58 protein-coding genes (2 of these 58 only partly in view) are annotated in these 54858 nt (G+C 69.0%); 23 read left to right on the top strand and 35 right to left on the bottom strand.

The window, feature by feature from the left end; all coding sequences use genetic code 11:
• Window positions 1-1101, bottom strand: the beginning of a protein-coding gene (locus PSV00_RS03925) for a TonB-dependent receptor (RefSeq protein WP_300445100.1). Its footprint begins 1134 nt before the window's first position; only the first 1101 of its 2235 coding nucleotides appear in the window; the start codon lies at window positions 1099-1101; the stop codon falls past the left edge of the window.
• A gap of 217 nt (window positions 1102-1318) precedes the next feature.
• Between PSV00_RS03925 and PSV00_RS03920 the strand changes: the two genes are divergently transcribed.
• Window positions 1319-2968, top strand: a complete 1650-nt coding sequence (locus PSV00_RS03920) for a serine hydrolase (RefSeq protein ID WP_300445098.1) — start codon at window positions 1319-1321, stop codon at window positions 2966-2968.
• Window positions 2969-3007: 39 nt separating this feature from the next.
• Here PSV00_RS03920 and PSV00_RS03915 read toward each other — a convergent pair whose 3' ends face one another.
• The 4 genes from PSV00_RS03915 to prmC form a co-directional block, all read right to left on the bottom strand.
• Entirely contained in the window at window positions 3008-3409 is a 402-nt protein-coding gene (locus tag PSV00_RS03915) for a hypothetical protein (RefSeq protein ID WP_300445096.1), read from the bottom strand.
• 95 nt (window positions 3410-3504) lie between these two features.
• The gene (locus PSV00_RS03910; protein WP_300445094.1) at window positions 3505-4161 is read right to left on the bottom strand and encodes a DUF4893 domain-containing protein; all 657 of its coding nucleotides are present in this window, start codon (window positions 4159-4161) and stop codon (window positions 3505-3507) included.
• A gap of 80 nt (window positions 4162-4241) precedes the next feature.
• Entirely contained in the window at window positions 4242-5285 is a 1044-nt protein-coding gene (locus PSV00_RS03905) for a DUF4167 domain-containing protein (protein ID WP_300445092.1), read from the bottom strand.
• Window positions 5286-5609: 324 nt separating this feature from the next.
• On the bottom strand, window positions 5610-6503 hold the full coding sequence (gene prmC / locus PSV00_RS03900) for a peptide chain release factor N(5)-glutamine methyltransferase (RefSeq protein WP_300445090.1): 894 nt from the start codon (window positions 6501-6503) through the stop codon (window positions 5610-5612).
• Between the two features lie 72 nt (window positions 6504-6575).
• On the opposite strand from prmC, the gene PSV00_RS03895 reads away from it, so the two are divergent.
• Window positions 6576-7850 (top strand): YihY/virulence factor BrkB family protein, encoded by a 1275-nt coding sequence (locus PSV00_RS03895; RefSeq protein WP_300445088.1) that lies wholly within the window; start codon window positions 6576-6578, stop codon window positions 7848-7850.
• Window positions 7851-7858: 8 nt separating this feature from the next.
• Here the strand turns inward: PSV00_RS03895 and PSV00_RS03890 are convergent, their stop codons facing one another.
• The 3 genes from PSV00_RS03890 to prfA are packed head-to-tail and all read right to left on the bottom strand — an operon-like array spanning window position 7859 to window position 11234.
• A complete protein-coding gene (locus PSV00_RS03890; RefSeq protein ID WP_300445087.1) occupies window positions 7859-9358 on the bottom strand; it encodes a glycosyltransferase in 1500 nt (499 codons plus the stop codon).
• Window positions 9355-10119, bottom strand: a complete 765-nt coding sequence (locus PSV00_RS03885) for a hypothetical protein (RefSeq protein WP_300445085.1) — start codon at window positions 10117-10119, stop codon at window positions 9355-9357. Before PSV00_RS03885 ends, PSV00_RS03890 begins: the two co-directional genes overlap by 4 nt.
• Before the next feature lie 47 nt (window positions 10120-10166).
• On the bottom strand, window positions 10167-11234 hold the full coding sequence (gene prfA, locus PSV00_RS03880; protein WP_300445083.1) for a peptide chain release factor 1: 1068 nt from the start codon (window positions 11232-11234) through the stop codon (window positions 10167-10169).
• Between the two features lie 293 nt (window positions 11235-11527).
• Between prfA and PSV00_RS03875 the strand changes: the two genes are divergently transcribed.
• The gene (locus PSV00_RS03875) at window positions 11528-12304 is read left to right on the top strand and encodes a sulfite exporter TauE/SafE family protein (RefSeq protein ID WP_300445081.1); all 777 of its coding nucleotides are present in this window, start codon (window positions 11528-11530) and stop codon (window positions 12302-12304) included.
• A gap of 5 nt (window positions 12305-12309) precedes the next feature.
• Here PSV00_RS03875 and PSV00_RS03870 read toward each other — a convergent pair whose 3' ends face one another.
• The 7 genes from PSV00_RS03870 to PSV00_RS03845 all read right to left on the bottom strand — a co-directional run bounded on the left by PSV00_RS03870 (window position 12310) and on the right by PSV00_RS03845 (window position 19497).
• Window positions 12310-12906: a glutathione S-transferase N-terminal domain-containing protein gene (locus tag PSV00_RS03870; protein WP_300445079.1), complete on the bottom strand. Its 597-nt coding sequence runs from the start codon at window positions 12904-12906 to the stop codon at window positions 12310-12312.
• A complete protein-coding gene (locus PSV00_RS03865) occupies window positions 12903-13184 on the bottom strand; it encodes a type II toxin-antitoxin system RelE/ParE family toxin (RefSeq protein ID WP_300445077.1) in 282 nt (93 codons plus the stop codon). The genes PSV00_RS03870 and PSV00_RS03865 overlap by 4 nt, the downstream gene beginning before the upstream one ends.
• Before the next feature lie 3 nt (window positions 13185-13187).
• A complete protein-coding gene (locus tag PSV00_RS15305; protein ID WP_366944630.1) occupies window positions 13188-13367 on the bottom strand; it encodes a hypothetical protein in 180 nt (59 codons plus the stop codon).
• 42 nt (window positions 13368-13409) lie between these two features.
• Complete coding sequence (gene ispG / locus PSV00_RS03860; RefSeq protein ID WP_300445075.1) at window positions 13410-14555, bottom strand: flavodoxin-dependent (E)-4-hydroxy-3-methylbut-2-enyl-diphosphate synthase; 1146 nt, start codon at window positions 14553-14555, stop codon at window positions 13410-13412.
• 63 nt (window positions 14556-14618) lie between these two features.
• Window positions 14619-15704, bottom strand: coding sequence for a helix-turn-helix domain-containing protein (locus PSV00_RS03855; RefSeq protein WP_300445073.1), 1086 nt, complete (start codon window positions 15702-15704; stop codon window positions 14619-14621).
• Between the two features lie 216 nt (window positions 15705-15920).
• Entirely contained in the window at window positions 15921-18191 is a 2271-nt protein-coding gene (gene ptsP / locus PSV00_RS03850) for a phosphoenolpyruvate--protein phosphotransferase (RefSeq protein WP_300445071.1), read from the bottom strand.
• A gap of 46 nt (window positions 18192-18237) precedes the next feature.
• The gene (locus PSV00_RS03845; RefSeq protein ID WP_300445069.1) at window positions 18238-19497 is read right to left on the bottom strand and encodes an aspartate kinase; all 1260 of its coding nucleotides are present in this window, start codon (window positions 19495-19497) and stop codon (window positions 18238-18240) included.
• Between the two features lie 56 nt (window positions 19498-19553).
• Between PSV00_RS03845 and ubiG the strand changes: the two genes are divergently transcribed.
• Window positions 19554-20357 (top strand): bifunctional 2-polyprenyl-6-hydroxyphenol methylase/3-demethylubiquinol 3-O-methyltransferase UbiG, encoded by an 804-nt coding sequence (gene ubiG / locus PSV00_RS03840; RefSeq protein WP_300445067.1) that lies wholly within the window; start codon window positions 19554-19556, stop codon window positions 20355-20357.
• Between the two features lie 94 nt (window positions 20358-20451).
• Complete coding sequence (locus PSV00_RS03835; protein WP_300445065.1) at window positions 20452-20676, top strand: hypothetical protein; 225 nt, start codon at window positions 20452-20454, stop codon at window positions 20674-20676.
• Here PSV00_RS03835 and PSV00_RS03830 read toward each other — a convergent pair.
• From PSV00_RS03830 to PSV00_RS03810, 5 genes are read right to left on the bottom strand one after another with little or no spacing between them, the layout of a single operon-like run.
• Window positions 20665-21147, bottom strand: coding sequence for a GNAT family N-acetyltransferase (locus PSV00_RS03830; RefSeq protein ID WP_300445063.1), 483 nt, complete (start codon window positions 21145-21147; stop codon window positions 20665-20667). The genes PSV00_RS03835 and PSV00_RS03830 overlap by 12 nt on opposite strands.
• A 20-nt stretch (window positions 21148-21167) precedes the next feature.
• Entirely contained in the window at window positions 21168-21602 is a 435-nt protein-coding gene (locus PSV00_RS03825) for a DUF1178 family protein (RefSeq protein ID WP_300445061.1), read from the bottom strand.
• Window positions 21599-22438, bottom strand: coding sequence for a carbon-nitrogen hydrolase family protein (locus PSV00_RS03820; RefSeq protein WP_300445059.1), 840 nt, complete (start codon window positions 22436-22438; stop codon window positions 21599-21601). Before PSV00_RS03820 ends, PSV00_RS03825 begins: the two co-directional genes overlap by 4 nt.
• Complete coding sequence (gene grxC, locus PSV00_RS03815) at window positions 22438-22695, bottom strand: glutaredoxin 3 (RefSeq protein ID WP_300445057.1); 258 nt, start codon at window positions 22693-22695, stop codon at window positions 22438-22440. Before grxC ends, PSV00_RS03820 begins: the two co-directional genes overlap by 1 nt.
• Window positions 22696-22722: 27 nt before the next feature.
• Complete coding sequence (locus PSV00_RS03810; protein WP_300445056.1) at window positions 22723-23529, bottom strand: ComF family protein; 807 nt, start codon at window positions 23527-23529, stop codon at window positions 22723-22725.
• Between PSV00_RS03810 and PSV00_RS03805 the strand changes: the two genes are divergently transcribed.
• Window positions 23528-24409, top strand: coding sequence for a methyltransferase domain-containing protein (locus PSV00_RS03805; RefSeq protein ID WP_300445054.1), 882 nt, complete (start codon window positions 23528-23530; stop codon window positions 24407-24409). The genes PSV00_RS03810 and PSV00_RS03805 overlap by 2 nt on opposite strands.
• Window positions 24410-24429: 20 nt before the next feature.
• Here PSV00_RS03805 and PSV00_RS03800 read toward each other — a convergent pair whose 3' ends face one another.
• Genes PSV00_RS03800 through PSV00_RS03775 form a run of 6 tightly spaced genes read right to left on the bottom strand, consistent with a single transcriptional unit; the run spans window position 24430 to window position 27915 of the window.
• Window positions 24430-24609 carry a Flp family type IVb pilin gene (locus PSV00_RS03800; RefSeq protein ID WP_300445051.1) on the bottom strand — a complete coding sequence of 60 codons (180 nt, stop codon included), beginning with the start codon at window positions 24607-24609 and terminating at the stop codon, window positions 24430-24432.
• Between the two features lie 24 nt (window positions 24610-24633).
• Window positions 24634-25038, bottom strand: coding sequence for a (deoxy)nucleoside triphosphate pyrophosphohydrolase (locus tag PSV00_RS03795; protein WP_300445049.1), 405 nt, complete (start codon window positions 25036-25038; stop codon window positions 24634-24636).
• Window positions 25038-25355: a type II toxin-antitoxin system RelE/ParE family toxin gene (locus PSV00_RS03790; protein ID WP_300445048.1), complete on the bottom strand. Its 318-nt coding sequence runs from the start codon at window positions 25353-25355 to the stop codon at window positions 25038-25040. Before PSV00_RS03790 ends, PSV00_RS03795 begins: the two co-directional genes overlap by 1 nt.
• Complete coding sequence (locus tag PSV00_RS03785) at window positions 25333-25545, bottom strand: hypothetical protein (protein ID WP_300445046.1); 213 nt, start codon at window positions 25543-25545, stop codon at window positions 25333-25335. Before PSV00_RS03785 ends, PSV00_RS03790 begins: the two co-directional genes overlap by 23 nt.
• Window positions 25546-25564: 19 nt before the next feature.
• On the bottom strand, window positions 25565-26962 hold the full coding sequence (gene argJ, locus PSV00_RS03780; protein WP_300445044.1) for a bifunctional glutamate N-acetyltransferase/amino-acid acetyltransferase ArgJ: 1398 nt from the start codon (window positions 26960-26962) through the stop codon (window positions 25565-25567).
• Entirely contained in the window at window positions 26959-27915 is a 957-nt protein-coding gene (locus PSV00_RS03775; RefSeq protein WP_300445042.1) for a peptidylprolyl isomerase, read from the bottom strand. Before PSV00_RS03775 ends, argJ begins: the two co-directional genes overlap by 4 nt.
• 257 nt (window positions 27916-28172) lie before the next feature.
• On the opposite strand from PSV00_RS03775, the gene secA reads away from it, so the two are divergent.
• Together secA and PSV00_RS03765 are read left to right on the top strand one after the other, a co-directional pair.
• Complete coding sequence (gene secA, locus PSV00_RS03770; protein WP_300445040.1) at window positions 28173-31025, top strand: preprotein translocase subunit SecA; 2853 nt, start codon at window positions 28173-28175, stop codon at window positions 31023-31025.
• 27 nt (window positions 31026-31052) lie between these two features.
• A complete protein-coding gene (locus tag PSV00_RS03765; RefSeq protein WP_300445038.1) occupies window positions 31053-32216 on the top strand; it encodes an aminotransferase class V-fold PLP-dependent enzyme in 1164 nt (387 codons plus the stop codon).
• 7 nt (window positions 32217-32223) lie between these two features.
• On the opposite strand, the gene PSV00_RS03760 is transcribed toward PSV00_RS03765, so the two are convergent.
• From PSV00_RS03760 to PSV00_RS03745, 4 genes are all read right to left on the bottom strand, one after another.
• On the bottom strand, window positions 32224-33063 hold the full coding sequence (locus tag PSV00_RS03760) for a hypothetical protein (RefSeq protein WP_300445036.1): 840 nt from the start codon (window positions 33061-33063) through the stop codon (window positions 32224-32226).
• Window positions 33064-33175: 112 nt separating this feature from the next.
• Window positions 33176-34678, bottom strand: a complete 1503-nt coding sequence (locus tag PSV00_RS03755) for a CoA-acylating methylmalonate-semialdehyde dehydrogenase (RefSeq protein ID WP_300445035.1) — start codon at window positions 34676-34678, stop codon at window positions 33176-33178.
• 198 nt (window positions 34679-34876) lie between these two features.
• The gene (locus tag PSV00_RS03750; RefSeq protein WP_300445034.1) at window positions 34877-35767 is read right to left on the bottom strand and encodes an alpha/beta hydrolase; all 891 of its coding nucleotides are present in this window, start codon (window positions 35765-35767) and stop codon (window positions 34877-34879) included.
• Between the two features lie 47 nt (window positions 35768-35814).
• Window positions 35815-36300 carry a transcriptional repressor gene (locus PSV00_RS03745; protein WP_300445032.1) on the bottom strand — a complete coding sequence of 162 codons (486 nt, stop codon included), beginning with the start codon at window positions 36298-36300 and terminating at the stop codon, window positions 35815-35817.
• Window positions 36301-36404: 104 nt separating this feature from the next.
• Here PSV00_RS03745 and PSV00_RS03740 point away from each other — a divergent pair, with 104 nt between their 5' ends.
• Window positions 36405-38417: a TonB-dependent receptor gene (locus PSV00_RS03740; protein ID WP_300445030.1), complete on the top strand. Its 2013-nt coding sequence runs from the start codon at window positions 36405-36407 to the stop codon at window positions 38415-38417.
• A gap of 135 nt (window positions 38418-38552) precedes the next feature.
• Window positions 38553-39347, top strand: a complete 795-nt coding sequence (locus PSV00_RS03735; RefSeq protein ID WP_300445029.1) for a SapC family protein — start codon at window positions 38553-38555, stop codon at window positions 39345-39347.
• A 116-nt stretch (window positions 39348-39463) separates the two neighbouring features.
• On the opposite strand, the gene PSV00_RS03730 is transcribed toward PSV00_RS03735, so the two are convergent.
• From PSV00_RS03730 to PSV00_RS03720, 3 genes are all read right to left on the bottom strand, one after another.
• On the bottom strand, window positions 39464-39871 hold the full coding sequence (locus PSV00_RS03730) for an acyl dehydratase (RefSeq protein WP_300445028.1): 408 nt from the start codon (window positions 39869-39871) through the stop codon (window positions 39464-39466).
• Window positions 39872-39884: 13 nt separating this feature from the next.
• Window positions 39885-40907 (bottom strand): NADP-dependent oxidoreductase, encoded by a 1023-nt coding sequence (locus tag PSV00_RS03725; protein ID WP_300445026.1) that lies wholly within the window; start codon window positions 40905-40907, stop codon window positions 39885-39887.
• A 298-nt stretch (window positions 40908-41205) separates the two neighbouring features.
• The gene (locus tag PSV00_RS03720) at window positions 41206-42000 is read right to left on the bottom strand and encodes a response regulator (RefSeq protein ID WP_300445024.1); all 795 of its coding nucleotides are present in this window, start codon (window positions 41998-42000) and stop codon (window positions 41206-41208) included.
• Between the two features lie 195 nt (window positions 42001-42195).
• On the opposite strand from PSV00_RS03720, the gene PSV00_RS03715 reads away from it, so the two are divergent.
• The 5 genes from PSV00_RS03715 to PSV00_RS03695 all read left to right on the top strand — a co-directional run bounded on the left by PSV00_RS03715 (window position 42196) and on the right by PSV00_RS03695 (window position 46853).
• The gene (locus tag PSV00_RS03715) at window positions 42196-42402 is read left to right on the top strand and encodes a NepR family anti-sigma factor (protein ID WP_300445171.1); all 207 of its coding nucleotides are present in this window, start codon (window positions 42196-42198) and stop codon (window positions 42400-42402) included.
• Between the two features lie 14 nt (window positions 42403-42416).
• On the top strand, window positions 42417-43016 hold the full coding sequence (locus PSV00_RS03710; RefSeq protein WP_300445170.1) for a sigma-70 family RNA polymerase sigma factor: 600 nt from the start codon (window positions 42417-42419) through the stop codon (window positions 43014-43016).
• Window positions 43017-44789, top strand: coding sequence for a sensor histidine kinase (locus PSV00_RS03705; protein WP_300445022.1), 1773 nt, complete (start codon window positions 43017-43019; stop codon window positions 44787-44789).
• A gap of 40 nt (window positions 44790-44829) precedes the next feature.
• Window positions 44830-44967, top strand: coding sequence for an entericidin EcnA/B family protein (locus tag PSV00_RS03700; protein WP_300445021.1), 138 nt, complete (start codon window positions 44830-44832; stop codon window positions 44965-44967).
• Window positions 44968-45185: 218 nt separating this feature from the next.
• Entirely contained in the window at window positions 45186-46853 is a 1668-nt protein-coding gene (locus PSV00_RS03695) for an MFS transporter (protein WP_300445019.1), read from the top strand.
• 15 nt (window positions 46854-46868) lie between these two features.
• On the opposite strand, the gene PSV00_RS03690 is transcribed toward PSV00_RS03695, so the two are convergent.
• Both PSV00_RS03690 and PSV00_RS03685 read right to left on the bottom strand, forming a co-directional pair.
• Window positions 46869-47372, bottom strand: a complete 504-nt coding sequence (locus PSV00_RS03690; protein ID WP_300445017.1) for a hypothetical protein — start codon at window positions 47370-47372, stop codon at window positions 46869-46871.
• A 58-nt stretch (window positions 47373-47430) separates the two neighbouring features.
• Window positions 47431-47907 carry an Lrp/AsnC family transcriptional regulator gene (locus PSV00_RS03685; RefSeq protein ID WP_300445015.1) on the bottom strand — a complete coding sequence of 159 codons (477 nt, stop codon included), beginning with the start codon at window positions 47905-47907 and terminating at the stop codon, window positions 47431-47433.
• A gap of 146 nt (window positions 47908-48053) precedes the next feature.
• Between PSV00_RS03685 and ald the strand changes: the two genes are divergently transcribed.
• The 8 genes from ald to PSV00_RS03645 form a co-directional block, all read left to right on the top strand.
• On the top strand, window positions 48054-49172 hold the full coding sequence (gene ald / locus PSV00_RS03680; protein WP_300445013.1) for an alanine dehydrogenase: 1119 nt from the start codon (window positions 48054-48056) through the stop codon (window positions 49170-49172).
• 93 nt (window positions 49173-49265) lie between these two features.
• Window positions 49266-50318, top strand: coding sequence for a GTPase ObgE (gene obgE, locus PSV00_RS03675; RefSeq protein WP_300445012.1), 1053 nt, complete (start codon window positions 49266-49268; stop codon window positions 50316-50318).
• Window positions 50319-50335: 17 nt separating this feature from the next.
• Window positions 50336-51463: a glutamate 5-kinase gene (gene proB, locus PSV00_RS03670; RefSeq protein ID WP_300445169.1), complete on the top strand. Its 1128-nt coding sequence runs from the start codon at window positions 50336-50338 to the stop codon at window positions 51461-51463.
• A gap of 228 nt (window positions 51464-51691) precedes the next feature.
• Window positions 51692-52933 carry a glutamate-5-semialdehyde dehydrogenase gene (locus PSV00_RS03665; RefSeq protein WP_366944631.1) on the top strand — a complete coding sequence of 414 codons (1242 nt, stop codon included), beginning with the start codon at window positions 51692-51694 and terminating at the stop codon, window positions 52931-52933.
• Between the two features lie 101 nt (window positions 52934-53034).
• The gene (locus PSV00_RS03660) at window positions 53035-53712 is read left to right on the top strand and encodes a nicotinate-nucleotide adenylyltransferase (protein ID WP_300445008.1); all 678 of its coding nucleotides are present in this window, start codon (window positions 53035-53037) and stop codon (window positions 53710-53712) included.
• Window positions 53713-53829: 117 nt separating this feature from the next.
• The gene (gene rsfS / locus PSV00_RS03655) at window positions 53830-54231 is read left to right on the top strand and encodes a ribosome silencing factor (RefSeq protein WP_300445006.1); all 402 of its coding nucleotides are present in this window, start codon (window positions 53830-53832) and stop codon (window positions 54229-54231) included.
• A 10-nt stretch (window positions 54232-54241) separates the two neighbouring features.
• Window positions 54242-54706 (top strand): 23S rRNA (pseudouridine(1915)-N(3))-methyltransferase RlmH, encoded by a 465-nt coding sequence (gene rlmH, locus PSV00_RS03650; protein WP_300445004.1) that lies wholly within the window; start codon window positions 54242-54244, stop codon window positions 54704-54706.
• Window positions 54706-54858, top strand: the start of a protein-coding gene (locus PSV00_RS03645; protein ID WP_300445003.1) for a peptidoglycan DD-metalloendopeptidase family protein. The gene runs 921 nt beyond the window's last position; the window shows 153 of its 1074 coding nt (coding positions 1-153); its start codon is at window positions 54706-54708; the stop codon falls past the right edge of the window. The genes rlmH and PSV00_RS03645 overlap by 1 nt, the downstream gene beginning before the upstream one ends.

Genomic DNA, 54858 nt, shown 5'->3' with positions numbered 1-54858 from the left:
GTTCTGCGCCTGGTCGTTGCGTTCGACCAGATCCGTCCCCGCGGGCACCAGGAAGCGGGTCAGGGCCAACCCCGCATTCTCGATGTCATTGACGTCATAACGCAGCTCGCCGGACCATTCATGGCCGGCCTCGTCGAACCGGTGCAGCAGCCGCGCCGTCGCGCCGCCGTTGCGGAACCGGAAGGCGGAACTGTCGTCGCGGGCATAGGCACCGGTCACGGTCCCGCCGGCGTCGCGCGTCTCGAACAGGCCGGGGCCGCCCCGGTCCCCCTCGAAGGCAACGCCGCGCAGTTCGCCGGTCAGCTGGGTACGGTCACTCAGCCGGTAGTCGACGGCGAACCGGCCGACGGTGCCGGTCTGGTCGGAGACGGTGGCCTGGTCGTTGCGGGTGGTCGAGACCACGGCCCCGGTCACCGGGTCCAGCTGCTCGCGCAGCCGGTTGAACCCGAACCGGTTGGGATCGACCCGGTAGCTGAGGTCGCCCGACAGGGTCAATTTGTCCTTCTGCCAGGAGCCGCTGCCGCCCAGGTTCCAGCGACCATTGTCACCGACATTGGCGCGGATGGAGCCGGTCGTCTGGGTGCCCGGGCGCGCGGTACGGGGCTTGGTGACCAGATTGATCACCCCGCCCGACCCCTCGGGACTGTAGGCGGCCGACGGATTGGTCATCACCTCGATCCGGGCGTACTGGTCGGCCGGCAGCTGCAGCAGGGCCTGGGCCCGCCCCTCGCCCGACAGCACACCCGACGGGCGGCCGTCGACCAGGATGGTCACCCCGGAATCGCCGCGCAGCGACACATTGCCCTGGGGGTCCACGTCCACTGAAGGCACATTGCGCAGGGCGTCGGCCAGGCTGCCCGTCGTCGCCTGCAGGTCATTGGCCAGGCTGTAGCTGACCGAATCGATCGAGGTGCGCACATCAGTGGCGCGCGCGGTGACCACGACATCGGCGACGGCCGACGCCGCCTCGGCCGGCGGCTCCTCCGTCGCCGGCGTGGCGGCCAGGGCCGGGGCGGGCGGCGGGGCCGTCTGGGCCAGGACGGGCGGCGCAAGAACCATCGTTGCCGCGCCGGTGAGCAGCAGGGTCTTCAGTCGGATCATGGCGTCAGCCCCTTCAAGGTCCTGCGTCCACCCGGGGCGCCGACTCGTTCGGCGGTTAACAGGCAGACGAACCGCCCCCTAGTTACTTTTGCGTCATGACCGCACGATTTCAGACCGTTACCTCCCCGTCGCGGTTGCGGCGAAACCGGGGCGCTGCCACCCCGGCTCGACCCGGGGCCAAAATGGTCTAGCCTCGTCCCGCACACCGGAGACCGCCATGCCCGTCCACCCCCTCACCCTGTCCCGCCGTTCCGCCCTGGCCCTGTCCGCGGGCGGGACCGCCCTGGCGGCGATGCCCGCCTGGGCCCGCGCGGCGGCGAATGACCATGCCGACCTGGCCACGGCGATCGACGCCTTCGTGCAACAGGCGATGGCGGCCTTTCCCGACCAGCCGGCCCTGTCGGTGGCGGTGGTCCGGGACGGCCAGGCCATCCTGACCCGCGGCTATGGCGTGCGGAAGATGGGCGAGGCGCGGCGGGTCGACGACCGGACCCTGTTCGCCATCGCCTCCAACTCCAAGAACGTCACCGCCGCCGGCCTGGCCATGATGGTCGACGAGGGGAAGGTGAAATGGGACGAGCCGGTTCGGACCTATCTGCCGGGCTTCACCCTGTCGGACCCGGTGATCGGCGAGCGGATCACGGTGCGCGACACCCTGAGCCACCGGGCCGGCTTCGGTCTGGGGGCCGGGGACCTGCTGTTCTGGCCCAACAGCGATCGCAGCCGTGAAGAGGTGATGGCCCGGGTGCCGTTCGTGCCGATCGAATACGGCTTCCGCGCCGGCTACCACTATTGCAACCTGATGTTCGTGGTCGCCGGTGAGGTGCTGGCCGCCGCCTCGGGCCAGCGCTGGGAAGACTTTGTCCAGGACCGGATCCTCGACCGGGTCGGCATGACCGACACCGTGCCGATGGCCAGCCTGGCCGATCCGCAGAAGTCCGCCCTGCCCCACGCCCGCACCGGTCCGCCGCTGCGCTACCAGGGGCCGATGCGGCCGATCGCCGACTCGATCGCCGCCATCTGGAACTGGGACTCGGCGGCGGCGGCGGGCGGTATCTGCGCCAGCGCCGTCGACTGGTCGAAATGGATCGCCGTGCGGCTGGCCATGGGGGCCCTGCCCGACGGCAGCCGGCTGTTCTCGGAAGAGACGGCGAAGGAGATGTGGCGGCCCAACGTCATCGTCACGTCGTCCGAGGGGCCGACCGCCGCCCTGCCCGGCCGCGCCATCGCCTCGACCTATGCGATGGGCTTCCAGGTCCAGGACTATCGCGGCGAGCGGCTGGTCAGCCACGGCGGCGGCTCGCCCGGCGGGATTTCGGCGACCATGCTGATCCCGGGCCGCAACATCGGCTTCTCGGTCTTCTCCAATGCCGAGGAGAGCTATCTGCTGCGGGCCCTGCGCTCGGGCATCACCGACATCTGCATGGCCAGGACCGATTTCGACTGGATCGCCGACTCGGTGCGCCGCAACGAGGAAGGCATCGAAAAGTCGCTGGCCGCCGCGGTCGAGATCGACGCCAAACAGGCCGCCGGGGCCGCACCCTCCCTGCCGCTGTCGGCCTATGCCGGGACCTGGCGCGACCCCTGGTACGGGGACATCACCATCGAGGCCCGCACCACCGGCCGCGGCCGCAACGCCCGCACCGGCCTGTATCTGAGCTTCACCCACAATCCGGCCCTGCAGGGCCCGCTGGAACCCTATGACGGCGAGATGATGCGCACCCGCTTCCCCGACACCCGCGAGGAGGACGCCTTCATCACTTTCGAGATCGAGGACGGCCGGCCGGTGCGGGCCACGGTCAAGGGCGTCTCGCCCGACATCGACTTCTCGTACGACTATCAGGACCTGAAGCTGACCAAGGTCTGACGGGACCGTCCCCGCCGCCCGGAGGCGGCGGGGTGAGGCCTACGGCGCGGCGCGGCGGCCGGCTTCGAGAATGGGCAGGCCGGCCTCGGTGGGGATGTAGATGACCTGGCGGTCGCCCTGGCCGGCGGTTTCCTGCAGCATGTTGATATAGGCCCAGCGCAGGTAGTTGTCGGGGCCGCCGAGGCTTTCGGCCATGATGCGGTTGGCCTCGTTGGTGCCGCGGGCGCGGGCGATCTCGGCCTGGGCCGTCAGCTCGGCGGAATCGAGGGCGGCCTGGGCTTCCAGCACGCGGATGCGGCGGTTCTGGACCGCCTCCTCATAGGCGGCCTTGCCCTTCATCTGCTTGGAATAGACGTTGTAGGTGGGCATGCCGACGAGGGCGATGCCGAGAACGATCGCCAGTAGAACGACCATACTGATGGTGGCGCCGATACCGCGCATGTGAACCCCCTGAAAACATGCGCCGGAACACCCGACGCGGGACCAGAGTCACGGGTCGGGGTCGGGCGGTCAAGCGAAGTCGGGAGTCTTTCCGCCTAGCCGACCGGCACCAGTTCGATCAGGTCGAGGTTGGATTCGTTCTGGGGCCAGGGGATGACCAGCCGCCAGCGGCGCGCACCGATCCGTTCCAGCACGGCGACGAGGTCGCGCTCGGGGCGCTGACCGTAGGAGTTGGCGGGCGGTTCGTCTGCCAGGGCCACCGACCCCAGCATGACCATGTGATCGCGGCTATCCGGGAACAGCAGGCCACCGGGACGCTGGGATCCGGTCAATTTGGAGAATTTCAGCCCGTTCGGGGTCTGGTCGATCCGGCAGGCGAACCAGTCATAGACCACATAGCCGAGCCCGGCCTCGCCGCCCTGGGAGCCCAGTTTCACGGTGCGGCAGCGGTAGTCGCCGACCGGAGGGATGACCCCCGGCAGGGCGGCGGCGGGGTCGATCAGATCGCCCAGCCCGGCCAGGTCACCGGAACCGGGCTGACGCCGGGCCTGTTGCAGGGCCAGGGTCCAGGCCGCCTGACGGCGGTTGTAGCGGTCGCGGTCGGTGCTGGTGATGATGCTGCGCCAGTCGCGCAGTACCGCGCCCGTCGGGCCCGTCGGTCCTGGCGGCGGCGGCGGCGGCGCGGAGGCACAGGCTGCCAGGGTGGCGGCAGCAGCGACAATGATGATCGACAGGCGAAGACGCGCGCGCATGGACAGTCCTTCCGGAGAGCACGGGCCCCAAGAAGCCGTCGGGGCCGCCGCCGTCAAGACCGGCCGCAACCCCGCAGGGGTCACTCGTCGCCGGCGGGGGCCTCGACCTTCTTGCGCGGGGCCCGGCGTTTGACGACCGGGGCGTCGGTGGCCTCGGCCGGGACCGCCGGTGTGGCCGCCGCGACCGGCGCGCGGGTCAGGAAGCCCGGCAGGGCCGTCGGGGCGTCGTCAGCGGACTCGTCGCGAGGGGCGCGTTCGGCACGCGGGCGGCGGGCGCGGGTCTCGGTCCGGGCCGGTGCGGCCTCGGCGGCCTCGACCGCAGGCGCGGCGGCGGCGGGCGACTGGTCGTCGTCGGAACCGGCGCTCTCGCCGTCGGTGCCCTCACCGCGGGCCGGGCGTTCGTTGCGGCGCCGTTCCCAGCGTTCGCGGCGCGTCTCGCGGCGGCCGCCGTCGGCGTCGCCCTCGGCGCGGGGCTGGTCGTCCCGGGCCTGGTCGTCCCGCGGACGATCCTCACGCGGGCGTTCGTCGCGGGGCCGGTCATCCCGGGGACGGTCGTCGCGAGGACGATCCTCGCGCGGGCGATCGTCACGATTGCGCGGCGGGCGGGCCTCACGATTGCCGTCCCGGTCGCGCCATTCACGCGGCTGGCCGTTGCCGGACTGCGGGTTGCCCGACGCGGTGTTGCCGGACTGATGATTGCCGCCCTGGCCATTGCCGTCGCCCTGGGTGTCGCCGGTGTCGCCCTGGGCCGCGCGGTCGGCGGCCTGCTGGGCGGCGAGGAAGGCGGCGGCCTGGGCCCCGGTCTCGTCCTCGAAATCGATGTCATAGCCCTGGTTGGACAGCTCGCGCGCGGCGATCTCCGACACCGAACGCTGCGGCTGCAGGGCGCGCAGGACGCGGAAATAGTGTTCGGCGTGCTGCATGTAGTTTTCGGCCAGCACCCGGTCGCCGCCGGCGGTCGCATCGCGGCCGAGCTGCTGATAGCGCTCATAGACCGTCTGGGCGTTGCCGCGGACCTTGATGTTCTCCGGGCCCTGGGAATCCCACGACCGGTTCGGATTGCTGCTGTTGGCGTTGCTGGGACCGCCGCCGGGCTTTCTGTTGCGTCCGCGTTGACGCTTCATGCCCTTGAAATCTCTCATCGAAACTTACCGTGCTTTTTCAGGGGAACGGGCGGTCTGCATGCTGCAGCCTGTCGCCGTCCGTGTCTTCGTTCCGTCTCGTTCGGGGCCAATCCCCGCTGACGATGTATCCGGAAATCCGTTGCCGCCCCGTGGCTCGCCGGGCGACCCGGCCCGACCATCACATGCCCCGAGCGCGCGTGGATGGGCCTGAAGCGGTCCAAGGCGTGCGTTTTGGGTGGGAGACAGTTCAAGGCTTAGCGCGGGACGGGCCGGTTTCCAAGGGGTTTGTTCGGCTGGCCCCCCGCCCCTGACGGGGCAGGATTATTACATCTTCGGAATCGGGTTGGTGCGCGGGTCCGGGCCGTTGGTGACGACGCGGTCGCGGTTGGACAGGTCCTTGACCACCTTGACGTCGGCGAAGCCGGCCGCCGCGAACAGGGCCTTGACCTGGGGACCCTGGTCCCAGCCGATCTCGACGGCGAAGACGCCGCCCGGCTTGAGGATGCGATGGATCTCGGGGGCCAGGTCGCGATAGGCCTGCAGGCCGTCGGGGCCGCCGTCCAGGGCCAGGTGCGGATCGTGCTCGCGCACCTCGGGGTCGAGGCCGGCGATGTCTCCGCTGGGAATATAGGGCGGATTGGACACCACCACGTCGAAGGTGCCCGGGCCGAAGCCGGTGGCCCATTCGGTGCGCAGGAAGCTGGCGCGGGCGTCGAGATCGAGATTGGCGGCGTTCTCCTTGGCCACGGCGATGGCCTCGGACGATATGTCGGTGCCCATGCCGCGCGCGGCCGGACGCTCGGCCAGGACGGCCAGCAGGATCGCCCCCGAACCGGTGCCCAGATCGATCATCTGGAAGGCGGCCTGGGGCGGAAAGGCCAGCAGGACGACGTCGAGAATGGCCTCGGTGTCGGGGCGCGGGCTCAGCACGTCGGGGGTGACGTTGAGCATGATCTTCCAGAACCCCTTGCGGCCGAGGATGCGCGACACCGGCTCGCGCTTCAGCCGGCGGTCGATCATCGCCGCATAGGCGGCGGCCTGGTCGGGGGTCAGGGCCCGGTGCGGATCGGTCAGGATGTCGGTGCGGCCGACCCCGGCGGCGACCTCGAGCAACAGGCGGGCGTCGATGGCCGGGCTGTCGATGCGGCCGGCCTTGAGCCGGGCCTGGGCGGTTTTCCAGGCGGTGACGAGAGTCGGGGCGGGCGTGCTATCGGTCATGAAGGCTGCTTGACGCGGCTTTGGGGCGATTTCAAGCGGAACGCCGCAACACGGAGGCCGTTGATAGCGCCGATGGGCACCAGATCGAAGTCATCGTCACCCGCCAGGGCGTCATCCGGCCTGCGCCTGCTGCGGTTGCTGGGGGCGGTTGCCGGCGGGCTGGTCGCCGGGGCCGGGGCCATCCATCTGCTGCATCGCCAGGGCCACAGGGTCGGGCTGGACCTGCGCGGCTTCCGTCCGCCCGAACCGCCGCCCCCGCCGCCGACGCCGGAGGAGTTCGAGGCGCGCGAGCCCGGTCGCGGCCGGCTGGCGCGGCGGCCGATCCAGATTCCGCACCGCGGCTGGAGCGACATCCTGTGGCGGGTCGGGGTCTCCTATTTCGGCGACCGGGTCGGCTTCCTGGCCGGGGGCGTGACCTTCTTCATCGTGCTGTCGCTGTTCCCGACCCTGGCCGCCTTCGTCACCGTCTACGGCCTGTTCGCCGATCCGGCCGACGCCTGGAACCGGCTGCAATTCCTGTATTCGGTGCTGCCGTCCGGCGTGGCGGGCTTCCTCGGCGGTGAGATGCAGCGACTGGCCGAGACCACCAAGCCGCAGATGACCCTGACCCTGGCCTGGACCCTGCTGCTGTCGCTGTGGGTGGCCAACAGCGGCATCAAGACCCTGTTCTACGGGCTCAACGTCGCCTACCACCAGGTCGAGCGTCGCAACTTCCTGCACTACAACCTGATCTGCATGGCCTTCACCCTGTCCGGCCTGATGGCGGTGTTCCTGACCGCCGCCCTGGTGGTCGGGGTACCGCTGGTGCTGGGGGTATTCGGCCTGGCCGCGGAATGGAATTACCTGGCCCCGCTGCGCTGGCCGGTGCTGCTGGTCGGCTATGGAATCGCCCTGGCGACCATCTACCGGTTTGGCCCGTGCCGCAGCCGCGCCCGTTGGCGCTGGCTGACCCCGGGGGCGGTGTTCGCGGCCACGGCCAGCCTGGCGGTGTCCTTCCTGTTCAGCTGGTATCTGCAGACCTTCGTGCGCACCGCCGCCTACGGGCCGCTGGCGGCGATGATGGGCTTCCTGCTGTGGACCTGGCTGTCGGTGCAGATCATCATCCTCGGGGCCGAGCTGAACGCCGAGATCGAACACCAGACCGCGATCGACACCACCACCGGTGCGGTCCGGCCGATCGGCGAGCGCGGGGCGGTGGTCGCCGACAGCGTCGGGGCCAGGCTGGGCAGTCCCGCGGCCCTGGCCTTTACCCTGAAACACGCCGAGGCCCTGTCCAACCGGCTGATGAACCGGCGCATCCGGCGCGACGGGCGCAAGCGGGGAACGCCGCCGCCCGACGGAGATTGAGCCGGGCGTCAGTCGGGCTCGATCGCGACCTCGATCAGGCTGAAGCCGAGACGACGCCCGTCCGCCGAGAGACCGAGCGAGACCGGCGAGCGGCAGGGGGTCGAGTGGAAGCCGAGCCAGGCGTCGGTCACCCCGTCGAGGGCATCGACTGCGAACCAGACATCGCGCGGCTCGGCACCGTCCGCGCCCGGGAACGACAGCTCGCCCAGCGGCTGGCCGTTGAGGGTGACCGTCAGGCGCGCGTCGGGCGAGCCGGCCGGCAGGAACGGGGCCAGACGCAGGCGGATGCGGCCGGGACCGAACGCCGTGGCCGGGCGAAAGCGCAGGCTGCACGTCGGTTGCGCCGACCATACCCCCCAGGCTTCCGGCGTATGAAATCCGGTCAGGGCCAGGCGATCGCCGTCCGTGGCGGCGACGGACACCCCGGGATCCAGCGGCTCCAGCCCGCTGCCGAGCCGGGCCAGGGTCCGGATCAGGCTCGCCCGCTCGGCGGTCCAGGACGACGGCGCGACCGCCGGGTCCCAGGTCTGGAGATGGACGGCCAGGGCCAGGTTGCGGGCCTCGCTGTCCTCCGGCCCGGCCGGGCTCGCCAGGATCCCGGCATAGACGGCGCGCCAGCGATCGGTCCAGGCCGTCAGTCCGGCCTCGGCGCGCAGCCGCTGCCCCACTGCCACGGCCATGACCGGATCATAGCGGTCGATCGCCGCCCCGACCGCCCCGGCGGTGACCGGGCCGGTGAAGGTGCCGACCCCGAAATTGCCGTGGCGCAGGGCCTCATAGGTCGGCAGGTCCGCCATCCCGGCCAGACCGCGACCGTCACACACCACCACCGCCCGCAGACAGGCCAGGGATTCGATCGCCGTCAGGGCACTGGCGAAGACCAGGTCATAGGCCGGGAGCAGGGCCTCGGGTGCGTCGACGATCCGCCCGACCGCGGCCCCGACCACATCGAGGCTGATGTCGCGCCGGGCGCAGGCCGTGCGGATGCCGTCGAGATGGCCCTGGTTCTTGGCGAAGGCCAGGGCCCGGCGCGGGCGTGGCGGCAGGGCCGGGCCCGGCTGAAACCGGTCGGTGTCGACACCGTTGAGCACCAGCTGCACCGCCTCCGGGGCCAGGCCGGTATCGGCGGCGACCCGGGTGCGGAAGCTGTCGCTGACCGTGGCCCAGGCGCGGACCCCGGGCAGGCGGGGCGGCGTGTCATGCCAGGCCTCCCGGTCGTGACAGACAAAGACCGCCGGCACCTGCGGATAGCGGGCCAGGGCGACCGCGGTCTGGATCACATGATGGCCGTGGATCACGTCCGGGGTCGCGGGCACGGCAGCGATGTCATTGACCACCGGAATGCCGGCTCGGCGCAGTGCGTCGGCGATCGGCCCCGATCGCGGCGCATAGACCATCGGCCGGTCGCCGGCCCGGGCCAGGCCGAGGGCCAGGTCGCGGACCACGATCTCGGTCCCGGTCCGGCCGGCCAGGGTGATATTGGTGATCAGCACCCGCAGCCCGGTCATCCGGCGGCCTCCAGCCGCCGGGCCAGCCGGCTGACGATCGGCACCATATGGGACCAGCGCAGGGCCTCGGCATAGACGCCGGCGCGGACCCGGTCCTCGCCCCAGGCCTCATAGAGGGGGGGGCGGTCGGTGGGGATCAGGTCCGCCAGGGGCAGCGGCCGGTGCAGGGACTCGCGGGTGAAGGCGGCCGGACCGGCGCTGGCCGACAGGCTGGCCACGTCGTCGGCGATTTCGGGATAGCGATCGACCAGCGCCTGTTTGTCCGCCCGCTGTTGCGGGTCGAGGTCGAGGACCGCGACGGCGGGGCCGGCCGGGGCGGCGGCGAGATCGCCCAGCACCACCGGATAGTCGAGACAGGTCACGGCCCGGCCGAGGGTCTGTCCCGCCTCGGCGGCGGCGACCCGGGTCATCAGATGGGTCAGGTCATGGACCGGATTATAGTTCTGCCAGCCGTCGGTGACGACAGTGGTCACCGCCCCCGCGCAAAAGCCCGCCGCCAGGGTGTCGACCAGGTCCAGAAAGGGGGCCGCGTCCCCGGCCATCATCCAGCGGTACAGGTCGACATCAAAGGCCGCCCCGAATGGTGCGGTCGGCACGGCCCCGAGCACATCGGCCAGGCGACGGCTGGCCTCGATCCGCCGTTCCGACTGGCCCGAGCGCGAGCCGCGGGCGATGATCGACAGCCGCGGCCGCGCGCGCCGCACCCAGGCCGACATCCGCAATTCATGACCAGGGTGCGCGACGACCAGGGCTGTGTGCATGAGGCTCCTGAAAACGACGATCGGACCGGCACCCTGTCCGGCCGGGGCTAGTTGAACTCGGCTTCGAGGTCGGCGAGACGGGCGGCCTGGTCCTCGGCGATCAGGGCGTTGAGCAGGGGGTCGATGTCGCCCTCGAGGATCTGCGGCAGGCTGTGCAGGGTCAGGCCGATGCGGTGGTCGGTGACCCGGCCCTGGGGGAAGTTGTAGGTGCGGATCCGCTCGGAGCGGTCGCCCGAGCCGACCTGGGATTTGCGCGCGTCGGAACGGGCATTGTCCTTGGCCTGGCGCTGCTGGTCATAGAGGCGGACGCGCAGGTTCTTCATCGCCTTGTCGCGGTTCACATGCTGCGACTTCTCGGACGAGGTGACGACGATCCCGGACGGGAAATGGGTGATGCGCACGGCGGAATCGGTCTTGTTGACGTGCTGGCCGCCCGAGCCGGAGGCGCGGAAGGTGTCGATGCGGATGTCCTTGTCCTGGATGTCGATCTCGACGTCCTCGACCTCGGGCAGGACGGCGACCGTGGCGGCCGAGGTATGGATGCGACCGCCGGCCTCGGTGGTCGGGACGCGCTGGACCCGGTGCACGCCGCTCTCGAATTTGAGCCGGCCGAACACGCCGTCGCCGTTGACGGTGGCGATGATCTCCTTGAAGCCGCCGGCGTCCCCCTCGGTGGCGGAATCGACCTCGACCTTCCAGCCCTGGGTCTGGGCGTAGCGGGAATACATGCGGAACAGGTCGCCGGCGAACAGGGCGGCCTCGTCGCCGCCGGTACCGGCGCGGACTTCCAGCACGGCCGAGGCGTTCTCGTCGGCGTCGCGCGGGGCCAGCAACAGGGCGACCTCGCGCTCCAGCCCCGGGAGGGTCTCGTTCAGGGCCTCCAGCTCCTCGGCGGCCATGGCCGCCATCTCGGGATCAGAGGCCATGGCCTGCAGGTCGGCGACCTCGGCCCGGGCCCGGGCCACGGCCATCACCGCATCGGCCACCGGCTTGAGCTCGGCATGTTCCTTCGACAGGCGCACGATCTCCTGGCCGTCGCTGGCCGCGCCCATGCGCGCCTCCACCTGGTGGAAGCGGTCGAGTACCTGATCGAGCCGGGCCTGGGGCAGTCGCACGGGGGAAACATCCTGAATTCCGGAGGGGCGGAGCCTTAGCCCATTTTTGCTTCAGGTCGAACCGACCTGAATCCAAAAAATGGCCCGGATTCAAACTGGAGCGAAATCTGAGCCGGGTTGGACTTCGTCCAACCCAACCGATTTCGCTCTAGCGTGCAGGGCGTCACCTGTCGATGGAGGGCACAGCCCACGGACGGCGGGTCACAAGCGCGTCACCCCCGCTTCCGCCGTCGCGCCGGGCGCATTACGCAGGAAGGCGTCACCACGGTGGCCGATGCCGCACGGGTACCCGAATGGACGTCTTCCTGCTGTTTCTGGCGGTGGGCCTGCTGGCCCAGATCGTCGACGGGGCCCTGGGCATGGCCTATGGCGTGATCGCCAATACGGTGCTGCTGGCCTTTGGCGTGCCCCCGGCCGCGGCCTCGGCCAGCGTCCATGTCGCCAAGATCTTCACCGGGGGGGCCTCGGCCGCGTCGCATGTGATGCACCGGAATATCCTGTGGTCCCTGTTCTGGCCGCTGGCGGCGGGCGGGATGATCGGCGGGGCGGTCGGGGCCTATGTGCTGACCGGCGTGCCCGGCGACCGGATCAAGCCCTACATCCTGGCCTATCTGCTGGTGATCGGCATCTGGGTGCTGTGGCGGGCGGCCCGTGACGTGCGGCTGCGCCTGTTTCCGCTGCGCTGGAGCGGCCCGCTGGGCTTTGTCGGCGGCCTGCTGGATGCGATCGGCGGCGGTGGCTGGGGCCCGACGGTGACCTCGACCCTGGTCGGGGCCGGGACCGAGCCGCGCCGGGCCATCGGCACGGTCAACACCGCCGAACTTCTGGTGACCATCGCCATATCGGCGGCCTTCCTCGCGGCCCTGGTGACCGGACGCTGGTCCGGCGGGGCGCTGGAGCATCATGCCGCCGCCGTCGGCGGCCTGATCGTCGGCGGCCTGATCGCCGCCCCCTTCGCCGGCTGGATCACCAAACGCGTCCCGGCGCGGCTGCTGACCTACGGGGTCGGGGTGCTGATCATCGTGCTGGCCGGCTATCAGGGCCTCCAGCTCGCCGGACTGGCTCCCTAGACCATCTAGACCGGCCGGGTCGCCACGAAGCTCGGCCGGGCCTCGAGCGTGGCCTGCAGGGCCACCAGATGCGGGCGACCGGTCTTCCAGTCGTGGTCCGGGTGGCGGAAGCTGATCCAGGTGACGGCGACCCCGGCGGTGATCGTGCCCATGTCGAGGACGGCGGGATCGGGCCGGACCGCTTCCAGCGCATCCAGCGACCGGTCGAGGTTCAGGGTCCAGCGCGCCATCCACGAGGGCGAGCGCTCGGATTCGGGGCGACGCAGTTCCAGCAGCCATTTGACGCCCATCTCCAGCGCGCCATTGGCCAGGGTCTCCATCCGCCGCACGCGCAGCCGGTCCGCGCCGGCCTCGGGCAGCAGGCGGGGCCCGTCGCCGAGGGTGTCGAGATAGTCGCAGATCACCGGACTGTCGGTCAGCGGCAGGCCGTCCGCCGCGATCAGGGTCGGGACCTGGACCACCGGATTGGTGGCCATCAGCTCCGGCGCATTCTCATACGGATTGACCGCGATCTCCTCGATCCGGTCGGACAGCCCCTTCTCGCGGGCGACGATCCGGCATTTGCGGACGAAGGGGGACGGGGCGGCGAAATAGAGTTTCATTCGGGGGGATACTGCTGAGCGGAATGGAAGACGTTGATGATCATTACGGCATCCGCCTCTACGCGATAGATCAGGACATAGTTGGGATGAACGATCACCTCCCGTGTGCCCGACACACGACCGGCCCGATAGGCATGGGGATGGTCCCCCAACGTCCGGGCTGTATCAACGATCAGGTCACGGATTCGCCGGGCGGCGGCAGGATTGCGCGCTGCGATATAGCTGACGATTTGCTCAACATCGGTGATGGCCGTCTCTGACCAGACCGTCGGAAGCACGGCTCAGGTCCTGGATACAGACTTGGCGAGCGCGCGATCGATCCTCGCGACGGCGTCATCATGCGGGACGGCAGGCCGGGGATCAGCCAGTGACGCTTCAACACGCGCCCGGAACCAGACGTCATAGGCCTCGGCCTCTTCGGTCGAGGCGAACTCGGATTCTATGGGCGAGAGCGCGGGCATGGGGGGAATATGCGCCCGGTCTAAGGGGGCCGCAACCGAATACTACCCTGCGGAGACAACCGGCAAGGCCACAACCCTGCGTGCGGCGTCCAGCTCGGCGGCCCTGGCCTCGACCTGCTGGACGATCTCGTCGACCATGCCGGTGTTGAGCTGTTTGTGGGCCATCTTGCCGTTCAGATAGACCATGCCGGACCCGGCCCCGCCGCCGGTGAAGCCGACGTCGGTATAGAGAGCCTCACCCGGGCCGTTGACGACACAGCCGATGATCGACAGCGACATCGGCGTGGTGATGTGGGCCAGCTTTTCCTCGAGGATGCCGACCGTCTCGATGACGTTGAAGCCCTGGCGGGCGCAGGACGGGCAGGCGATGATGTTGACGCCGCGGTGGCGCAGGCCCAGCGATTTGAGGATGTCGAACCCGACCTTGATCTCCTCGACCGGGTCGGCGGCGAGGCTGACACGGATGGTGTCGCCGATGCCGGACCACAGCATATTGCCCATGCCGATGGCCGATTTGATCGTGCCCGAGCGCAGCGGTCCGGCCTCGGTCACGCCCAGGTGCAGCGGACAGTCGATGGCCTCGGCCAGCTGCTGGTAGGCGGCCACGGTCAGGAAGGGGTCGGAGGCCTTCACCGAGATCTTGAACTCGTGGAAGTCGTGGTCCTGCAGGATGCGGGCGTGGTTCAGGGCGGACTCGACCATGGCCTCGGGACAGGGCTCGCCGTATTTCTCGAGCAGATCGCGCTCCAGACTGCCGGCGTTGACGCCGATCCGCATCGAACAGCCGTGATCCCGGGCGGCCTGGACCACGTCGCGGACGCGCTGGGCGTTGCCGATATTGCCGGGATTGATGCGCAGGCAGGCGGCCCCGGCCTCGGCGGCCTCGATGCCGCGTTTGTAGTGGAAATGGATGTCGGCGACGATCGGCACCCGGGACTCGCGCACGATGGTGGCCAGGGCGGCGGTCGAGGCCTCGTCGGGACAGGAGACGCGCACGATGTCGGCCCCGGCCTCTTCCAGCTGGCGGATCTGGTCGATCGTCGCCGCCGCATCCGAGGTCAGGGTATTGGTCATCGACTGGACGCTGATCGGGGCGTCACCGCCGACCGGGACCGAACCAACCATGATCTGGCGGCTCTTGCGGCGCTCGATGTGGCGCCACGGACGGATATGGGAAAGCTCGCTCATGTCCGGCCCATATAGGCGATCCGGCGACGCGAAACCACGGCGCAGGACAGGGGCTGCGTCGATTCAGCCGGGAATGACGTCCGGGGCCTCGGGGGCCGCGACCTCGACCTGGACGGCGACGGCCGCAGCCTCGCGCGCCTCGGCCCGGGCCGAGACCGCCGCGGCGGTCTGGCGGGCCAGGGCCTGGGCGCGGCTGTTGAGCTGGGCCAACGGCGTCAGCACCGCCTGGAGGCCGCCGCCATGCTCGCCGTTCAGATAGACGTCGAAGGCGGTCGGGTCGGAGGTGTCGATGGTGGCCGAGACGCCGTCCGGCGCGCGCCAGGCTTCGCCGGCGACCAGCTGGCGGGCGAACAGCACCCGGCCGTCGCCCATGCGCACGACCAGGCTGGCGGCCTTGCGGGCCTGCAGCACGACCTGGGAGGCGGTGGCCGAGGCCCCGTAGATGGCCCCGCGCGGATTGAAGGCCTTCTGCACCGGGGCCGCATCGGCGGCGGCGGCGGCCAGGGCCTCGGCCGAGCCGGGGGCGATCCCGGTCAGCTGGGCCTCAAGGCCCGGGGTGATGTAGAAGGCGGGCACCGTCTGGTCCGGCGGCGCGGGCTGGGGTGCGGACAGCCGCATCAGGCCGTCCTGACCGGGCACGGCCCCCAGGGTCCAGCTCTCGGGGGTGGCGGTCAGGGCCGACGGGTGCGGCGCGCGCATCAGGCTGACGCGCTGGAACACATTCCAGCCGACCACGGCCAGGACCAGGGCCAGGCCGGCGGCGATCAGGCGCGGCGAATAGCGACGGACTTCCTCGAAGGCGACACCGACCGGAGCCTGCAGCGGCATCGACGGATCGGGGCATTCGCGTTTGAAGCGCTCGACGGCCAGCTGCTCGTCGACCCCGAGGGCCCCGGCATAGGCGCGTACATAGCCGGTCGAGAAGACCCGCGACGGCAGGATGGAGAAGTCATTCTGTTCGAGAGCAGTCAGATAGCGGGTGTGGACACGGGTGATCGTCGACAGCTCGGCCAGCGACTTGCCGGAGGCGTCGCGCGCCATCCGCAGGCCCTCACCCAGAGTCACCGCCTCAACGATGGAAGGCGCAGGGTCCTTCCAGTCGGGATGGTCCCGAAACTCATCGGGGATATTCCCCGTATCCAGCGCCATGACGCCCGACCTCACACTCGACCCGGGAACGGAAGCCCCCTGTGTCGTACTCGACCCTGAACCGCCTAACACATGATGCTGACAGTTCAGGCCTCCCCCCGGAGGACCCTCAAACTCGTCTTGTGGATAACTCATTAGAGCCGACCGATCAACGATTTGTTAGGCATATCCCGCAGTCACCGCCCAGGGGACGGGACTGTGCCGTCGGGAGACACGTCAGATCGCGACGTTCAATTTCCGGGCCAGGGACTCCAGCTCGCTGCGGATCGAGCCGGCCGAGGAGCCGAGCAGGCTGGCCATGCCGCGGCGGGCCGCGGTCAGGTCGGTCGACAGGATCATCCGCTTGACCGGACCGACGCCGCCGGCCGGGGCCGACAGCCGGGTGAAGCCCAGCGCCATCAGGGCGAAGGCCTCGAGCGGACGGCCCGCCAGCTCGCCGCAGACCGAGACCGGGGTGCCGGTGTCGGCGCATTTCTTCTGGATCTCGGCCAGGGCCCTGAGCGCCGGTGGTGACATCGGATCATAGCGGTCGGCGACCAGCGGATTGGTCCGGTCGGCGGCGAACATATACTGGAACAGGTCGTTGGTGCCGATCGAGACGAAATCGGTCATCGGCAGCAGGGCGTCCAGATGCCACAGCAGGGACGGGCATTCGATCATCGCCCCGACGCGCAGCCGGTCCGGCAGGGTCCGGCCGCGCCGCCGCGCCCACCGGCATTCGACCTCGACCAGTTCCCGGGCGGCCCGGAATTCGTCGACCGTGGCGATCATCGGGAACATGACCCGCAGCTCACGGCCGGCCCCGGCCTGCAACAGGGCGCGCAGCTGCAGACGCAGCAGGCCGGGCCGGTCCAGACCCAGGCGGATGGCGCGGCGGCCCAGGGCGGGGTTCTCCTCGCGCTCGGTCTCGAGATAGGGCAGCACCTTGTCGCCCCCGACATCGAGGGTGCGGAAGGTCACGGGCCGGTCGCCGGCGGCGTCCAGCACCAGTTTGTAGAGCGCCGTCTGGGCGTCGAGCCGCGGCAGTTCCTCGGAGACCATGAACTGGAATTCGGTGCGGAACAGGCCGATGCCCTCGGCCCCGGTGTCGTTCAGGTTCTCGAGGTCGACGGCCAGGCCGGCATTGGCCAGCAGGGTGATACGGGTGCCGTCCAGGGTGACGGCCGGGGTGTCGCGCAGCTTGGCGAACTCGGCCCGGCGCTGGGCCCGGACCTCCATCCGCGACTGGACCGCCTCCAGCATGTCGGGACGGGGGCGCAGATAGGCCTCGCCGGCCTCGCCGTCGGCGATGACCAGGTCGCCCTCGGACAGGCGGTCGCGCAGGCCCATGAGGCGACCGACGCAGGGGATCTGCAGGGCCCGGGCGACGATGGCGGCGTGGCTGGCGGCCGATCCCTCCTCGAGCAGCAGGCCGCGCAGCTTGTGACGGGGATATTCCAGCAGGTCGGCCGGGCCGAGGTTACGGGCCACGAGGATGGCGTCGTCGGGCAGTTCGCGATCGCCCGGCCGGTCCCCGGCCAGGACCCGCAGCAGCCGGTTGGCCAGGTCCTCGAAATCGTGCAGCCGCTCCTTGATGTAAGGGTCGCGGGCCTGGGCGAAGCGGGCCCGGTGTTCGTTGCGCACCCGGTCGACGGCGGCCTCGGCGGTCAGGCCGCTCTGGACCGCATCCTCGAGCGAGCGGTTCCAGCCGCGGTCGTCGGCGAACATCCGGTAGGTCTCGAGCACCTCGAACGAGGTGCCGGCCAGCTTGCCCTGCCCGCCTTCCAGGATGTGGTCGATATTGGCCTTGAGCGCGAACAGGGCCTGGGACAGGCGGGCCCCCTCGGCGTCCGGGTCGTCGGACAGCAGTTGTTCGGGGGCCAGTGGCGGTTCGTGCAGGACGACATGGCCATAGGCCAGGCCCTCGGCGAACCTCTGGCCCTTGAGCCGTTCCGGACGGTGGGGGGCGACCTCGACGTCGCGCAGTTCGTCCTGGGCCAGCAATTCGCCGGAGGCCACGGTCTCGGCCAGGACCATGGCGATGGTCTGGATGTCCTCGACCTCTTCGTCGTCATAGCGACGTTCGGCGCGGTTCTGGACGACGAGGACGCCAATGGCGCGGCCGCCCCGCAGCAGCGGGGCCCCGAGGAAGGCGTGATACGGATCCTCGCCCGTCTCCGGGCGATAGGCGAAACTGGGGTGGGACGGGGCGTCGGACAGGCTGATCGGGGCCGCCATACGGGCGACCTCGCCGACCAGGCCCTCGCCGGGCCGCAACCGCGTATTGTGGACGGCGTCACGGTTCAGGCCCTCGGTGGCGAACAGTTCCAGCTCACCCGAGGCGCGGCGCAGATAGATCGAGCAGACCTCGGCGACCATCGACTGGGCGATGGTGCGCACGACCATGTCGAGACGATCCTGGGCCGGGGCCGCGCCGGCCATGGCCTCGCGGATCTGGCGCAGGAGGTTCCGTGGCCCCCTCGTCGTCAATCCGCCGCCTTTTGGCATCGCCGCTCCCGTTCAGACGCCCGAAGGGGCGACTGCGTAAATGACCCTATACAGCTTCCAGTCCGTAGGCCGAATGCAGGGCCCGCACGGCGAGCTCGGCATAGGCCGCGTCGATCAGGACGCTGATCTTGATCTCGGAGGTCGAGATCGCCTGGAATTTGATACCCTTGTCGGCCAGGGCGCGGAACATGGTCTGGGCCACGCCCGCGTGGCTGCGCATGCCGACGCCGATGACCGAGACCTTGGCCACGTCCTCGTCGACGCGGATGTCCTGGAAGCCGATGTCGGCCTGGCCCTCCCGCATCAGCTCGGCGGCGCGCAGGGCGTCGCGGCGGCCAGTGGTGAAGGTCAGATTGACTGTGCCCTCGGTGCGGCTGGGCGACTGGACGATCATGTCGACATTGACGTTGGCCTCGGCCAGGCGGGTGAAGACCACCGCCGGACGGTCGACGCTGTCGGGCAGGCCCAGCAGGCTGATACGGGCCTCGTCGCGGCTCATGGTGACACCGCTCACAATGCGTTTCTCCACGATTTCCTCCTCGTCGCAGATCAGGGTGCCGGATTTCTCGGGCAGGACGCCGGCGGCGTCGGGTTCGATAAAGCTGGACAGGACCCGCACCGGGACCCGTTTGGCCATGGCCAGTTCGACCGAACGGGTCTGCAGCACCTTGGCCCCCAGGGACGCCATCTCCAGCATCTCCTCATAGGAGACCTTTTCGAGGCGGCGGGCCCGGGATTCGATGCGCGGGTCGGTCGTATAGACGCCGTCGACGTCGGTATAGATATCGCAGGCACAGCCGAGGGCGGCGGCCACGGCGACGGCCGAGGTGTCGGACCCGCCGCGGCCCAGGGTGGTGATCCGGCCGGTGCGGCTGACGCCCTGGAAGCCCGGCACCACGGCGATCTGGCCGGCGTCGATGGCCGCGCCGAGCACGTCGCCGGGGACCTCGTCGATCCGGGCGCGGCCGTGGACGTCATCGGTCAGGATCGGCACCTGCCAGCCCATCCAGCTGCGGGCGTCGTGGCCGAGATTGCGCAGGGTCAGGGCCAGCAGGCCGGCGGTGACCTGTTCGCCCGAGGCCAGGACCACGTCATATTCATCGTCGGTCATGGCCAGGCCGGGTGCCGCGCGGCCCGCGCCGTCGGTCCAGGCCACCAGCTCATTGGTCTTGCCGGCCATGGCCGAAACGACCACGGCGATGCTGTGCCCGGCGCGTGCCTCGGCGGCGACGATCCTCGCCGCCCGACGGATACGATCGAGGTCGCCCATCGAGGTGCCGCCGAATTTCATCACCAGCCGCGTCATCGTGGCAGCGCGCCCCCGTCTTGCATGGAACGGCCGACGGGTTCATCCCTCGGCCCATGGTCGCTTCTAACGACACCCTGACGACGCGCAAACCCCAAAGCCCGCCTGAATCCGAGACCAGGGCGGCGGGGCCCAGTATCGATCCGGCCGATGTGGCCCGGTTCTCGGCCCAGGCGGCCGAATGGTGGGATGCGCGCGGCCCGTTCGCGCCGCTGCACAAATTCAATCCGGCGCGGCTGAAATTCGTGCGCGACCGGGCCGCCGAGCGGTTCGGACGCGACGTGAAGACCCGCGCCCCCTTCGCCGGGTTGAGCCTGCTGGACATCGGCTGTGGCGGCGGGCTGATCGCCGAGCCTATGCGGCGGCTGGGTTTCGCGGTCACCGCCGTCGATGCCTCGAGCGAGAATATCGGCACCGCCCGGGCCCATGCCGCCGAACAGGGCCTGGAGATCGCCTATCGCGCGGCCACGGTCGAACAGCTGGAGGCCGAGGGGGCCGGGCCGTTCGATGTGGTGCTGACGCTGGAGGTGATCGAACACGTCGCCGACCCCGAGGCCTTCATCCGCGCCTGTTCGCGACGGGTGAAGCCGGGCGGCCTGATGATCGTGGCCACCCTGAACCGGACGCTGAAGGCCCTGGCCCTGGGCAAGATCGCCGCCGAATATGTGCTGGGCTGGGTGCCGCCGGGGACGCACGACTGGCAACAGTTCCTCAAGCCCGACGAAATCCGGCGGATGCTGTCGACCGAGCCGCTGGCGGTCAGCGGTCCCTTCGGCCTGGCCTATGATCCGCTGGCCGATCGCTGGAGCGAGAGCGACGACACCGCCATCAACTATATGATGGTCGCCACCCGGGACTGATGCGGGTGGGAGAAATCCCCATACCTTTCTGCAATTTAACGGGAAAGAAAAGCGTGACGGTGACACAAGGGGTCATCCCGAACGGAGTCACCCGATGAAGCGCTTCATGATCCTGGCCGCCCTGTCCGCCACCCTGATGACGTCAGGCTGCGTCACCATCAATGGTGCCGAAGGCGAGGTTGCCTGGCACGGCGAGGGTGCCCAGCCATTCGCCGCCGCCCGCGACACGTGCCGCGCCTCAACCGGCCAGGGCCAGCTCGGTGAAGCCTTCCGCGAATGCATGGCGGCCAAGGGCTGGACCCGCAGCCTAGTTCTCTAGGCGTCTGCTCATGTAACGGGCACCGGGGCCGTAACCGGCCAATTTGCCCGCCATGCCGGGGGCCTCGACGACAGTGAAGCCGTGCCGTTCCCAGAACGGCGCGGCGTCGTTGACCGCCACCAGCGTCAGGGCGGGCCAGCCGGCGGCGCGGGCGTCGTCCGCAATCCGCTCAATGATCGGGCGGGACCAGCCGCCGCCCCGGACCCCAGGCATCAGGGCGAGGTCGTGCAGATAGATCACCGTGGCATCCGCCGGGATCGCCGGGATCGGGGTGTTCAGTGCCGGAGCCGAATCCGCGCGCCACGGATAGGCGACCAGATAGCCCTGCGGCTCACCGTCACCGGCGGCGAGGACGAAACAACCGGACGGGTTCAGCGTCAGCCGATTTTCGAAACAGGGTCGCCCCTCGAAATGGTCGGGGAAGCCGATGACGGCGATCCGGGCGACGGCGTCGAGGTCGGCTGCCGTCATGGACCGCCAGTTCAGGGCGCTCAATTGAGCTTCGACGGATCGGGGGGCGCGGCCGGCAGGGCGGCACAGGGCACGCCGTCTTCCTTCAGCGCCCGGACCTCGGCCCCGGTGGCCTCGCCGTAGATTTCGCGCTTCTCGCTGCGGCCCTCGTGGATGTCGCGGGCCTCGCGGGCGAAGGTGTCGCCGACATAGTCGAAATTGGCCTCGACATGGGCGCGGACCTCGCGGGCGGCGTGCATCATCATCGCCTGCATCTTCGCCGGGTCGGCTGAGGTCGCCGCCGTCTTGCGGGTGCCGGCGACGGCCGGGGCCATGATCTGTTTGGACACCGCGCGCGAGCCGCAGACCGGACATTCGACGAGGCCGCGGGCGGCCTGGTCGTCATAGTCGGTCGAGGTGCCGAACCAGGCCTCGAAGGGATGATCGTTGGCGCAGGACAGGGCGTAGCGGATCATGCCGGCCCCGCAAACGCACGGTCGTGTCGCAGCTGGGGCACGGCGGTCCGGGCGCGATCGACCGCGTCCAGATCGAGGGTGGCCAGCAACACACCGGGCGCATCGTCGTCGCGACGGGCGATGATCTCCCCCCAGGGGCCGACGACCGTCGAATGGCCCCAGGTGCGACGGCCGTCCTCGTGGGGGCCGCCCTGGGCCGGGGCGAGGATGAAACAGCCGGTCTCGATGGCCCGGGCCCGCAGCAGGGTTTCCCAGTGGGCCTCGCCGGTCGGGACGGTGAAGGCCGCCGGGACCGCGATCAGGGCCGCCCCGGCCCGGGCCAGGGCCCGGTACAGATGCGGAAAGCGGATATCGTAGCAGATGGTCAGGCCCAGACGGCCCCAGGGGGTTTCAGCAACCACCGCGGTGTCACCCGGACGCACCGCCGAACTCTCCCTGTAGGTCTCACCATTGGGCAGGTCGACGTCGAAGACATGCAGCTTGTCATAGGTGACGACCACCTGGCCCCGGTCATCGACGAGGATGGCGCGGTTGGCCGCGCGATCGTCGCCCTCGAGGCCCGAGCGGACGATGGCCGAGCCGATCAGGATCCACACGCCCAGTTCGCGGGCCAGGGTCCTTAACCTGCCGACCACGAGGTCGGTGTCCGGATCGGTGATGACCGCCGCACGCCGGTCCCGGCGCTGCTCCAGCACATTGGTGCCTTCGGGCGTCAGGATGAGTCTGGCACCACGGGCGGCGGCCTCGCGCACCAGCGGCTCGACATGGGCCCAGGCGGCCTCCGGCGTGGCCGGGGTCCGGGTCTGGATCAGGGCAATGTCGAGCGACCGGGTCATCAGGCGGCCAGCAAGGCGTCCAGTTCACCCTTGCGGTCAAGGGCGTGCAGCTCGTCCGAGCCGCCGACATGGGTGTCGCCGATGAAGATCTGGGGGAAGGTCATCCGCCCCCCCGAACGCTGGATCATCTCCTGCTTCTTCGCGGGATCGCGCGAGGCGACGATCTCGGTCGGGACCATCCCCTTTTTCTTCAGCAGGGACAGGGCCATGGTGCAGTAGGGGCAGCCGGGCTTGGTGTAGACAGTCACGTCAGGCAATGGGGACTCCTTGATGGGCGCACGGACCTAGATAGGCAGTTCGCGCGCGTTTCGCACCCGGGCGACGACCGCGAGGTCGACGGCCCGGGCACCGGCCGCCAGAAGCGCGCGGCTGCAGGCCTCGGCGGTGGCTCCGGTGGTCAACACGTCATCAATCAGAAGGATGCGCCGGCCCCGGATGCGGCGACGGCCCGCCTCGGGGACGGCAAAGGCCGATTTCACATTGAGGCGGCGGCCCCGGGCGCTGCGCCCGCCCTGGCTTAGGGTGTGGCGGGCCCGGATCAGGGCGTCGGGCAGATAGTCCAGCCGCGCCCGCCGCGACAGGGGCCGGGCGATCTCGGCGGCCTGGTTGAAACGCCGGTCCAGCAGCCGCAGCCGGTGCAGGGGCACGGGCACCACAGCATCGGCCCCGGCCAGCAGGTCGGCAGCGGCGCGCGACAGCCAGCGGGCGAACAGGTCGGCGAACTGCTGCTGGTCGCCGTGTTTGAATTTCAGGATCAGGCCGCGCGAGGCCTCGTCATAGACACAGGCGGCGCGGGCCCGGGCGAAGGCATAGGGGGCGGCGATACAGGCGGCGCAGCGGTCGGCGGCAAAGGTCCCGCCATCGGCCTCGAAGGCCGCGCCGCAGCCGTCACAGACCGGGGCCTCGAGAAAGACCACCCGGCTCCAGGCGTCAGCGGCCAGGCCGGAGGAGCCGGAGACTTCACGACTGTCATGGGTCAGGGGTGGCAGGACCAGATCGGTCAGATCCCGCCCCAGGTCGCGAAGGGTCGGCACGATCAGGCCCGGCGCGGCTTTCAATCGATCGCGCCAGCCCCCATTCTGGACGCCCATGAATCTCACCGCCCCCCCCGTGATCTTCGACAGTGCCCGCCGCGCCGCGCGTCTGGCCCGCAGCGCCCGCCGGTTCGGCGAGGCGGACTTTCTGCACATGCGGGCCGCCGACAATGCCGTGGCCAGTCTGGAGGTCATCCTGCGCGACTTTGCCGAAGTCGTCGACCTGTCGGCCCAGCCGGAACCGTTCGCCGCCCTGCTGGCCGACAGTATCGCCGCCGGACGGGTCGGTCCGGTGCGGGTGGTGGGGGAGATGGCCGGCCGGGCGGCCCCGGGCTCCGGGCCGCTGGCGATCGCCGACCAGTCGGCTGACCTGGCCGTGTCGCTGATGAGCCTGCACTGGGCCAATGACCTGCCGGGCGCGCTGAGCCAGATCCGCCGCGCCCTGAAGCCCGACGGCCTGTTCCTGGGGACATTGCTGGGGGCCGGGACGCTGAAGGAACTTCGCGGGGTGCTGACCGAGGCCGAGATGGAGAGCCGCAACGGGGCCCAGGCCCGGGTCTCGCCCTTCGCCGACGGTTTCGACGGGGCGGCCCTGCTGCAGCGGGCGGGGTTCGCCCTGCCGGTGACGGACGTCGACCGGGTGACGGTGCGCTATCCGGACCTGTTCGCCCTGGTCCGTGACCTGAGAGCCATGGGCGAGACCAATGTGCTTGCGGGTGTGACCCGGCCCCTGACCCGGACCATCGCGGCGCGGGCGGCACAGCTTTATGCCGAACGCCATGGCGAGGCGGACGGGCGGATTCCGGCGACCTTCGAGATCGTGCACCTGGCCGGCTGGGCCCCGCACGAGAGCCAGCAGAAACCCCTGCCCCGGGGTTCGGCCAGGATGCGGCTGGCGGATGCGCTGGGGGTGACGGAGCAGACCGGCGAAGGGTGAGGCCCGTCAGTTGACCCGGGTCAGCCACCGATGGCGGCGCGGAGGGTGTTCATGGCCGTGTTGAAGATGCCGCTGCTGGATCCGCCGAAGGCCGTCAGGGCGGACAGGATAACCAGGAACATCAGGGCGAGGATGATGCCGTACTCGATCGAGGTGGCCCCGGAGTCGTCGCGCCGGAAACGGGAGAGGAAGCGTCGCATCAGCCCCTCCATCGACGGGCGGTTTCAGAGCAGGTCGCGCAACCAGGCGACCAGGGGTTCGTCGGCCGGAGGCATGGGATAGTCCGACAACTGGTTCGGCCGCACCCATTTCAGCGCCGCATGCTCGCGGTTCTGCACCGTCCCGGACCAGCGACGGCACAGATACAGTGGCATGAGGAGGTGAAAAGTTTCGTAAGCGTGGCTGGCGAAGACGAACGGGGCCAGGCAGGCCTCATTGACGTCGATACCCAGTTCCTCGTTCAGCTCACGGATCAGGGCCGCCTCGGGCCGCTCGCCCGGCTCGACCTTGCCGCCGGGAAACTCCCACAGGCCGGCCAGCTGCTTGCCCTGCGGCCGTTGGGCGATCAGCACCCGGCCGTCGACATCGATCAGGGCCACGGCGACGACGAGGACGGTGGGGAGGGTCATCAGCGGCGTCCTGCGAAGAAGGCGGAAAGGTCACGGCCGCGATAGCTGACCGCGAGAATATGAACGGTCGTGGCGGTGACAACATATTTGATGGCGGCGCGACGCCGAACGCTCAACACCCTGACACGATCATCGTTCGGGTCGATCTGTCGGCCAACGAACGGGAACCAGCGCAGCCCTTCGCAGGACCTCTTGATTTCCAGCAGGAACCGCTCGGCCGCCAGTGGTCGTTCCATGGCGATAAAATCGAAGAGGTTATCCAGATCGCGCAGCGCCTCGCGACGGTAGAGCAGATCAAGCGGCCCGGGTGACGGCACGTTTCATTCGCTGTTCCAGCCGCGTCCAGACCTGGTCGTGACTGACAGAGTCATCCGGATTGTCGAGCGCGGCCTGGACCTGGCCCCGCAACCGCTCGAGCGCTTCGGCGGACAGAGTCCCTTCCACCAAGGCATCGAATTCCTGGTCGCTGAGGGCAGCGTCGGGTAGCGGCGAGTCGATCCTGTTCATGCGTTCGAGCCTACCACAATCAGCTGCGATAATCGCCGTTGATCTCGATGTAGCCCTTGGTCAGGTCGCAGGTCCAGACGGTGGCCGAGGCGCGGCCGGAGCCGACGTCGACGGTGATCTCGATCTCGGAATTCTTCATATAGGCGCTCATCGCCGCCTCGTCGTAGTTGGGCGACGGGGCCCCGTCGACGGCGGCGACATGGGGGCCGAAACGGATGGCCAGGTGGTCGCGGTCGACCGCCTCCTCGGTCTTGCCGACCGCCATCACGACCCGGCCCCAGTTGGCGTCCTCGCCGGCGATGGCGGTCTTGACCAGCGGACTGTCGGCGATCGACTTGGCCAGTTTGCGGGCCGAGGCCGGGGACTCGGCCCCCTCGACGGTGATCTTGACGAATTTCGAGGCCCCCTCGCCATCCCTGACCAGCTGGTGGGCGAGGTCCAGCATGACCCGGTCCAGGGCCGCGCCGAACCCCTTGAGGCGACGATCCCCGACCCGGCCGATGCGCGGCGCGCCGCTGCTGCCGGTGGCGAACAGCAGGCAGGTGTCATTGGTCGAGGTGTCGCCGTCGACGGTGACGCTGTTGAAGGTGGTGCGCACATGCAGGCCCAGCATGGCGCGCAGCACGTTCGGATGAATGTCGGCGTCGGTGACGATGAAGGCCAGCATGGTGGCCATGTCCGGGGCGATCATGCCCGACCCCTTGGCGATGCCGGCGACGCGGACCGTGTGGCCGTCGATCTCGCACTCGGCGAAACTGCCCTTGGGAAAGGTGTCGGTCGTCATGATGCCGCGCGCGGCCTGGGCCCAGGCGTCGGCGTCCAGGGTTTCCTCGATCTGGTGCAGGCGGGCGTTGATCTTGCGATCATCCAGCACCACGCCAATGACCCCGGTCGAGGCCAGCATCACATCGCGCTGGCGACAGCCGAAGCGTTTGGCGACCTCGGAGGCGGTGCGCCGGGCGGCGTCGGCCCCGGCCTTGCCGGTGAAGGCATTGGCGCAGCCGGCATTGACCACAAGGGCGCGCACGTCCTCACCGCCGCCCTGGGCCCCGAGCTGGCGTTTGCACCAGTCGACCGGGGCCGAACCGATCTTGTGACGGGTGAAGACCCCGGCGCAGGTGGTGCCGCGGGCGAAATGGAAGACGACCAGATCGTCGCGCTCATGTTTGTAGAAGCCGGCCCGGGCCGTGGCGATCTGGACCCCGCCGATCGGCGGGATGTCGGGAAAGGGCACGGCCAGGGGCGAGATCGCCAGTCCCGGCTTGCCGCCGGCCGGCAGCGGAGCCGTGGCCCCGGTCGCGACCGGGGCCCGGGTGGCGCGCTTGATCACCGCGGACAGGGGATCGAGCGCCTTTTCGATGGCGGTCTCGATCTTCTGGCTGGTGGCGGAGCGGGACTGTCTGGGCGACCGGCTCATGGGGCAGTGGTCGCGGGCGTGGCCGTCGCCGTCGCCGTCGCCGTCGCCGTCGCCGTCGCCGTCGGGGCGTCAGCGGCGGAGGCCGGTTCCTCGGCGGGGCGGACCGTGTCGGCGGGCAGAAGATTGTCAATTTCAGCCTTGCCGCGCAGCTCCTCGAGCAACTGCCGAACCCCCTCATAGGTCAGGTAGCGGACGATCTGCGGCCGGGCCTGGTCCAGGGTGGGCGGGCTTTCCTTGCGCCGGTCCTCGACCCGCAGCACGGCCCAGCCGCCTTCGGTCTGGAACGGGCCGACCGTCGAGCCGGCAGGCTTGTCGCGCAGGGCGTCGGCATAGGCGCGGGGCATGACGTCGAGGGTCGAATAGCCGAGATCGCCGCCGGAAAAACGCGTGGCCTCGTCGGCCGAGCGTTCCATGGCCACGGCCTCGAACGACGAGCCCTGGGCCAGGATGCCGATCACGGCGTCGGCCTCCTCGCGGGTCCGGGACAGGATCAGGCGGACGCGGATCTCCTCGGAGGTCCGGGCCAGACGCAGCTGCTCCTGATAGAGGCGCTGGACCGCCTGATCGGAAATCTGGCCGTTGACGACGTTCTCGACCAGCATGTCGCCGAGAATCCGTTCCCGGGTCGCCTCGAGCCGGCGCTGGGCCAGGACCGAATTGTCCAGACCGCGATGTTCAGCCTCACGGGCCAGCAATTTCTGGTCGATGACCTCGTCGAGCACGCGGCGGAACAGGTCGGAGGTGATGTCCAGCGGCTCGCCCTCGCCGACCAGGCCCTGGGCCACAGCCTCGCGCTTGACGTCCGAGGCCCAGATGGTCCCGTCCTGCACGCGGGCCACGGCGCGATCGCCGGGCTGGGGCGGGCGGTCATCGCCGCCGCCGCGCGAACAGGCGGAAACGGCCAGGGCCGAGGCCATGACGGCGGTAATCAGAAGCTTGCGCGAAATTCGCATTGAGGCCGCTCCGTCCTGCTGTTGCGGGGCGATTCCACTATGGGCGCAAAGCCCCTCGCGTTGACAGGGATAAGGTCGGTGCTTAAGTCCCGGCTGCGCCCAAGTCGAGGGGTTTTCGATCGTTCTTGCGGCCCTCGCGGGCACCTTTAGCAGGTGCCGGGGCCGTCTCCGGTCAGGACGTCTCTCGCGTCGTCCACCGCCGCCCCTCTCGGGCCCTGTTCAGAGCCTTCAGACGCTCGACCGCCTTCGGATCGCCCATGCTCGGCTTCGCCAAGAAACTTTTCGGCTCTTCCAACGACCGCAAGGTCAAGGATTTCATGACGCGCGTTCAGCGCATCAATGCCCTGGAAGACAAGTTCGCCGCCCTCAGCGATGACGAACTGCGGATGATGACCCAGACCTTCCGCGACCGGATCGACGCGGGCGAAACCCTCGACAAGATCATGAACGAGGCCTTCGCCGTCTCGCGTGAGGCGTCAAAACGGGTTCTGGGTCAGCGTCAGTATGACGTCCAGCTGGCCGGCGGCATGATCCTGCACGACGGCGGGATCGCCGAGATGCGGACCGGCGAGGGCAAGACCCTGGTCGCCGTGGCTCCGGTGTATCTGAATGCGCTCGAGGGCAAGGGCGTCCACGTCATCACCGTCAACGACTATCTGGCCAAGCGCGACGCCGAATGGATGGGCCGCGTCTATCGCTTCCTGGGCATGGAGGTCGGCGTCATCGTCAACGGCCTGAGCCAGGGCCAGCGCCAGTCGGCCTATAATTCCGACATCACCTACGGCACCAACAACGAGTTCGGTTTCGACTATCTGCGCGACAACCTGGTCTATGACCGGCGCGAAATGGTCCAGCGGCCGCATAATTTCGCGATCGTCGACGAAGTCGACTCCATCCTGATCGATGAGGCGCGCACGCCGCTGATCATCTCGGGCCCGACCGAGGACCGGTCGGACCTGTACAAGATCGTCGACGTCATCATCAAGGAACTGATCAAGGACCCGACCACCTTCGATCTCGACGAAAAGCAGCGCCAGGCCCTGCTGACCGAGGAGGGTTCGGAGAAGATCGAGGAGCTGATGGAGGCCGGCGGCCATTTCGCCGAGGACACCACCGGCCTGTACGACGCGCCGAACGTGACCCTGGTCCACCACATCAACCAGGCCCTGCGCGCCAACACCCTGTACCAGCGGGACAAGGACTATATCGTCAAGGCCGGCGAGGTCGTGCTGATCGATGAGTTCACCGGCCGGATGATGACGGGTCGCCGGCTGTCCGAAGGCCTGCACCAGGCCATCGAGGCCAAGGAGGACGTCAAGATCCAGCCCGAGAACCAGACCCTGGCCTCGGTGACCATCCAGAACTATTTCCGCCTCTACACCAAGCTGTCCGGCATGACCGGCACGGCGGCGACCGAGGCCCAGGAATTCCTCGACATCTACAAGATGGACGTCCTCGAGGTGCCGACCAACCGCCCGGTCCAGCGCATCGACTACGACGACGAGGTCTACCGGACCTATGCCGAGAAGAATGCCGCGATCGCCCACCAGATCGCCGAATGCCATGTGAAGGGCCAGCCGATCCTGGTCGGTACGGTATCGATCGAGAAGTCCGAACAGCTGTCGGAGATGCTCAACACCTACGCCTACAAGGTCGAGATCTCGCGCACGCCCAAGGCCGAGTACGCCGGCCGCGAGAAGGAGGCCGCCAAGATCGGCGACGAGGCCTTCGACATCCAGTACGCCACCGGCAAGAGCATTCCGCACAGTGTGCTGAACGCCCGCCAGCATGAGCAGGAAGCCTTCATCGTCGCCGATGCGGGCCTGCCCGGCGCAGTGACCATCGCCACCAACATGGCCGGCCGCGGCACCGACATCCAGCTGGGCGGCAACCTGGAAATGCGCCTGCAGAAATGGCGTCAGGACCAGCGCAACCTGGCCATCGAGATCACCCCCGAGATGGAGACCGCCGAAGAGGCGCGTCTGAAGGCCGACATCGCCGTGCACAAGGCCACGGCCCTCGAGGCCGGCGGCCTGTTCGTCCTCGGGACCGAACGCCACGAGAGCCGCCGGATCGACAACCAGCTGCGCGGCCGGACCGGCCGCCAGGGCGACCCGGGCACGTCGAAATTCTTCCTCTGCTGCGAGGACGACCTGCTGCGCATCTTCGCCGGCGACCGTCTGGATTCGATCATGCGCAGCTTCGGCGTGGCCGAGGGCGAGGCCATCAGCCACCCGTGGCTGAACCGTGCCGTGGAGACCGCGCAGAAGCGGGTCGAGACGCGCAACTACGACATCCGCAAGAACCTTCTGAAATACGACGACGTCGTCAACGACCAGCGCAAGGCCGTGTTCGAACAGCGCCAGGAGTTCATGGACTCCACGGACCTGTCGGAACTGGTCGGCGAATTCCGCCAGGACGTGGTCACCGACCTGGTCGACCGCTATCTGCCGCCCAAGGCCTACGCCGAACAGTGGGATATCGACGGCCTGGACGAGAAGGTCCGCGCGACTCTCGGCCTGGAACTGCCGCTGCACGACTGGGCCGCCGAGGAAGGCGTCTCCAACGAGGAGTTCGAGGAGCGGCTGCAGGCCGCGGCCGAGGCCCGGGCCGCCGAACGGCTGGAACTGATCGGGGCCGACCAGACCCGCGGTCTGGAGAAGCAGTTCCTTATGCAGATGATCGACATGGCCTGGCGCGAGCACCTGGTCCACCTGGACCACCTGCGCGGCATCATCGGCCTGCGCGGCTACGGCCAGCGTGATCCGCTGAACGAATACAAGACCGAGGCCTTCTCGCTGTTCGAGACCCTGCTCAGCGAACTGCGTCACAGCGTGACCCGCTGGCTGATGACGGTCGAGTTCCGCTTCCAGTCGCCGCCCGAGATGGAAATGCCCGAATTCCAGGAAATTCACCTGAACCCGGGCACCGGCGAAAATGAGATGGGCAATCCGAACGCCCAGCTGCCGGAAGGCCGGCTGGACGGTGACGACCGCTCGCGCCTGCCGGTCGAGCTTCTGCCGGCCGGCTGGGAACGAACCAGCCGCAACGCCGACTGTCCCTGTGGTTCGGGCCGCAAGTTCAAACATTGCCACGGGGCCCTGGTCTAGGGGCCGCGGACGGCGCAGGAGACGACCTTGAGCCACAAGCCCCTGTTCTCCCGCGCCCTGTCGCTGGACCCCGACCGCCTGCATTTCGCGGCCCACAGTCATCATCTGTGGCCGGACGCGTCGTTTGACGGCCATATCCGCGCCTGGCTGGAAGCCAACCAGCACGCCGATCGCAAATGGGACCGGATCTTCGGTAACGTCGTGCCCGAGGCCCAGCGCCACGTGGCGAACGAACTGAACCTGCCGTCACCGGACACGGTGGTGTTCGCGCCGAACACCCACGACTTCCTGCTGCGGCTGTTCTCGGGGATCGCCCGCAAACCCGTGCGGATCCTGTCGACCGACGGCGAATTCCATGCCTTCCGGCGTCAGGCCGACCGCTGGCAGGAGGCCGGCGAGGCCGTCGTGACCCGGGTGCCCCTGGCCCCGTTCGACACCTTCGACGCCCGGTTCGTGGCCGCGGCCCGGGCCGGCGAATTCGACCTGATCGTGATCAGCCAGATCTTCTTCAAGACCGGACAGGTGTTTGGCGGCATCGCTGACCTGGCCGCGCTGGCCGATCCCGCCGGTCCGTGGGTGGTGGTCGACGGCTATCACGGCTTCATGGCCACCCCGACCGATCTGTCGGCGGTGGCGGACCGGGTCTTCTATGTCACCGGCGGCTATAAATACGCGATGTCGGGCGAGGGCGCGGGCATCCTGCACGCGCCGGACGGCTATTGCGAACGGCCGGTCGCCACCGGCTGGTTCGCCGAGTTCGGCAATCTGATGGGGCCGCCGGACGGGGTGCAGTATCGCGCCGACGCCGGCCGCTTCTGGGGGGCCACCTTCGATGCCACCCCCCTGTACCGGTTCAACGGTGTGCGGCGGATGCTGGACGAGCAGGGGCTGACCACGGCGCTGATCGCCGACCATGCCCGCGCCCTTATGCAGCAGTTCGAGACCGCCGTGGTCGCCGGACAGGCCGGTCAGCTGGCCGAGGCCGAGCTGATCAATCCCCTGACCAATGACGGCCGCCGGGCGCGGTTCCTGGCCTTCCGCCATCCGGACGCCCAGGCCTGGCGGGCCCGGTTGCTGGACGCCAATGTCGTCACCGACGTCCGCGACGACACGATCCGCTTCGGCTTCGGCCTCTATCAGGACCGGGCCGATGTCGAGCGGCTGATCGCGATCTGCGACCGCATTCTCTGACCACCGGTCAGAAGAAGGTGGCGTCGTCCTGTTGGGTGGCCTGCGGCGGCGCGCGCGGGGCGACCGGGGCCGGGGTCGGTGTGGCAGCCGGAGCCTCGTCAGCGGCCGCTGCCAGCGGCGGCAGGGTCGGATAGGGCAGACTCTCGGGAGCCACGCCCGGTGCCATGGGCACGGGCTCGCCCGACCCGGGCGATGTGACCCGGTCAGGCGCATTCAGGTCGTCGCGGATAAAGGCCCAGGAGCGGCTGTCATTGCAGGCGCAGGCCTTCATGAAGCCCTCGCGATCGCGCCAGACGATCAGCGGATAGCCGGTGCCCAGACCTTCGGACTTCAGCGCGACCGTCAACCGGGAGACGAAGGCCCGTCCGGCCTCGACCACAGCCGCGCGCGCCAGATTGCCGTCGGCGGCGGGAATGCCCGCCGCGCTCCAGGCGCTGGTCGGGGTGGCGGTCCAGCGCTGATAGAGCGACCAGTCCCGGGTCAGCCACAGCTCGGCCACCGTGGCCCGTTCGGCGGCCGTCGACTGGGCCAGGCCCTCACGATCGGCGCGGGCGAAGACGATGATCCGGGCCTCGACCCCGGCGGCGCGCAGCTTGGGCACCTCATCGCGCTCATAGCGCTGCATGGCGGCCGAGTCGCGATAGCCGATGATGTAGAGGGGCTCGCCGCCACCGCCACCGGACAGCCAGGACGCCTCGTCCAGCAGGCGCTGGATCTCGGCCTGGTGGGTGGCGATCACCACCGGCTGGAAGCGGGCATAGTAGTTCCAGTAGGCCCAGTAGCCACCGCCGGCGAGGATCAGACCGATCAGGGCGGCGAGGGCCGACCAGATGAAAAAGCGACGCATACGGGGAGCACTCCAGCTTCACGGTTCAGGCGTATTAACCCTTAGCACCGAATGGGCCGGCTCCGAACCCCGGGGGATTGCGCCCCCGGAAGCCGGACCGGCCGCAGGACCGTCAGCCCATGGTCGGGATGACAAAGCTGGAATCGGTGTGTTCCAGCTCGCTGTCGGGCCAGCGGGCGGTGATGGTTTTGACCTTGGTCCAGAATTTCACGCCCTCCATGCCGTGCTGGTTGGTGTCGCCGAAGGCCGACCGCTTCCAGCCGCCGAAGGTGTGATAGGCGACCGGCACCGGGATCGGGACATTGATACCGACCATGCCGACATTGACGCGACTGGCGAAGTCGCGGGCGGCGCGGCCGTTCTGGGTGAAGATGGCGACGCCGTTGCCGTACTGGTGCTTGCTGGGCAGGCTCAGCGCCTCCTCAAAGCTGGCGGCGCGGACGATCTGCAGCACCGGGCCGAAGATCTCCTCCTGATAGGCGCTCATGTCCGGGGTGACATGGTCGAACAGGGACGGGCCGATGAAGAAGCCCTTCTCGTGGCCCTGCAGGCTGAAGTCACGGCCGTCGACGACCAGTTCGGCCCCCTCCTTGACGCCGGTGGCGATCCAGGCGGCGATCCGGTCGCGGTGCTGGGACGAGACCACCGGGCCGTAGTGGGCCCCCTCGTCCGAGGAGACGCCGACCCGCATGGTCGGGATTTCCGCGACCATCCGCTCGCGCAGTTCGTCGGCGGTCTTCTTGCCGACCGGTACCACCACCGGCAGGGCCATGCAGCGCTCGCCGGCCGAGCCGAAGGCGGCCCCGGACAGGTCCTTGATCACCTGGTCCATGTCGGCGTCGGGCAGGACGATGCCGTGGTTCTTGGCCCCGCCCATGGCCTGGACCCGCTTATGGTTGGCGGCCCCGGTCTGGTAGACATAGTGGGCGATGTCGGACGAGCCGACGAAGCTGACGGCATGGACCAGCGGGTGGGTCAGGATGGCGTCGACGGCCACCTTGTCGCCGTGGACGACGTTCAGCACGCCGGCGGGAGCGCCGGCCTCCATCATCAGTTCGGCCAGACGCACCGGCAGGGACGGATCGCGCTCGCTGGGCTTGAGGATGAAGGTGTTGCCGACGGCGATGGCGACGCCGAACATCCACATCGGGATCATGGCCGGGAAGTTGAACGGGGTGATGCCGGCGACCACGCCCAGCGGCTGGCGCATCGAATAGACGTCGATGCCGGGGCCGGCCCCGTGGGTGTATTCGCCCTTCAACACATGCGGGATGCCACAGGCGAATTCGATGACCTCGAGACCGCGCTGCACGTCGCCCTTGGAGTCGGCGACGACCTTGCCGTGTTCGCTGGACAGCAGTTCGGCCAGCTCCTGCATATTGGCCTCGACCAGGCGCTTGAATTCGAACATCACCCGGGCGCGGCGCTGGGGATTGGTGGTGGACCAGCCTTCGAAGGCGGCCTGGGCGGCCTGGACCGCCGTATCCATCTCGGCCACCGTCGCCAGTTGAACGCGGGCCTGGACCTCACCGGTATTGGGGTTGAACACATCGCCGAACCGACCCGAGGTTCCGGTGAACGAAGCGCCGTCGATGAAATGGTTGATGTCGCGCATGATGAAGCGTTTCCCTGGAGTCGTTTCGAGCGTGGTTGAGGCGCGGTTTAGCGCCGGGCGGGGACGGACGCCAGTCCAGAGCCTGATCGGTTGGGAAGGAATCGCTTCGCGATTCCGCCGATGCCGTGAATCAGGCTCCAGCATGAATCTGGAGCGAAATCTGAGCCTGGACACGATCGCGTCCAGGCCGATTTCGCTCTAGACGGCCGCCTCGAACAGGGCATCGCGCGCGATGTCGGGACGCAACATCGGCAGAAAATGGGTCGCGCCGGGAACGGTCTCGATCGTGACATGGGGCAGGCCGCGCGGCCGGTCGGGCATTCGGCAGGTTGAGCCGGTCTCCCCGCGCAGGATGCGAACCGGCCCCTGATATTGACGCAGGGCCCGCCACGGGTCGTGGCTCTGGGCGGCGTAGTTGGAGGCTTCCCAGTCCGGCGTGCAGGCCAGGGTCAATCCCTCTTCGGTCTCGACCAGCCCATCGACCAGATAGTCGGCCAGCACCATTTCGGGCCAGCCCTTGAAGGCCCCGCGGCCGGAATAGGCGGCCATCGCCTGTTCGCGACTGTCGAACACGGCGCGGCGCCGGCGGGCCGCCTTGACCAGCGGAATCCGAGAGGCGATCCGGTCCAGCAGGGGCAGTTGGAAGGCCGCCACGGCCCAGCGGCTCCAGATCACCGGGTCAAACAGGACCAGGCCCGAGACCCGGTCCGGCCGTTCGGCGGCGGCCAGCAGGGCGCTGGTGGCCCCCATCGAATGGCCGGCCAGGACCACCGGCGGGCCGTCGATCGCATCGAGCAGGGCGACCAGATCGTCGCGGTGGTCGGCCCAGTTGCGGCGTCCGTTCGGATCGGCCGGCAGGGTGGTGCCGCCGTGGCCGCGCAGGTCCGGGGCCCAAAGCCGGAGGGAACCCGACAACGGGGCCAGCAGGGTCCGGTAGGTCAGGGCCGTAAAGCCGTTGGCGTGGACGAAGACCAGGTCGACGGGCCGGTCGGCGTCGCCGAAATCGAGCACGGCCATCCGGCCCTCGCCCCAGCGATTGGCCACCGGCAGGCTGATACGGCGGGGCGGGGAGAGACGGATGGCATCCATTCCTTGCAGTTAAGCCTTCGCCGGCCACCGCGCCAGTTTCCGTGACGTCAGGTGGCGGCGCTGCAGCCGGGGCACAGGCCGTGGGCCTCGATGGTGGTGCGCTCGATCCGGTAGCCCGCGGTGGCCGCGGCCCGGGCCAGACCGTCGGCAGCGCCGGGCGTCACCTCCTCGGTCGCGCCGCAGCAGTCGCAGATCAGAAAGGCGGCGGCATGGGCCTGGTCGCCGCCGCTGCAGGCCACATAGGCGCTGATCGAGGCGATCCGGTGGGCCAGGCCGCGCCGTTCGAGAAACTCCAGGGCCCGATAGACGGTCGGTGGCTTGGCCGCCTGGCCGTCCTCGCCATAGCCGGCGATCAGATCATAGGCCTTCATCGGCTCGCCCGCCGCCAGCAACAGGGCCAGGACCCGGCGCCGCGGGGCCGTCATCCGTTCGCCGTCGGCCTGACAGCGGGCCGTGGCCCGGGCCACGGCCGCGTTGACGGCCGCAGGTCCCGGTCCGGTAACGGCATGATCATGATGGCAGGCGTCGCCCATGGGACACAGCTAGTCGGTCGGACCCCGTCCCGCAACATCCAGACCTTGACCTTTTGTGATGTTATCTCATAACAGAAGACCTCCTCCGTCGCCGAGTGTTCCCCATGCGCCTGACCCACACCTCCCGGATCCTGCTTCTCACCGCCAGCGGCTGGGCCGCCCTGTCCGGCGCGGCCCTGGCCCAGACCACGCCGCAGACCCCGGTGCCGGAGGATACGGCCCGGCTGGAGGACGTCATCGTCACCGGGACCCCGTTCGGGGTAACCGATCGCGCCAGCCTGCTGGCGGTCGAGGTTCTGGGCGCGGAACAGCTGGCCGTGGCCCCGGCGGCGACGCTCGGCGATCTGGTCAATGGCCTGCCGGGCGTGCGTAGCTCCAGCTTCGCCCCGGGTGCCAGCCGACCCGTGATCCGGGGCCTGTCCGGGCCGCGGGTCCAGGTGCTGACCAATGGTCTCGGGCTGATCGACGCCAGTTCGGTGTCGCCGGACCACCAGGTCGCGGTGGACCCGGCCGAGGCCAGCCGTATCGAGATCGTGCGCGGACCCTCGACCCTGGTGTTCGGCGGCTCGGCCATCGGCGGGGTGGTCAACATCATCGACGAACGGGTCCCGACCACCCGGGCCGAAAACGGTCTCGACGGTCATGTCTCGACCCAGCTGTCGAGCATCGACAACGGCCGCGGCGGCGGGGCCAGCCTGAAGACCAACCTCGGCCCCCTGGTCTTCACCATCGACGGCTATACGCACCAGAGCGAGGACTACGGGATTTCAGGTCCAGCCATGTCGCAGCGTCTGGCCGACGCGCTGAGCGTGCCGCGGCCCTGGGCATCAACCGTCGTCAACAGCGCCTCGGCGATCGACCAGCTGGGGGCCGGCCTGTCGTGGGTCGGCGATGCGGGCTATTTCGGCGGCTCGGTCAAGACGACCAATTCGACCTACGGCACCGTGGCAGAGCCGGACGTGACCATCCAGCTGGAGCAGACCCGCTATGACGTGCGCGGCGAACACACACTCGGCACCCCATGGTTCGACAAGGTCCGGCTGGGGGCGGCCTATGCTGACTATACCCATACGGAGTTCGAGGGGGCGGACACCGGCACCGTCTTCTTTTCCAATGGCTATGAGGGGCGGCTGGAGCTGATCCAGAGGCCGCGCAACGGCTGGCAGGGGGTCATCGGCGGTCAGCTGCTAAATCGCGATTTCGATGCCGCCGGTGCCGAGGCCTATGTGCCCCGGACCACCACCCGCGAACACGGCCTCTACACCGTGCAGCGGCTCGACCGGGACGCCTGGGGCATCGAGGGCGGAATCCGCTTCGACAGCCACCGGGTCGACAGCCCCCTGGTCGACCTGTCCTTCGACAATGTCTCGGCCTCGGCCGGCCTGTTCGTCCGCCCGTCGGGGCCGCTGTTCCTGGGCCTGACCATCGCCCGCAACGCCCGTGCGCCCAGCGAGGTCGAACTGTTCGCCGACGGGGCCCATGTCGCCACCGCCGCCTACGAACATGGCGACCCGACCTTCGACAGCGAGGTCGCCACCTCGATCGAGGCCACGATGCACTATGCCAGCGGCCCGCTGACCGCCGACCTGCATGTCTATACCGCCCACTATGACGGCTTCATCGACCTGCGCCCGACCGGCGTCGACGACGTTGATTCCGGCCTGCCGATCTTTGACTACGTCCAGACCAAGGCTGATTTCCGCGGTTTCGAGGCCGAGGCCAGCTACGATCTCTGGGTCGACGGTGACCGCAGCCTGACCTTGAGCGGAACGGCAGACATGGTCCGGGCCCAGACTGATTTCGGCCCCGCCGCCCGCATCCCGCCCTGGTCGGCGGGGGCGCAGCTGGCCTGGTCGTCACGCCGGGTCGACGCCGGTGTGGAGGTCCGTCACGTCGGGGCCCAGGACCGGGTTACGGCGTTCGAACTGCCGACCGACAGCTATACGATGGTCAATCTGACCGGGGCGCTGCATCCGTTTGCGGACCACAACGTCACGGTCTTCGGCGAGCTGCACAACCTGACCAATGTCGAGGCCCGTGAACACGCGTCCTTCCTCAAGGACATCGCCCCCCTGCCCGGTCGCAACCTGCGCGTCGGGGTCACCTACCGTTTCTAGAAAGGCCGTCGGAGAAATCCCCTTTACGGGCGGGTATTTACCATCTCGCTCGCCACCGGCGAGACCGTGTTTGCCGCCCGGGCATGTCTGGGCTAGAACCCCGTCTTCCTTCAATTCCGGGGCCTCATCGCGTCCATGACTGACACAACTGCAAATACCTCCGAAGGGCTCGCCGGCAACGTCCTGTTCTACGACAAGCCCGAGCCGCTCTCGGCGGAGCATCACGGCAAGCTGGGCGTCGATCCGGTCGACAAGCCCTATGCCTTCGTGGCCAAAAGCCATGTCGTGCCGCTGACCGTGACCGAGTTCGCGCCCGCGGCCCTGTCCTATCCGGTCATCTTCGTCGGCGACTCGCGTCAGCCGGTCGCGGTCATGGGCCTGCGCCCGACCGAGAACCTGTTCATCGAGCCGACCGGCGAGTTCCGCCCCGAGGCCTATATCCCGGCCTATATCCGCCGCTATCCGTTCGTCTTCGCCAATGACGACGCACAGAAGCGCATGATCCTGTGCATCGATCGCGCCGCGGAATTCGTCAAGGAAGGCGGCGCTGCGCCGCTGTTCGTCGACGGCAAGCCGAGCCCCTACACCGAACAGGCGATGGAGTTCTGCAACAGCTTCGAACAGGAGCGGATGCGCACGGAAGCCTTCGTCAAGGTTCTTACGGACCTGGACCTGCTGGAAATCCGCGACGCGGTGTTCACGCCCCGCAACCCTGACGGCACGACCGGCACGCCCCAGAAGCTGGCCGACTATTACGCCGTCTCGGAAGACAAGCTGAAGGCCCTGCCGGCCAAGAAGCTGGCCGAGCTGCGCGACAACGGTGCCCTGGGCCAGATCTACGCCCACCTGGTCTCGCTGCTGGGCTGGGATCGTCTGATTGCCATGACCTTCCAGCGCGCCGCCCAGACCCCGGCCGCCGCCAACGCCTGAGGCCGTCCGCCCGGCCCCCGGACCGGATCCGGGGCCGGCGACACGTCCTGAATGACAGACGCCCCGTCCGGTTCGCCGGGCGGGGCGTTTTTCTGCGTGCGTGTCGCGGCGTCGTTCTAGCGGCGGGCGAACAGCGCCCGGGTCAGGCAGGAGAAGACCAGCCGCCCGGCCTCGTCCAGCAGATCATGCTGGGCAATGACGATCCCCTTGTCGTCGCCGACAGGGTCCTTGCCCACGACGGTCATCCGGCCGCGCATCAGTTCGCCCGGTGGCGGATTGCGCATGAACCGCAACCCGTCCACGGCGAGGACCTTGCTCTGGGCCCAGCCGGCGGACCTGTCGGCCGCCAGCCGGCTCCACAGCGCATAGACCATGGCATCGGGCGCGCCATAGGCCGTGTCCCAGCCCGGCGCGAACCGGTCGACGAACAGCTCCATGGCGGCCGGGTCCACCGCACAGGCCCCGAGCGACATGACCTCACCGACGGCCACGTCCTCAAAATGGATGTGCAGCGGATCACTCATCGGTCGGCTCCCGTCAGCCTGCCGGTTCTTCGGAGACCCGGACCAGCAGCTTGCCGTCGTGATCCCCGGTGAACAGGCGGTTCAGCGAGCCGACAGCCCCCTCCAGACCATCGTCGACATGGACCTTCCATTTGATCGCGCCGTCGACCAACCAGGGGGCCATTTCGGCGACCATCTCGCGGGCGCGCGGCGCATAGTCCAGCACCAGGAAGCCCTGGACGTTGAGCCGGTGGGTGATGATGCGCGAGAAATTCGGCGACGGCGGAGCCTTGGTGGCGTTGTAGGCCGAGATCAGGCCGCAGACCGCCATGCGCGCATGGGGTTTCAGCCGGTTCCAGACCGCGATCATGATGTCGCCGCCGACATTCTCGAAATTGAGATCGATACCATTGGGCGCGTGGCGGTCCAGGGCTTCGCCGACATCCTCATTCTTGTAGTCGATGGCCGCGTCGAAACCGAGGTCCTCGGTCAGCCAGCGGCATTTGTCGGCACCGCCGGCGATGCCGATGACCCGGGCCCCGCGCAATTTGGCGATCTGGCCGGCGATCGAGCCGACGGCCCCCGCGGCGGCGGAAATCACCAGCGTCTCGCCCGGCCGGGCCTTCAGGACATCGGTGACGCCGAAATAGGCGGTCATGCCGGTCATGCCGATGACCGAGAGATTGGCGGTCAGGGGCAGGCCCGAGGCGCGGTGAACCTGGCGCAGACCCTGTTCGTGCACGGCGGCATAGTCGGCCCAGCCGCCCGATACCGGCGAGACGATGTCGCCCTGGCGGAACCGGTTCGACCGGCTCTGCTCGACCACGCCCAGCGTCAGGCCGCGCATCACATCCCCGATCCCGACCGCCGGCAGATAGCCTTCGGCGTCGTTCATCCAGGTGCGGTTGGTCGGGTCCAGCGACAGATAGATGGTGCGGACCAGCACCTCATTTTCCTTGAGGTCCGGCACCGGGCTCTCGACCAGCTCCAGATCACCGGCCTTGACCAGGCCCTTGGGCCGCTGGCGGAGGACCCACTGACGATTTACCTGCGTCATCACAGTTCTCCTTTTTCACCCGCGCGTTGGCGCGTCCGGCACAAGGCATTGTGGCGAAGGTGGTGCCCATGTCGAGAGCTGACGGTGCCGCGGCCGGTAATCCGGCAAAGAAAATGGACGGACCCTTTCGGGCCCGTCCAGTCGGCATCATCGGGAATGAGGTGCGGAAACGGCAGACCGGCTTTCGCCGGCCTCTGGTATCGGGGGGGCGTTGCCGTTCCCGCAAAACCGAAACCGCCCGTCCGCACGGAAGTTCCCGCCAGAGGCGAAAAAACCCGCTGGCAGGCCTCGCCGCCCGTCAGACGCCCGCGGCCTGCCGCGACGGGTGGAAGAACAGGGCCTGGCTGATCGCCGCCTTGACCGTCTCGGGCTGGAACGGCTTGGTGATCAGGAAGGTCGGCTCGGGTCGCTCACCGGTCAGCAGACGCTCGGGGAAGGCCGTGATGAAGATCACCGGCACATCGACCCGTTTCAGGATGTCCTTGACCGCGTCGATTCCGGACGAGCCGTCAGCCAGCTGGATGTCGGCGAGCACCAGACCCGGACGGTGACGGGCGACGGCGTCGACGGCCTCGTCGTGGGTGGTGGCGATGCCGGTAACCCGGTGACCCAGTTCGGTGACGAGGCTCTCGATGTCGGCAGAGATGATGGCCTCGTCCTCGATGATCAGGACATCGGTGGCCAGTTCGGCATCGATCTCGGCCTGGGCCTCGCCGATCAGGCGTTCGACGTCATGGGCGTCGGAGCCCAGGACCTGGGCCGCCTCGGACGGGGTGAAGCCTTCGAGGGCCGTCAGCAGGAAGGCCTGGCGCGAGCGCGGCGCGATCCGCATCAGTCGCCGCGAGGCGTCGTCGCCGCCATCGAGACCACTGCCATCCTCAAGCCGGGCCCCGGTGGAGACCCAGATGGCATGGAAGACATGGTAGAGGGCGACCCGGGGGGTCATGTCCGCGGGCAGCTGCCGTTCACCGGCCGCCAGCGCCTCCAGCGCCACCCGGACATAGTTGTCACCCGTGGTCTGGTCACCGGTGAGGGCGCGGGCGTAGCGCCGAACATAGGGCAGGTGCGGTGCCAGTCTGGCCAGTAGGCTCATTCGTAATCCCCGACAGTGAGGCGATCCGGCGTTTCCGAAGCGCGACAGTTGATTGCAACGTATCCAATCGGCAACGGTTCCCACACAGGTGAAGAAGCTTGAGCATTATTCTTGCCCGATGTCGGAACTCCCGGGCAGGGCTGGCGTTGTCGGCATCCTGGAACCAATGATGTCTGGGTGGCGGCCGTTCATTCGATGAATAAGACAACCAATCCTCCGAGAACCGATCCGCCGGCAACACAGGGGGAGGCCGGGCTGGAGGAGGCACGCCTTCGCCAGCAGGCGATCGGCGTCAAGCTGCGGCATCTGTTCGACGAGGTCGTCAACGAACCGGTGCCGGACGAATTCCTGGAAATCCTGCGTCGCGCCGATGAGAAGTCGTCGCGCGGAAGCGGCACATGAGCGGATCCGGCCCGATGTCCGCCCCGCCCAAACCCCCGTCAGCCGATGATCCGGCGTTCAAGAAGGAGCTGGTCGCGCTGATCCCGCACCTGCGCGCCTTTGCCCGGACCCTCGCCGGCGACCCGACCGCGGCCGACGACCTGGCCCAGGACGCGATGATGAAGGCCTGGGATGCGCGAGCCAGCTACCAGATGGGCACGAATATGAAGGCCTGGACCTTCATGATCCTGCGCAACCAATTCTATTCCGAAAAGCGCCGTTCGTGGCGTCAGTCACAGCTTGACCAGGAGGCCGCCGAGCGGACCCTGGTCGCCGTCGACGACCCCGAGGCCCCGGTTGCCCTGGACGAACTGCGCCTGGCCCTGGCCACCCTTCCGGAGGAGCAGCGCGAGGCGCTGACGCTCGTCGGGGCCGGCGGCTTTGCCTATGAGGAAGCCGCCGCGATCTGCCAGTGCGCGGTCGGCACGGTGAAGAGCCGCGTCAGCCGGGCCCGCAAGGCCCTGCAGGCGACACTGGAACGCGGCGGCTACGCCCGTGACGGTCGCTCCGCCGGCGATGCCATGCGCTCCATCCTGGCCGATGCAGACCGCCTGAGCGGCGCCCGGCAAGGCTAGATGATGGTCAGGCTGGGGCGCTCGCTCGGACAGGGAGCCTCGGCCCGGCCGTTCCAGGGCATCCGCTTCCGCATCGGTCTGGCCATGGCGCTGGCCCTGCTGCCGATCCTGCTGCTCGCCGCGATCCAGACCCAGTCCAACTTCCGCGACCAGGCCGAGGCCCGGCGGTCGGGTCTGCAGCTGGCCGCCGAACGCAGCGCGGCCGGGGCCAAGTCCCGGCTCGACAGCACCGCGGTCCTGCTTCAGGCGCTGCGTCCGGAATCCCTGCAATTCTTCTGCGAACCGCGCCTGTCCGCCCTGGTCGACCGACTCGAGAGTCTGGACGGCCTGGCCCGGATCAGCGCGACCGGCCAGCAGGTCTGTGCCTCCAGCAGCGCGCCATCCTCGGCGGACCGGGATGTCGCCGTGCGTGGCAGCGACTGGTTCGCCCGGCTGCGCGGCGGTGAATCGATGGTCCTGGCCCGGGCCCCGGTCTCGACCGGCTCCCAGCCGAACCTGATCGTCGCCATCCGGCTGGAGCGGCCGATGGGAACGTTCGACGGGGCCATGATCGCCCTGATCCCGCTGGCCAGCCTGCAGCCCGACACCTCGGACCGCGCCCTGCCCGAAGGCTCGGAGGCGGCCCTGACCGACGGCGACGGCAATATCCTGACCGCCACCGACGCCGGTGCCTTTGTCCTGGGTGGTGGCCGGTCGCTGCAGGGCTGGGTCCAGCGCGCCCGCGACGGGTCCTCGGCCGTGTTCGAGGCCGACGATCGCGAGGGCCGGCACCGGGACTATGCCGGTGCGGCCCTGGCCGGGCGCGACGTCTATGTGCTGCTGTCGGCCCCGGCCCCCGGCCTGCTGTCCTGGGCCCGGCTCAATCCGGTCGGGGTGCTGATCCTGCCGCTGGCCGCGTGGTTGACCGCCTTCGCCGCGGTGATGCTGGTCTCGGAACGGATCATCATTCGCTGGCTGGACTATCTCGAACGGGTCGCGGCCATCTACGCCCGGGGCCGGTTCTCGGTGCGCCCGCTGCAGGCGGTCAACGCCCCGTCGGAAATCCGCCTGCTGGCCTCGACCCTCGACACCCTGGCCGAGACCATCATCGCCCGGGACAAGGCCCTGACCGATTCCCTGTCGGAGAAGGACGCGCTGATGCGCGAGATCCACCACCGGGTGAAGAACAATCTGCAGATCATCTCATCGCTGCTGTCGATGCAACAGCGGACCCTGACCGACGGTCCGGCCCGGGCCGCGGTGGGCGACACCCGCCAGCGGATCGCCGCCCTGGCCCTGATCTATCGCACCCTCTACCAGAGCGACGACCTGCGCTATGCCGACGCCCGCATCTTCCTGACCGACCTGGTCGGCCAGCTGGTGGCCAGCGCCACCGGCCAGGGGCCGGTGATCACCAGTTCGGTCGAGGCGGACTCGCTGGTCGTCGATCCGGACAAGCTGGCCCCGCTGGCCCTGTGGCTGGTCGAGGCCGTGACCAATGCCCAGAAACACGCCTTCGCCGGTCGGGGCGGTGACCTGAAGGTCCGCTTCCAGGTCCGCGGCGACACCAGTGTGCTGGAGGTCGAGGATGACGGCCCGGGCGTCGACGAGACACGACAGGCCGGTGTGGGCCGCACCCTGATGGGGGCCTTCGCCAAACAGCTGCGCGGCACGGCCGAAATCGTGCCCTCACCCAGCGGTGGCTCCATTGCCCGCATGGTCTTCGCCACGCCCGAGGCCGTCACTCCGGTCGACCCCGCGGACCTGGGAACCCCGAGGGTCCCGGCACGTTGAGTTCCGGCAAGAAGCCAGTTGGCTTTTCAGGAGTCTTTCAATGCGCAAGCTTTTCATTCTGTTCGCCGCAGCCGCCGCCATGACCACCGCCGCCTGCAACACGATCGCCGGTGTCGGTGAAGACGCCCAGGCCGCCGGCACCGCCGTCGAAAACTGTGCCGAAGGCCGGTCCTGCTAGGACCGTTCCGTCAGCCCAACGCCTGCCCGGCCGCGCGCCGTCCCTCACGACGCGGCCGGCTGAAGAGAGCCCCGCCGGCCCCCCCGCCGGCGGGGTTTTCGACATCCGGACCCCGGTGAACCGCCTGGCCCTTGCGCCAGCCGGGCGGGTCGCTAGCATCGCGAGCGCAGGTGTCCGCCAGACGATGCCGCCAGAACGACGCTCCGGGGGGACGACCGATGACCACAGATGCATCCGCGATGGACGGCAAGTCCGGGCCGAGCCTGCGCACCGTGGTGGTGGCCTCGGCCGCCGGGACCGCCTTCGAATGGTATGATTTCTTCATCTTCGGCTCGCTGGCCACCGTCATCGCGCGCCATTTCTACGCCGACGTCGGCGAGGCCACCGGCTATATCCTCGCCCTGCTGACCTTCGGGGTCGGCTTCGTCGTACGACCGCTCGGGGCCCTGGTGTTCGGCTGGTTCGGCGACCGCACCGGGCGCAAGACCACCTTCCTCGTCACCATCACCCTGATGGGCCTGGCCACCGTGGCCATCGGCCTGCTGCCCGACTATGGCCAGATCGGCATCCTCGCCCCCATCCTGCTGCTGACCATGCGGGTGCTGCAGGGCTTCGCCCTCGGCGGGGAATACGGCGGGGCCGCCATCTATGTCGCCGAGCATTCGCCGCCGAAAAAGCGGGGCCTGTTGACCGGCTGGATCCAGACCACCGCCGCCTTCGGCCTGATCGGGGCCCTGTCCGTGATCCTGATCACGCGCGCCATCCTCGGCACCGAGGCGTTCGACGCCTGGGGCTGGCGCATTCCGTTCCTGATCTCGGCCCTGCTGCTGGGGGTGTCGCTGTGGATCCGGCTGAAGCTGAGTGAGAGCCCGGCCTATGTGCAGATGGAATCCGAAGGGGGCGAACGCCGCGCCCCCTATCGCGAGGCCTTCCTGACCTGGAAGAACGGGCGTTTCGTCCTGATCGCCCTGTTCGGCATCATGGTGGCCCAGGGGGCAGTCTGGTACTGCGGCTATTTCTACACCCGCTTCTTCATGGAACGGGTGCTGCGAGTCGACGTCGCCCTGGTCGACCAGCTGGTACTGGCCATCACCGTGGCCTCGGCCGGACTCTACGTCTTCTTCGGCTGGCTGTCGGACAAGGTCGGGCGCAAGCCGGTCATGCTGTTCGGCATGATCCTGGCCCTGGTCGCCTTCTTCCCCGGGTTCCACGCCCTGACCAGGGCGGCCAACCCGGCCCTGGCCGAGGCCCAGATCAGCGCCCCGGTCACCGTGGTCGCCGACCCCGCCACCTGCGCGGTGCAGTTCGACCCCATCGGCAAGACCGCCTTCGCCAGCAGTTGCGACATCGCCAAGAACGCCCTGTCGAATGCGGGCATCTCCTACGACAACAGCGACGCCCCGGCCGGCAGCCTGGCAAGCGTCCGCGTCGGCGACACCACCATCGCCTCGGTCGAGGGGACGGGTCTGGACAAGACCACGCTGAAGGCAGCCCGCACCGACGTCGACGCCCGTATCCGCGCGGCCCTGGCCGCGGCCGGCTATCCGGACAAGGCCGACCCGGCGCGGATGAACCTGCCGCTGGTGTTCGCAATCCTGATGATCTTCATGGTCGCCGCGACCGCCCTGTACGGGCCGCAGGCCGCGGCCCTGGTCGAGCTGTTCCCGACCCGGGTGCGCTATACGGCGATGAGCCTGCCCTACAATATCGGCACCGGCTGGGTCGGCGGCCTGTTGCCGGCGGCCAGCTTCGCCCTGGTGGCCTGGTCGGGGAATATCTATTTCGGCCTGTGGTATTCGATCGTCTTCACCGCCATCGCGGTGGTGGTGGCCCTGGTCTGGCTGCCCGAGACCAAGGGCCGGGACCTGCACACGGTCGGGGACTGACGGCGCGCGGGACGGTCAGGCGAAGGCCCGGACCGCTCGCCCTTCGGCATCGTCGGCACGGGGCCGTTTGCGGCGGGCCCGGCGCAGCGCCCGGACAGAGCGCCTGATTCCGGTACGCCGGAGAGACAGGGCCGCACCCAGGGCCCGAACCTGCCGCGCCACCTGGGCCCGGACCGCAGCCAGCCGGGTGTTGGCGGCGATCAGGCTGACGGCGGCCACGACCTCGACATAGGCCAGCACGTCACCGGCCATCAGGAAGGCCAGCTCGATACCCACCAGTTGCCAGACCAGAGCCACGCCAACCACAATCACAACAAGGCGCAGGGTCGAGCCGGCCAGGACCTCGCCGACAGCCTCCGTCACCCGGGTCCGGCTGGCCTGATGGACGGCACAGGCCAGACACAGGCCGCACAGGAACACGGGCAGCCATGGCGCACCGCCCGCGGCGAGCCCGGGCAGGGCGGCCAGGGCGGCCAGCAGGCCGAAGCCCAGCCAGACGATTGTTTGTCGGCCGTCCATCGGTTCCCCCGGGTTTGTCCGCCCACAGAGATGGGCATCTCCGGGCCCGTGACAAGCGTTACACCGGCAGGGCCCCGCGCTTGACCACGGTGCGCATGGCGACGCTGGACGAGACCCGGGTCACGCCGGGGATGCGGGTCAGCTCCTTCGAATGGACCCGCTCCAGATCGTCGACGTCGCGCACCACCAGCCGCAGCAGATAGTCCGACCCCCCGGTCATCAGATAGCATTCGACCACCTGGGGCACGGTGGCGATGGCGGTCTCGAAGGCGGTCAGCATGGCCTCCGACTGGGACGACAGGGTCACGGTGACGAAGACGCTGATCGGCAGGCCCACGGCCCGCTCATTGATGATGGCGGCGTAGCGGCTGATGACCCCGGCCGACTCCAGCGCCCGCAACCGGCGCAGACAGGCGCTCTCGGACAGGTTCACGGTCCGGGCCAGATCGGCATTGGTGATGCGGCCGTCGCCCTGGAGGGCGCGGATCATCCGGCGATCGGTCTCATCGAGGGTGACGGCAGAAACAGTCTTCAATTGCGGCGATCCTTCGCAGATTCTGCGACTGTATGCCGTTCAGTCAGCAAAAAGAACAGGAACCTGCGCGCCATAGGGCGATAGATTGTCACCTGAAACGGGGCGTCCGGCACAGGACGGGCCCGTCCCAGCCAGAGGAAACAGTCATGCGCGTCGGCGTCCCCACCGAGATCAAGAAGAATGAACACCGCATCGGCCTGACGCCGACCGCAGTGCGGGAATACGTCGCCCACGGCCACGCCGTCTCGGTCCAGCAGGGTGCCGGAGTCGGGGCCGGCTTTACCGACGACGACTACCGGAAGGCCGGGGCGACCATCGTCGCCACCGCCGCCGAGATCTTCGCCGGTGCCGACATGATCGTGAAGGTCAAGGAGCCCCAGAAGGTCGAGTGGGAAATGCTCCGCGAGGACCAGATCCTGTTCACCTATCTGCATCTGGCCCCGGACCCGGAACAGACCAAGGGCCTGCTGGCCTCGAAATGCGCCGCCATCGCCTATGAGACCGTGACCGACGCCAGGGGCGGCCTGCCGCTGCTGGCCCCGATGTCGGAAGTGGCCGGCCGGATCGCCGTCTTCTCGGCCGCCGAGACCCTGCTGAAGCACAACGGTGGCATGGGTCTGCTGTTCTGCGGCGTCCCGGGCGTGGCCCCGGCCCGCGTGCTGGTTCTGGGCGGCGGCGTCGTCGGCCTGAACGCGGCCCGTATGGCCATGGGCCTCGGGGCCGAGGTCGTGGTGCTGGAACGCTCGATCCCGCGCATGGCCTATATCGACGAGGTCACCCAGGGCCGGGTCATCACCCGCTATTCCTCGATCAATGCGATCGACGAGGAGATGGTCAAGGCCGACGTCATCATCGGGGCCGTGCTGGTCCCGGGGGCCTCGGCTCCGAAGCTGATCAAGCGCGAAGACCTGAAGGCGATGAAGAACGGCTCGGTGCTGGTCGACGTCGCCATCGACCAGGGCGGCTGTTTCGAGACCTCGCGGGCCACGACCCACGAGGATCCGACCTATGTCATCGACGGCGTGGTCCACTATTGCGTCGCCAACATGCCGGGCGCGGCCCCGCGCACCAGTTCCGAGGCCCTGAACAACGCCACCCTGCCGTTCGGCCTGGCCCTGGCCAACCATGGTCTGGAGGCGCTGAAGAAGGACCCCAACCTGGCGCGCGGCCTGAATGTGCTGAAGGGCGAGATCACCTATCCGGCGGTGGCCGAGGCCCTGGGCATGTCCTGGTCCGATCCGTTCGGGGTCTGGCCGCAGGGCTAGATCCTGCCCGTCTCCCGCCCTGGTCCGGGGCGGGAGATCACCTTGCGTGCACCCTGCCTGTAAATTGCCTCGCAGTTGCGGCATAAGCCGCGCATGAAGTTTCTCGACCAGGCCAAGATCTACATTCGTTCCGGTAACGGCGGCGCAGGCTCCGTCTCGTTCCGGCGCGAGAAATTCATCCCCAACGGCGGTCCCGACGGGGGGGACGGCGGCAATGGCGGCAGCGTCTGGATCGAGGCCGTCGACGGGCTGAACACCCTGATCGACTACCGCTACCAGCAGCATTTCAAGGCCCCGACCGGCACCCACGGCCAGGGTCGGCAGATGCATGGGGCCAAGGGCGAGGACCTGGTGCTCAAGGTCCCGGTCGGCACCCAGGTGCTGGACGACGACAAGGAAACCGTCCTGCTGGACATGGACGAGGTCGGCAAAAGTGAGTGCCTGCTGCGCGGCGGCAACGGCGGCTGGGGCAACACCCGGTTCAAGGGCCCGGTCAACCAGGCCCCGCGCCACGCCAACCCGGGTCAGGAGGGCCAGGAGCGCTGGATCTGGTTGCGGCTGAAACTGATCGCCGACATCGGCCTGGCGGGCCTGCCCAATGCCGGCAAATCGACCTTCCTGGCCGCCGCCTCGGAGGCCCGGCCCAAGATCGCCGACTATCCGTTCACCACCCTGGTGCCCAACCTGGGCATGGTCGACCTGTCGCCGTCGGAGCGGTTCGTCATCGCCGACATCCCGGGCCTGATCGCCGGGGCCAGCGACGGGGCCGGCCTGGGCACGCGCTTCCTCGGCCATGTCGAGCGCAGCGCCTCGCTGATCCACCTGGTCGACGGCACCCAGGACGATGTCGCCGCCGCCTGGCGCATCATCCGCACCGAGCTGGAGGCCTATGGCGAGGGCCTGGCCGAGAAGAACGAGATCCTGGCGCTGAACAAGATCGACGCCCTGACCCCGGAGATGCGTGAACAGAAGGCCGATGAGCTGGAGGCCGTGGCCGGTCGCCGGCCGATGCTGGTCTCGGGTGTGTCCGGCGAGGGGGTCACCGAACTGCTGCGGGCGGCCTGGGCCGAGGTCCGCAAGACCCGCGGCGAGATCGATTCCCTGGGCGACGTGATCGTTGCAGCGCCTGAGGAGTGGGCCCCTTGACCCTGTCTGACCCGCCGCTGGCCGCCACCGCGATCGCCGCCGCCGACCGTATCGTGGTCAAGATCGGGTCGTCCCTGCTGGTCGACCCCAAGACCGACGCCGTCGACATGGTGCGGCTCACGGACCTGGCCGCCGACATCGCCGAGTGGAAGGCCGAGGGCAAACAGGTGATGGTGGTCTCGTCCGGAGCCGTGGCCCTGGGACGCCGCCGCCTGGGGTCCATGGCGCGCGGGGCCGGCCTCGAAAAGAAACAGGCCTCGGCCGCCGCCGGTCAATCGATGCTGATGGCCGCCTGGGAGTCGGTCTTCGACGAGCACGACATCGTCACCGCCCAGATCCTGCTGACACGCGACGATACCGAGACGCGGCGGCGCTGGCTCAATGCCCGCGCCACCGTCGGGGCCCTGCTCGACATGGGGGCGGTGCCGATCCTCAACGAGAACGACACCATCGCCACCGAACAGATCAAATACGGCGACAACGACCGTCTGGCGGCCCGCGTGGCCCAGATGATCAGCGCCGACCTGCTGATCCTGCTGTCCGACGTCGACGGCCTGTACACGGCCGACCCGAGAGTCGACCCGAATGCGACCCACATCCCCTATATCGAGACCCTGACGCCCGAGATCGAGGCCATGGCCACCGGGGCCAATGCCGACGCCGGAGTCGGCACCGGCGGCATGGCCACCAAGCTGATGGCCGCGCGCATCGCCGCCGAGGCCGGCTGCGCCACCCTGATCGCCAAGGGCAAGCCCAAGGCCGAGGATTCCCTGTCGCTGGAAGAAGGGCGTAAATGCACCCTGATCGCCGCCTCGACCACGGTGAAGGCCGCCTACAAGCTGTGGATCGGCGGCTCGCTGGCGACGCGCGGTGAACTGCGGGTCGACAAGGGCTGCGCCCGGGCGCTGGCGCGCGGCAAATCCCTGCTGGCCGTCGGCCTGCTGTCGGCGACCGGTGATTTCGGCAAGGGCGATCCGGTCGAGATTCTTGACGAAAACGGCGCCGAGATCGCCCGTGGCCTGGTGCGTTTCGACGCCCAGGATCTTTCGAAAATCATCGGTCTGCGCTCGACGCGCCTGAAAGCCGCCCTGGGCTATGAGGCCGGCCCGGAGGTCGTCCACACGGCTGATCTGGCCCTGCGCTAGACCATTTTTGTTTCAGGGCGAATCGACCTGAAACCAGAAAATGGTCCGGATTCAAGCTGGAGTGAAATCTGAGCCGAGTTGGACCTCGTCCAACTCAACCGGTGTCGTGCCAGAGGCCGCTGCCCTTGAATTTGCGGCAAAAGAGACAACCTTGAGGGCATGACAATGACACAGACCGACGCCGCGACAACCGCCCCGCCCCGACCCGACGATGCCCTCGCCACCGAGATGACGGCCATGGGCAAGAAGGCCCGCAAGGCCGCCCGCGCCCTGGCCCTGGCCGGGCCCAAGGTCCGCACCCGCGCCATCGCCGGCATGGCCTCCTCCCTGCGCAAACAGGCCGATCAGGTCCTTGCCGCCAATACCGCCGACCTCGAGGCCGCCGCAACCAAGGGTATGGCCACGGCCATGATGGACCGGCTGGCGCTGGACGCGGCCCGGCTGGACGGCGTGATCGGCGCGCTGGAATCGATCGCCGCCATCCCCGATCCGGTCGGGGTCGAGACGGCGCGCTGGACGCCTGCGAACGGCCTGGACATCGCCCGGGTGCGCACGCCGATCGGCGTGCTGGCCATCATCTATGAGAGCCGGCCCAACGTCACCGCGGACGCCGCCGCCCTGGCGGTGCGGGCCGGCAATGCCGTGATCCTGCGCGGCGGATCGGAATGCCTGCGCTCCAACCTGGCCATCCACGCCGCCCTCGTCGAGGGCCTGGAGGCGGCCGGCCTGTCCGCGGACACGGTGCAGATCGTCACCACCCGCGATCGCGCCGCCGTCGGCCACATCCTGACCGGTCTCGACGGATCGATCGACCTGCTGATCCCGCGCGGCGGCCGTTCGCTGGTCGAGCGGGTCAAGGCCGACGCCCGGGTGTCGGTGCTGGGCCATCTGGAGGGCGTCAACCACGTCTATGTCCATCAGAGCGCCGACCCGGCCACGGCCCGGGCCATCGCCGTCAATGCCAAGATGCGCCGCGTCTCGGTCTGTGGCGCGGCCGAGACCCTGCTGATCGACCGGGCCGTCGCCGACAGCCTGCTGCCGCTGATCGCCGCCGACCTGACCGCCGCCGGTTGCGAGATCCGCGGCGATGAAACGACCTGCGCCCTGGTGCCGAACGCCATCGCCGCCACCGAGGCGGACTGGAGTACCGAATTCCTGGCGGCGGTCATCGCCGTCCGGGTCGTGGATGACATCGACGCCGCCCTGGATCACGTCGCCCGCTACGGTTCGGGCCATACGGAATCGATCATCGCCACCGACGACAAGGCCATCGAACGCTTCCTGACCGAGGCCGACGCCGGCATCATCCTGGCCAATGCCTCGACCCAGTTCGCCGACGGCGGCGAGTTCGGCTTCGGCGGCGAGATCGGGATCTCCACCGACCGGCTGCACGCCCGTGGCCCCGTGGGGGCCGAGCAGCTGACCAGTTTCAAATATGTGATCCGCGGCAAGGGCCAGACCCGGCCCTGAGGCCCGGCCTCCGGGCGATGACGGGGGACGAAGATAGAGGCGCGACAGGGGGGCGGGCGCGTGTTAGCTCCCCTGTGAGCATAAGTCCGCGCGAGCCCGCCTTGTCCTTCTTCCATGCCGGTCCGGCCGCACAGGCCTTCGGTCCCCGTCCGGGGGCGCTGCGAGACGGGCTCAACCTGGCTCCGGGGATGCGCGTCGGCCTGTTCGGTGGCTCGTTCAACCCCGCCCACGACGGCCACGCCCATGTCGCCGAAACGGCCATGCGCCGGCTCGATCTCGACCGGGTCATCTGGATGGTGTCGAAGCAGAACCCCCTGAAGGACACGGCCGACACCGCCCCCCTGTCCGAACGGATGGCCTCGGCCCGTTCGGCCGCCGCCATGGCCGCCTCGGGCCAGGCCATGGTGGTCTCGGACGTCGAGAGCCGCATCCGCACCGGCTGGACCGTTGACACGCTGCGGGCCCTGACCGCGCGGCATCCGGGCGTCCATTTCGTCTGGCTGATGGGATCGGACAACCTGGCCAGTTTCCACCTGTGGCGCGGCTGGACCGACATCATGCGGCTGATGCCGGTGGCCGTAATCGCCCGGCCGGGAAGCCTGCTGAACAGCCGCACGGCCCCGGCGGCGCGGCGGTTCGCCGCCTTCAGACTGCCGGCCGGACAGGCCCGGCTTCTGCCGACCGCCCCGACGCCGGCCTGGACCTATCTGCCGGCCCCGTTGAACCCGCGATCCTCGACGGCGATCCGGGCTGCACGGCTGCAATTCCCCGCCGCGTGACGGCGGCTGCGGTTCGTGCTAGAAGGCCGCTTTATTGAACCTCCCCGGAGCCCTCCGCTGACCCCCTCGCCCGCGCACGATGCGCAAGACAGCGCCGCCTCGAACGCGGCGCATGAGATGGACCCGATCGAACCCATCCATAACGAAGACGGTCTGCAGGCTCCCCTTCCCGTCGGCTCGACCCCGCTGGAACAGGCGATCCTGGCCAAGCTCGACGAGGACAAGGCCCAGGACATCGTTCTGATCGACCTCAAGGGCAAGAGCCCCATGGCCGACACCATGATCGTCGCCTCCGGGCGTTCGCATCGTCACGTCGGGGCCCTGGCGGACCACCTGCAGCGCGCCGTCAAGGAATTCGGCCTCGGCAAGGCCAAGGTCGAGGGCATGCCGCACTGCGACTGGGTCCTGATCGACGCCGGTGACGTCATCGTCCACCTGTTCCGGCCCGAGGTGCGGACCTTCTACAACATCGAGAAGATCTGGTCGGTCGACAGCGGCCACCGCGTTTCCTCGACCTGATTTCCATCCGATGAAGCTGGCCATCCTCGCGATCGGCAAGCCGGGACGCGGGCCAGAGGCGACTCTGGCCGCGGACTATGCCGAACGCGCGGGCCTGGCCGGACGGGCCCTCGGCCTCGGGCCGATGGAGCTGGTTGACCTGGAACCGCGCAAGGCCGGCAAGGCCCCCGAGGCCGAGCTGATCCTCAAGGCCGCAGAGGGAACGCATCTGATCGCCTGCGATGAACGCGGCCGGACCTTCTCCAGCCGCGCCTTCGCCGACCATGTCGCCGACCTGCGGGATCGCGGCGAGCGCCGGCTGGTTTTCGCCATCGGCGGGGCGGACGGTCTGGACCGCAGCGTCCTCGACGCCGCCGCCTCGACCCTGGCCTTCGGGCCCCAGACCTGGCCGCACGCCCTGGCGCGGGCCATGCTGGCCGAACAGCTGTACCGGGCGGTGACCATCCTGGCCGGTTCGCCCTATCATCGCGACTGATGCGTCGCGCCCTCATCCTCGCCGTCCTCGGCCTGATCGTCGCCGTCCCGGCCGTCGGCCAGCCTGCGCCCGCCGATGAGGTGCCCCGGCTACAGGCCGAGTTCCGCGACGAACAGGCCCGGGGCCGCCGGCTGCGGGCCGAGGCCGCCGAG

It is taken from the genome of Brevundimonas sp. (genome assembly GCF_029945885.1).
In the GTDB taxonomy this organism is placed as follows: Bacteria; Pseudomonadota; Alphaproteobacteria; order Caulobacterales; family Caulobacteraceae; genus Brevundimonas.
Note: the sequence above shows the minus strand (reverse complement) of the source record. Positions and strands in the feature narration are given on the sequence as shown.

What these genes read in the sequence shown, in the direction of transcription:
- PSV00_RS03735 (WP_300445029.1), top strand. Translation starts at nt 38,553, where the DNA reads ATGACTGACACAACTGCAAATACCTCCGAAGGGCTCGCCGGCAACGTC.
- ubiG (WP_300445067.1), top strand. Translation starts at nt 19,554, where the DNA reads ATGGTCGCTTCTAACGACACCCTGACGACGCGCAAACCCCAAAGCCCG.
- PSV00_RS03870 (WP_300445079.1), bottom strand. Translation starts at nt 12,906, where the DNA reads ATGAAACTCTATTTCGCCGCCCCGTCCCCCTTCGTCCGCAAATGCCGG.
- PSV00_RS03885 (WP_300445085.1), bottom strand. Translation starts at nt 10,119, where the DNA reads ATGCACACAGCCCTGGTCGTCGCGCACCCTGGTCATGAATTGCGGATG.
- prmC (WP_300445090.1), bottom strand. Translation starts at nt 6,503, where the DNA reads ATGACCGATAGCACGCCCGCCCCGACTCTCGTCACCGCCTGGAAAACC.
- rlmH (WP_300445004.1), top strand. Translation starts at nt 54,242, where the DNA reads ATGAAGCTGGCCATCCTCGCGATCGGCAAGCCGGGACGCGGGCCAGAG.
- PSV00_RS03730 (WP_300445028.1), bottom strand. Translation starts at nt 39,871, where the DNA reads ATGAGTGATCCGCTGCACATCCATTTTGAGGACGTGGCCGTCGGTGAG.
- PSV00_RS03915 (WP_300445096.1), bottom strand. Translation starts at nt 3,409, where the DNA reads ATGCGCGGTATCGGCGCCACCATCAGTATGGTCGTTCTACTGGCGATC.
- PSV00_RS03845 (WP_300445069.1), bottom strand. Translation starts at nt 19,497, where the DNA reads ATGACGCGGCTGGTGATGAAATTCGGCGGCACCTCGATGGGCGACCTC.
- PSV00_RS03890 (WP_300445087.1), bottom strand. Translation starts at nt 9,358, where the DNA reads ATGACCGGGCTGCGGGTGCTGATCACCAATATCACCCTGGCCGGCCGG.
- PSV00_RS03700 (WP_300445021.1), top strand. Translation starts at nt 44,830, where the DNA reads ATGCGCAAGCTTTTCATTCTGTTCGCCGCAGCCGCCGCCATGACCACC.
- PSV00_RS03805 (WP_300445054.1), top strand. Translation starts at nt 23,528, where the DNA reads ATGAATCTCACCGCCCCCCCCGTGATCTTCGACAGTGCCCGCCGCGCC.
- PSV00_RS03875 (WP_300445081.1), top strand. Translation starts at nt 11,528, where the DNA reads ATGGACGTCTTCCTGCTGTTTCTGGCGGTGGGCCTGCTGGCCCAGATC.
- PSV00_RS03835 (WP_300445065.1), top strand. Translation starts at nt 20,452, where the DNA reads ATGAAGCGCTTCATGATCCTGGCCGCCCTGTCCGCCACCCTGATGACG.
- PSV00_RS03825 (WP_300445061.1), bottom strand. Translation starts at nt 21,602, where the DNA reads ATGATCCGCTACGCCCTGTCCTGCGCCAACGATCATCCCTTCGAGGCC.
- ispG (WP_300445075.1), bottom strand. Translation starts at nt 14,555, where the DNA reads ATGAGCGAGCTTTCCCATATCCGTCCGTGGCGCCACATCGAGCGCCGC.
- PSV00_RS03695 (WP_300445019.1), top strand. Translation starts at nt 45,186, where the DNA reads ATGACCACAGATGCATCCGCGATGGACGGCAAGTCCGGGCCGAGCCTG.
- PSV00_RS03720 (WP_300445024.1), bottom strand. Translation starts at nt 42,000, where the DNA reads ATGAGCCTACTGGCCAGACTGGCACCGCACCTGCCCTATGTTCGGCGC.
- PSV00_RS03775 (WP_300445042.1), bottom strand. Translation starts at nt 27,915, where the DNA reads ATGCGAATTTCGCGCAAGCTTCTGATTACCGCCGTCATGGCCTCGGCC.
- PSV00_RS03785 (WP_300445046.1), bottom strand. Translation starts at nt 25,545, where the DNA reads ATGAACAGGATCGACTCGCCGCTACCCGACGCTGCCCTCAGCGACCAG.
- ptsP (WP_300445071.1), bottom strand. Translation starts at nt 18,191, where the DNA reads ATGCCAAAAGGCGGCGGATTGACGACGAGGGGGCCACGGAACCTCCTG.
- obgE (WP_300445012.1), top strand. Translation starts at nt 49,266, where the DNA reads ATGAAGTTTCTCGACCAGGCCAAGATCTACATTCGTTCCGGTAACGGC.
- PSV00_RS03895 (WP_300445088.1), top strand. Translation starts at nt 6,576, where the DNA reads ATGGGCACCAGATCGAAGTCATCGTCACCCGCCAGGGCGTCATCCGGC.
- PSV00_RS03710 (WP_300445170.1), top strand. Translation starts at nt 42,417, where the DNA reads ATGTCCGCCCCGCCCAAACCCCCGTCAGCCGATGATCCGGCGTTCAAG.
- PSV00_RS03855 (WP_300445073.1), bottom strand. Translation starts at nt 15,704, where the DNA reads ATGGCGCTGGATACGGGGAATATCCCCGATGAGTTTCGGGACCATCCC.
- PSV00_RS03795 (WP_300445049.1), bottom strand. Translation starts at nt 25,038, where the DNA reads ATGACCCTCCCCACCGTCCTCGTCGTCGCCGTGGCCCTGATCGATGTC.
- secA (WP_300445040.1), top strand. Translation starts at nt 28,173, where the DNA reads ATGCTCGGCTTCGCCAAGAAACTTTTCGGCTCTTCCAACGACCGCAAG.
- PSV00_RS03910 (WP_300445094.1), bottom strand. Translation starts at nt 4,161, where the DNA reads ATGCGCGCGCGTCTTCGCCTGTCGATCATCATTGTCGCTGCTGCCGCC.
- PSV00_RS15305 (WP_366944630.1), bottom strand. Translation starts at nt 13,367, where the DNA reads ATGCCCGCGCTCTCGCCCATAGAATCCGAGTTCGCCTCGACCGAAGAG.
- PSV00_RS03830 (WP_300445063.1), bottom strand. Translation starts at nt 21,147, where the DNA reads ATGACGGCAGCCGACCTCGACGCCGTCGCCCGGATCGCCGTCATCGGC.
- PSV00_RS03740 (WP_300445030.1), top strand. Translation starts at nt 36,405, where the DNA reads ATGCGCCTGACCCACACCTCCCGGATCCTGCTTCTCACCGCCAGCGGC.
- PSV00_RS03820 (WP_300445059.1), bottom strand. Translation starts at nt 22,438, where the DNA reads ATGACCCGGTCGCTCGACATTGCCCTGATCCAGACCCGGACCCCGGCC.
- PSV00_RS03705 (WP_300445022.1), top strand. Translation starts at nt 43,017, where the DNA reads ATGATGGTCAGGCTGGGGCGCTCGCTCGGACAGGGAGCCTCGGCCCGG.
- PSV00_RS03810 (WP_300445056.1), bottom strand. Translation starts at nt 23,529, where the DNA reads ATGGGCGTCCAGAATGGGGGCTGGCGCGATCGATTGAAAGCCGCGCCG.
- PSV00_RS03755 (WP_300445035.1), bottom strand. Translation starts at nt 34,678, where the DNA reads ATGCGCGACATCAACCATTTCATCGACGGCGCTTCGTTCACCGGAACC.
- rsfS (WP_300445006.1), top strand. Translation starts at nt 53,830, where the DNA reads ATGGACCCGATCGAACCCATCCATAACGAAGACGGTCTGCAGGCTCCC.
- PSV00_RS03715 (WP_300445171.1), top strand. Translation starts at nt 42,196, where the DNA reads ATGAATAAGACAACCAATCCTCCGAGAACCGATCCGCCGGCAACACAG.
- PSV00_RS03745 (WP_300445032.1), bottom strand. Translation starts at nt 36,300, where the DNA reads ATGGGCGACGCCTGCCATCATGATCATGCCGTTACCGGACCGGGACCT.
- PSV00_RS03725 (WP_300445026.1), bottom strand. Translation starts at nt 40,907, where the DNA reads ATGACGCAGGTAAATCGTCAGTGGGTCCTCCGCCAGCGGCCCAAGGGC.
- ald (WP_300445013.1), top strand. Translation starts at nt 48,054, where the DNA reads ATGCGCGTCGGCGTCCCCACCGAGATCAAGAAGAATGAACACCGCATC.
- PSV00_RS03665 (WP_366944631.1), top strand. Translation starts at nt 51,692, where the DNA reads ATGACGGCCATGGGCAAGAAGGCCCGCAAGGCCGCCCGCGCCCTGGCC.
- PSV00_RS03760 (WP_300445036.1), bottom strand. Translation starts at nt 33,063, where the DNA reads ATGCGTCGCTTTTTCATCTGGTCGGCCCTCGCCGCCCTGATCGGTCTG.
- PSV00_RS03690 (WP_300445017.1), bottom strand. Translation starts at nt 47,372, where the DNA reads ATGGACGGCCGACAAACAATCGTCTGGCTGGGCTTCGGCCTGCTGGCC.
- PSV00_RS03905 (WP_300445092.1), bottom strand. Translation starts at nt 5,285, where the DNA reads ATGAAGCGTCAACGCGGACGCAACAGAAAGCCCGGCGGCGGTCCCAGC.
- argJ (WP_300445044.1), bottom strand. Translation starts at nt 26,962, where the DNA reads ATGAGCCGGTCGCCCAGACAGTCCCGCTCCGCCACCAGCCAGAAGATC.
- PSV00_RS03920 (WP_300445098.1), top strand. Translation starts at nt 1,319, where the DNA reads ATGCCCGTCCACCCCCTCACCCTGTCCCGCCGTTCCGCCCTGGCCCTG.
- PSV00_RS03750 (WP_300445034.1), bottom strand. Translation starts at nt 35,767, where the DNA reads ATGGATGCCATCCGTCTCTCCCCGCCCCGCCGTATCAGCCTGCCGGTG.
- PSV00_RS03800 (WP_300445051.1), bottom strand. Translation starts at nt 24,609, where the DNA reads ATGCGACGCTTCCTCTCCCGTTTCCGGCGCGACGACTCCGGGGCCACC.